The sequence below is a fragment of the Halomonas sp. IOP_14 genome, assembly GCF_021021315.1.
Classification (GTDB): Bacteria; Pseudomonadota; Gammaproteobacteria; order Pseudomonadales; family Halomonadaceae; genus Vreelandella; species Vreelandella titanicae.
In genome coordinates, this window is record NZ_JAINWD010000032.1 from 1 (window position 1) to 57,671 (window position 57,671).

The window sequence follows — 57,671 nt, forward strand, 5'->3', positions numbered from 1 at the left end:
CTCAAACGCTTTTAGCGGTGACGTGGAGCTTGCCCTGGAAATTGATGGCGTTGCCGATACCCGCACGGTCACCTTTATCGACGGTGCCGCCACCCTAGCGGTTGATGTCGCCAACGACGACGAAGATAACGGTAGCGAAAACGTCACGGTCGCGCTTATCGGCGCCACCGGTGACAGCTTCGCCATCGACAGCGCCGCCGCGACGGCAAGCGGTAGCGTAAGCGAGGATGATGCCGTTCCAGACACTGTCGCGCCCATCGTTATCCAGGCAGAGGATGCTGCTCTGGTCACCGTCAATGATAGTGGCCTACCCTCCAATGCCGATTTCACGCGAGTGGTAGATCCTAATAATCCCGATGCCTTCACTAATTACCGTGAAGGAGCCGTCGGTGGTGCCTATATGGACTTTGGCACAAACCCCGGCGACGAAGTTATCTTCAACGTTGAAACCGAGGTAGCTGGCACCTACACCGCGGTAATTCGTTACGCCAACGGTAGCGCAGGGCCCCGCCCCCTTGACCTAATGATCAATGGAACGCCTGTTCCCCAAGCGGCTTTCCCGCCGGCAGTCAATGATGGCGTCAACGACCCATGGGATAGCTGGCTAGAGCTTGAAGTGGAGATGGAGCTTCAAGCTGGCCCCAACAGCGTCTCATTTGCCATACCGGCAGTGGCCGATGGCGGTGTCAATAACGGCCCCAATATCGATCAGATTATCTTCAACTACCAGCAGGACGACGGCGGTGAAACACCCACCGGGCCCTTCCTGTTTGAGATTCAGGGTGAAGCGCTCACCATCGACGATGATGAGCCTACCCCTGATACAGTGGTTCGCGACGCTAGCAATCCCGAAACCAATGCAGCCGCTGGCCCGGACGGCCTATGGGATGGTTTTACCGGCAGCGGCTACCTCGATATGGGCAACGAAGCCGGTGATGCGGCCTTCTTTGAGGTAGCCGTCGAAGAAGCGGGCACTTATACCCTGAATGTGCGCTATGCCAACGGTGATGGCGCCGGGGCTAGCCGACCGATGACTCTCCTGGTAGGTGGCGCCCCCCAGGGCCAACTGGCCTTCCCCACCACTGGCGCAGGCAACGACGGCTGGGTGAATTGGCAAGACGCCACCATTGAGCTGGAACTGATGGCGGGCAACAACACCATCCGGCTGGAGAACGTCGGTAATGCCGGCCCCAATATTGATAGCCTGAGCGTCAGCCGAGAGGGTACTCAAGAGCCACCGGTTGTCGAGCCAGGTGAGCGCTTTGCCGTCAAGATTAATTTCGAGCCCGATGGCTTTGCCACTCCGGAAGGCTATATCGCCGATACCGGCTTAGCGTTTGGCGATCAATCCGTCGAGATCGATGGCCAAGTTTACCAGTACGGCTGGGTTACCGAGGCCTCCATCGCCGATGGCACCGAAAATGGCACTATACCGATGGCGATCAATACCCTCTCCAGTGTCGCCGTCAACGACCGTACCGATGAGATTGCCGGGCTTGATCCTCGCCAGGGCACCTACGCTCACTTCGACCAGCCTGCGGAAGGCTATGTACGCGCCGGATGGGAAATGGAACTGGACGACGGCTATTATGAGGTCACGATTTCTATCGGCGATACCTCAGGGCCTTACGACAGCGTCAATCTGATCAACGCCGAAGGTGAGCAATTCAGCACCCCCTTTACGCCGTTCCGGCCCGATGATTTTCCAGCCGACAATAGCCCCAGCAACGACACCGAAGGCTTCCGCTCCGAGTTGGTCACCCGCGTGGTACAGGTTACCGATGGCCGCTTGACCCTGGATTCGATTGGCCTTGGTGATAATACCGAGGTCCAGTATATCGAGATCCAGTCGATTCCCGACCTGACACCGGAGGATGACCGTGAGGCACCGGAAGATTACGCCTTCTTCACCGACCCGCGTGCTATCGCCGGAGTGGGCGAGAACGAGATTCGGGTCGAGTTAGACGCCGAAGACGGCACGCCCCCCACCGGCGTCGATCCCGATTCGGATATTTTCGTGGGCATCTCGGTCGTCGATGGCCGTGGCGGTGCCCTGCTGGAAAGCTTAGGTGACGGCTCCGTACGGCTCTTCGAAACTGTCAGCGGCGAAGAGGTAGCTCTCAACGTCAACACTACCGGCGGCTTCGATTCGTTGACGATTTCTCCCAACAGCATGCTCAAAGAGTTCACCAGCTACACCCTGGTCATCGAAGGCTTTCAGGATCGTGGCGCCAATGACAACCCTGACGCTCCAACTCGGGAGTTCCAGAAATTCACCAACACCTTCATCACCGGTGAAGCCTCTGAAATTGTGCCAAGAGAAGTAGCATTCAACGATGTCATTGAGCTCAACGGCGCTGCCGACAACGCTTACCAGTTCACCTCGCTGGAGCTATCACCTGATGGCAGCAAGATGTACATCTCGAATATGCTGGGCGAGATCAAGCGTTACGACGTTAACCCGCAAACCGGCGCGCTCTCCAATGAGCAAGTGTTGGCACTCGACTATTTTGCAGGGGATTCGGCAGGATCGCGGGGCATTATCGGCCTAACCTTCGACCCTACCGATCCCAATGTCCTGTGGGTAAGCGATAACTATCCGATTCCACTTGAAGGGCGTGATAATGGCGTCCCCGATTTCAGTGGACGCATTTCCAAGATTACCCTGGAAGAAGGTGACGCTTTCAACGCCACTGCTGAAGCCTATATCACCGGACTGCCGCGCTCCAACGGCGACCACGTTACCAATAGCCTCGAATTCCGCGCCAACCCCGAATTCGATGCCAACACCAACCCAGACGTACCAAGCCACTTGCTGTATCTACTTCAGGGATCGAACTCGGCAATGGGGGCACCCGATAGTGCTTGGGGTAACCGTCCGGAGCGCCTGCTCAGTGCCGCTGTCATGGAAATAGATCCGACCCGTGAAGCGCCAGCAGGTGGCTTTGATGTGACCACCGAGCCCTTGCCTGAGGATGGCTTCAACCGCCGTTTCACCGACGATGACGGCGTTGATTTCAAGGCAGACCCGATTGCCATGGGTGATGACCGTTTTCTGGTCTTCGCGGCCAACGGTACCGCAACAGTAGAGGATTCCGATGGTAACTTGATCGAGAGTTATTATGATCCTTTCGCCGATGACGCTGTGGTCAAGATTTTTGCCACCGGCGTACGCAATGCCTATGACCTGGTGTGGCACTCCAATGGCAATCTCTACGTCCCGACCAACGGCTCGGCGGCCGGCGGCAATGTACCGGATGACCCTTCAACGCCGCAAAATGAATACGTAGGTAACGTCGAAAAACAGGACGACTACCTGTTTACGGTTAAGGAAGGAGGCTATTACGGACATCCCAATCCCCTGCGCGATGAGTTTATCCTCAACGGCGGTAACCCAACCGCAGGCAACGATGCCAACCAGGTAGGTAACTACCCTGCTGGCCAAGACCCTGACCCCAACTACGATATTGAGGGAGTCTATTCATTAGGCGAGAACCGTTCTCCCAACGGCGTCACCGAGTACACCAGCGGCGTGTTTGGCGGCAACCTGCAAGGCAGCGTGCTGTTCACCGAATATTCTGGTGGTGACGATATACGCTCCATTACTTTCGACGCCGCAGGCAACATCACTGGGGACGAAGTGCTCCGCGATGTGAATGGTAACGTTATCACCTACATAGACCCGCTGGATATTATCGAAAACCCGGCCACCGGCCAGCTCTACCTGCTGACGCTGAACCGCAACAACGGTCAGAGCCAGATCATTCGCCTCGACCCCGCTCCTGGAGGTGTCATCGTTGACCCAGAAGAGCCTGATGATGAGCTGGTGTCGCTACTCACTATTCAGGCAGAAGACAATACGCCCAACGATGGTACCAGCGTATCAATTGCTCAAGGTGGTGGTGCTGAGATTCAGATCCGCACGGTGAATAACCCCGAAGCCAACCAGCCAACCGGTGTCCGCCCTGGCGCCTTCGGTTTGGACGGTAACAATGATGATACCGATGGCGTATTAGGCGGCTATGCCGATTTTGGCAGTACGAATAGCGACTTTATCACCTTCAGTTTCGAGCTATCAGGGGCCGATGCGGGTGATTCAGTGCTGCGAGTTCGCTACGGTAACGGCGACACGGTTAATCGCCCGCTGGAAGTATTCGTCAATAACGTTAGCGTAGGTACCTTCGGCTTCAGCCCACCCGCTGGCGTCACTGGCGATGATGCCTGGAACGAGTGGCTAACGCTGGATATCCCAGCGTCGCTGGTATCAGGGCTTAATACGGTACGCTTCCAGGCCGTCAATAATACGGGCCCCAATATCGACCAGTTGGAGATCCTACAGGCCCCCGAAGACACATCGCCCGGCTACACCGACTACGAAGCTGAAAACGCTCAGCTCGATGGGCCGGTGATTATCACCAACAGTGAGGATGACCGCAACGCCTCGGGTGAAGGGTTCGTCGATTTCAATGGCACCAGCGACCAGAGTATTACCTGGACAGTAGAGGTCGATGAGGCTGGCACCTACGACGTTGGCTTCCGCTATGCCCTGGCAGCCTCCAAGGCTGACCGTCCAATGGTAGTCACCGTCAACGGTATCGATATTGGCACGCTCAATTTCCCAGGTCAGAGTAACGAAGCTGAGGATAACTGGTTCTTCCAGTCAACCGAGTTAACCCTGGGCACAGGCAGCAATACTATTACCGTCACAGCCCCGGGGGCCAATGGCCCCAATGTCGACCTGCTGCGCATCGCGGATACCCCATTGGATACCTTCGAGCCCGTTTACGCAGACATTGATGGCAGTGGCCGTATCGAGCTGGAAAGCGGCGATAGTGCTCGGGCTGTCAATGACCGTACCGCCGACTTCTACTTCACGGTGAATGAGGACGGCGCCTACAAACTTGACCTGGCCGCCAATGCGGGCGCACCGGATGGTGGTGCGTTGACGCTGCTGCTCAACGGGCAGCCGGTGGATGAGATGAGTTTCCCAGGCGTTGGCGAGGCCGGCGAGCAGTCCGCCTATATCGAGCTTCAGGCGGGACTCACCTACAACCTGCGGGTTGTTTCCACGGCGGATGGCGTCGATGAAATCGACTACCTTGATATCTCGCCCGCCCCCGGCGACCCCGATGCAGGTATCGGTATCCAGAGCAACGATGCGGCCTACTACTCCGACCGCTTGCACTTCAGCTACCTGGAGAACGACAGCGCCTCCAACCCTAACCGTGACTATAAAGAGGATGCCACGGTCACTATCAGCAATACCGGCACCAACGAGCTGGTTTTTATTGACGCCGATCTTGATGGCCCCTTCACTCTCGTCGATCCCGATATCTTCGCTGGCCTGACACTGGCTGCAGGAGAATCGATTGACGTGCAAGTGCTGTTTGACCGCGCGGCCTATACGCCACCCACTAACGATGCAGGCGACGGCGTCTTTGAGGGAACGCTGCGCCTGGTCACCAACGACGCCGACACCCCCGTCGCCGAGGTGCACCTAGCAGGCTTCTGGCAGGCGCGTGACGAAGGCGGCTGGGAGCCCAACGTCAACGAGGTCTGGGAAGTGTTCGGTTTTGGCAACGTCATCCAGGGGCTAACCACCGTAGGTGGTGGCGAGAACTCGGTTCTCAACGACTTCGACCTTTACCGGCCGGTCAATGATGACGAGGTGATGTCACGTTACTGGAAGATAGCCGATGGCTTTGAGTCGGCCACGATTACCCAGTTGGCGGCCTACCACGGCAACGGGGGAGCAACGCTGGGGATTCATAATCCCGGCAATAAAAACCAGGATATTATCCTTTCCGATCATGCAGGCGACAATAACCAGTCGCTACTGCCTATCAAGGCCAATGGACAATTCGCGACGGCAACGTTCACTCGCGACCAAATCCCCGACGGCTGGATCGGTAACGATATCTTTGGTATCGAGGTTGCCAATCTCTCAACCGACCCGTCGCTCAATCCCACTGGAGGCGGCACGGTACCGCCAGGGGCGGAAGACATTGAGCGTGGCTATACCGTGCGGGTATTCCAGGCACTGGATGCCAATGGCAACGTAATCCCTAACACCTACCTGGGCGTGATGGATTACACCGGCATCAACTATGACTACAACGACAACATGTTTGTCATTGAAGGGATCTCACCGGTTTCCGGCGGCGAGATCTCCATCACCAACCTGGATGGGGTACCCTCGGATGATCGCCTGGTGATGAGCCGAATAGAAAACCCGGCCAACGCCAGCCAGGTGTTCCACGACGAATCGACCTTTACCATCACCAACGATGGCTTCGCCGACCTGGAGATCAGCAGCCTGGCAATTTCCGATCCGAGCCTATTTGAGATCGTGGGAGCCACCGAAAACCTGCTCATTCCCGCCGGCGGCACACTGGATGTCACCGTTCGCTTTATCGCCGAGGATTTCGATGACGGTACGCTGTATGAGTCCACGCTGATCATTAACTCAAACGACGGTGATGAGGGAACCAAAACGATCCAACTGGCGGGGATTGCCCAGGGCCAGTCAGAGAATGGCCAGGAGCCGCTGGTACAGGAGATCATCGATGCCTTCGGCTTCTCGACCAATGTGGCCGAGGGGCAGATGAATCAGGGCGGGTTGGTGGAAGCGAACGGGGATGAGATTCTCTCGCCCTACTTCCAGCGTGCCGACGGTCAATCGCCGATCAAGATCACCCAGTTGGCGGCATATCATACCCAAGGCGATGTGGCGCGACTGTTTATCCACGATGTGGATAGCCGGGATCGTGACGAGATACTGGCCCACGACGAGCAGGATGGGCAAACGCTGCTGCCGCGGGCACTCAATAGTGGCGACTTGCTGACCACCACCACTCTGGATCGGGACGCGCCCTTTGGCTTCTTTGCGGACATTACCGGTCGCCAAGGCTACATCTCCTGGTCTGACCCCGATGCCAACCTCTACGAAGACACCATCGATGCTATCGGCAGCCCCGGCACCAACCTGAACTGGGACGAAAACGACGGCCACCTGATTCGCGTCTACGTAGCGAAAGACGCAGCAGGCAACGTCATTCCCAATACCTATATCGTGATTCAGGACTATGCGGGGGTGAACTACGACTACAACGACAATATCTTCCTGGTCGAGAATGTTCAGACCTATGACCCCACCGGGGTGGAGGATGCCGATGGCAACGGCCGCATCGATCTCTATGACGACAGTGACGGCGATGGCATTCCGAACTTCCTGGATGACCAGGCACCTGTAGAGCAAACTGCTTACAACACAGGCGAAACGCCGTGGACACTCGGGGCGGGTGGATTGACGCTGGAAGCCAAGCTGTTCGATAACGGTGGCCAGGGCGTGGCCTACAACGACACCACCACCGCCCATCAGGGTGCAGCGTTCCGCTCCGACGAAGCGGTGGATATCTCCAACGGCACCGAAGCCTTGGGCTATATCGCCGATGGCGAGTGGGTCGAGTACACGCTCAATGTTGAAACGGCAGGCACCTATGCACTGAGCTTCCTCACCTCGGCAACATCAAATGGAAAATCCATCACCGCCGCTTTTGAGCAGGATGGCAACTTCCAGAGCAGTGCCTCGATCAACCTGCCCAATACCGGCAGCTTCACCAGCTTCCAGACGGTTGGCCCACTGGAGTTCGATCTTGATGCTGGCGAGCAAGTGTTGCGACTGACGTTCAACGGCGGCCAGCTTGACCTGCAGTCGTTCAGCTTCGAGGCGATCGACCTGGGAGAGGAGGAGCAACAGCCCTTCAACACCAACCAAACGCCATGGCTGGTAGAGGATGAAGGCCTCGTGCTGGATGCCGTCAACTACGATAGCGGCGGTCAGGATGTCGCCTACAACGACAGCAGCGAGAATCAGGAAGGTAGCAACTTCCGGGGCGATGGCGTGGACATCGTCGGTGACGGTTCGGCCATCGGCTGGATCGAAAACAATGAGTGGGTCGAGTACACGCTCAATGTGGCTCAGGCAGGCACTTACGAGCTCTCCTTCCTCTCGGCGCTGGGGTCGACCGGTGGTGCCGCACGCTCCATTACTGCGTCCTTCGCCCAAGGAGATAGCCCTTACACCACCGCCTCGCCGGTCAGCGTGAACTACAGCGGCAGTTGGACGACCTTTGTACCCACCGACAGCGTACAGGTAGAACTGGAAGCCGGTGAACAGGTGCTGCGCTTAACCTTTAACGGCGGCTCCCAAGACCTGGCCTCGTTCTCACTCGCCCCGATCACTACTATCGGCAGCCAAATACCCTTCAATGACAGTGGAACCCCCTGGGAGGTGGGCGACAGCTTCACGCTGGATGCCGCACTATTTGATGTCGGCGGTGAAGGCATCTCTTACAGCGATAGCGATCCTCAGCAAGAAGGTAGCAATTTCCGTGAAGGCGGCGTTGATATCGTCGGTAATGGCACAGCGATCGGCTGGGTTGATGTTGGAGAATGGGTTGAGTACACCATCGACGTGGCCCAATCCGGCACTTACAGCCTATCGTTCCTCGCTTCGACTCCCTCAAGCGATGTCACCATCACTGCCGCCGTCGAAAAAAATGGGGCGTTCTATCTGGAAGCCAGCTCACCGCCGCTGCCCAACACTGGCTCCTGGAGCAACCCTGTTGCCAGTGACGGTATGTTGCTCGATTTACAGGCCGGGGAGCAGACCCTGCGGTTAACCTTCAACGGGTCAGCGGGCAGCGACTTGATGGACTTCCAATCATTCACCCTTGAACGTGAGAACGTACAGCAAGCCTTTAACGAGGAGGGCACCCCCTGGTTGATTGACGACGACGGCCTGTTTCTCGACGCTATCAACTACGACCAGGGTGGCGCGGGCATAGCCTACAACGATAGCAGCGAAACCCAACTGGGTAACGCCAGCATTCGCGGCGAAGGTGTGGATATTGTTGGCGACGGTGAGGCCATAGGTTGGATCGCCAATAATGAATGGGTAGAGTACACCGTCGATGTCGTTGAAGCTGGCGAACACACCTTCTCGTTTATTACCGCGACACCTTGGTCTGGCCGCAGCATAACGGTCGCCGCTGAGAAAGATGGCGTGTTCTACGCACAAGCCTCCCCGCTTAGCGTTCCCAATAGCGGCGACTGGGGAAACTATGTCCAAGGGCCGGAGGTGACGCTCAACTTGCAGGAGGGGGAACAAGTAGTACGGTTAACCTTCAATGGTGGCTCAATGGATCTTCAATCACTCATCATTGAGCAAAGCGAGAACCAGCCCTCAGCACTAAGCCTTAATAGCGGTGAAGATGCCCTGGGGGTGACGGGAGTTCAAGAGCCATCAACGAGTGAGCTGTTGTTCTAACCGCGGTTACCAAGCCTGGTACGCAATATAGCCCGCTTTTTAGCGGGCTATATTGTGATCTCGTTAATCGTTTTAGGCGTTTTACATCTTTAGAACGGGATCTCATCGTCGAAGTCGTCGAAGTTACCCGGATCCGGAGCGCCGTAGCTGCTGTTCTGCTGGTTGGGCGGTGGAGCTTGGTTGCCCTGGTGCGGTGCTGGCTGAGCGGGCCGTGGTGGCTGCTGTGGGCTCTGCCCGCCAGGGTAGTTATTTCCGCCTTGAGGCGCACCACCCTGAGGGGGATAGCCGCCTTGGTGATTAGCAGCAGGATTATTTTGAGCCGGCGCATTCTGGGGGGCGTTCTGAGGAGCGTTCTGGGAATAGTTATTTTGCGGAGCGCCACCGCCCTGGTAATCACCGCTACGGCCATCAAGCATCTGCATATCGTTGGCAACGATTTCCGTCGAGTAGCGATCTTGCCCATTCTGATCCTGCCACTTACGGGTTTGCAGGCGCCCTTCAATATAGACTTTGGAGCCTTTTTTCAGGTACTGCTGGGCGATCTCAGCGGTTTTATTGAACATCACCACGCGGTGCCATTCGGTGCGCTCTTGGCGTTGACCGCTTTGGCGATCCATCCAGGTATCAGTGGTGGCCAGGTTTAGGTTGGCCACAGCGGTGCCGCTGGGAGTGAAACGCACCTCTGGATCCTGCCCGAGGTTGCCAATCAGAATGACTTTGTTAATGCCGCGAGCCATAAGGCGCTCCTTTAATAGCTGTCATGTAGAGTTTATTGCCAACCGCCGCCACACTTCATCGGCACGGCTGGATTAAGATTTGGGGGGTGCCATGAGCTTGTTCAACGCCGCCTGATCGAGCTGCTGGCGGTTCACCTTTAAATAGACCAAACGCTCTTCTGGCACCACCATTACGTCTTCGACGCCGACCACATCGGCTAAGTGTTCCATCAACAGGTCGAGCGCATCTGCCTGGGTCTCGTGTAGCGCCACCACTTCGCTGGAGAGCGGGGGCGGTGCGGGCATCCGCCACATGGCGATCCACCAGCATAGCGCAAGCCCAGCACAGCCAATAAAAACCGCGTTGAGGCCACCGTAATGCGCCAGTAAACCGCCTAGCGTACCGCCTAAAAAAGCGCCTAAAAATTGGCTGGTGGAGTAGACCCCCATCGCGGTACCTTTGGCGCCCGCCGGGGCTAACTTACTGAGCATGGAAGGTAGCGTCGCTTCCAGCAAGTTAAAGCCGGTGAAGAACACAAACAGCCATACAAACAGCCAGTAACTTGGCGAGAGTGGCAACCCCAGCCCGGCCAAACTAATCACAATAGCGCCGATCGCAACCAAGCACATCAAACGCATGCGCTGCTGCTTCTCGGCCACAATTATCAGCGGCACCATGGCCACAAACGATAGCGCCATAATGCCAAGATATGCCAGCCCGTGATACTCAATCGCTACACCGGCGTCTAGCAGGCGAAAAGGTACCGCGACAAATATCGCCATCAGCACTAAATGCAGGGCAAAAATCGACATATCCAGCCGCCATAAATCGGGGCGGGTGATGACACTTTTAAACTGCTGGCGATCCATGCCCACATCGCGGTGACGTCGCCGCCGCGGCGCGGCAGGCACCCAGCGCCATAGCACCAGCAGCCCCACCAGCGTTAGTAGCGAGGTAAACCAGAAGACCCCAGCCAGCCCAGCCCAGGCGGCAAGCCATGGCCCCAGCACCATCGCAATCGCAAACGAAACGCCAATAGAAAGCCCAATGGTGGCCATAGCGGCGGTGCGCACTTCTTCACGGGTTTGATCCGCCAGCAGCGCCATAATCGCCGCGGCAACGGCACCGCCACCCTGCAGCGCTCGCCCGGCAATCACACCAATAATGGTATCGGATAGAGCGGCGACCACGCTGCCGAGTGCAAATATCAATAGCCCCATGGCAATCACCCGCTTACGACCAATGCGGTCAGAGAGTAAGCCAAACGGGATTTGCAGCGTTGCCTGGGTTAAACCATAAATCCCCAGCGCCACGCCCACGAGTAGCGGGGTCGAACCCTCAAGGGTGTCGGCATACAGCGCCAACACCGGCAGCACCATAAACAGACCCAGCATGCGCGATGCATAAAGCCCGGCCAAACCACTGATCGCACGTCGTTCAGAGGCCAGCAATAGTGCGGAAACCTTGCGCATAATGCCCTTTTATATGGTGGTTAAGCATGTGGTGAGTCAGTGTGGATTGTGACAATCCTCTATTCTAGCGGTTTGGGCTGGCGCTGGAAACGTCGCGAGTTGCCGCAGGTTATCTTGGGTTATGAAAGCGGTTTTGCCGGGAGGGTGCCGACAAACGTATAATCACGCTTTTGCCGCGCGATTCGAGGTGTTGATGGACAGCATTCTGGTCAGGGGTGCCCGCACCCACAACCTCAAGCAGATCGATGTGGAACTGCCCCGTAACAAGCTGATTGTGATTACCGGCCTCTCCGGCTCGGGTAAATCGTCGTTAGCGTTCGACACCCTTTACGCCGAGGGGCAGCGCCGCTACGTGGAATCGCTCTCCACCTATGCGCGCCAGTTCCTGTCGATGATGGAAAAGCCCGATGTGGATCACATCGAAGGGCTGTCACCTGCGATCTCCATTGAGCAGAAGTCCACTTCCCACAACCCGCGCTCGACCGTGGGCACCATTACCGAAATTTACGACTACCTGCGCCTACTGTTTGCCCGTGCCGGGACGCCCCGCTGTCCAGAACATGGTGAGGACTTGGAAGCCCAGACCATTTCGCAGATGGTCGATCAGGTCATGAACCTCGCCGAAGGCACCAAGTTAATGCTGCTGGCGCCGGTGGTCAAAGGCCGTAAAGGTGAACATTTACAGCTATTGGCAGAGCTACGCGCCCAGGGCTTTGTGCGCGCCTTGATCGATGGTCAGGTGCTGGAACTGGATGACATAGCCCCGCTGGATAAGCGCAAAAAACACGATATCAGCGTGGTGGTTGACCGCTTCAAAGTGCGCGACGACCTTGCCCAGCGGCTGGCGGAATCCTTTGAAACCGCGTTGAACCTCGCCGACGGCACCGCCATGATTCACTTTATGGACGGAGAGCGCGACGATATTGCCTTCTCGTCGCGCTTTGCCTGCCCGGTGTGCGGCTACTCGCTGGCGGAACTTGAGCCGCGCATGTTCTCGTTCAACAATCCGGCGGGCGCCTGCCCCACCTGTGACGGGCTAGGCGTACAGCAGTACTTCGATCCGGACAAGCTCATCAGCCACCCGGAGCTATCACTTGCCGAAGGCGTGATCAAAGGCTGGGATCGGCGCAATATTTACTACTTCACTCAGCTCCAGGCACTGGCCAAGCACTACGGCTTTGAGCTGGAAACGCCCTGGCAAGAGCTCGCCCGCCACGAGCGGGAGGTTATCTTAAACGGCAGCGGCGACGAACAGATACCGTTTGTGTACGTGGGTGATCGCGGCCGTAAAGTGACCCGCGAACACGCTTTCGAAGGCGTACTGCCCAATATGCAGCGCCGCTATCGGGAAACCGAATCCAATATGGTGCGCGATGACCTGGTCAAATACATCGCCGTACAGCCCTGCGCCACCTGTAATGGCTCGCGCCTGCGTAAAGAGTCACGCCATGTTTACGTGGATGATCACAATATCGCCGAGATTGTGCGCTTTCCGATTGGTGAGGCGTGGCGCTACTTTGCCGACCTAAGCCTGCCAGGACGCAAAGGTGAGATCGCCGATAAAATCGTCCATGAAATTCACGCCCGGCTAGAGTTTCTGGTCAACGTGGGGCTGGACTATCTCAACCTGGAGCGCAGTGCCGATACCCTTTCCGGCGGTGAAGCCCAGCGTATCCGTTTAGCCAGCCAAATCGGCGCAGGCTTGGTCGGGGTCATGTATATTCTCGATGAGCCGTCGATTGGCTTGCATCAGCGCGACAACGACCGACTGCTGAAAACCCTTGAGCGACTGCGTGACTTAGGCAATACCGTGATTGTGGTAGAGCACGATGAAGACGCTATTCGCGCCGCCGACCACGTGCTGGATATCGGCCCAGGTGCGGGTGTGCACGGCGGTGAAATCGTTGCCCAGGGCACCCCGCAAGACGTGATGGACAACCCCAACTCGCTGACCGGCCAATACTTATCTGGCTCCCGGGAAATTGCCGTGCCGCCCTACCGCATACCCGGCAATCCAGAAAAGCAGCTGATTGTGCGCGGCGCTACCGGCAATAACCTGCAGAACGTCACCCTTAGCCTGCCGCTGGGGCTGTTTATCGCCATCACCGGCGTTTCCGGCTCAGGTAAATCGACGTTGATCAACGGCACCTTGATGCCGATTGCGGCGCGCGAATTAAATCGCGCGACAACATTGACCGCCGCGCCCTATGAGAAGATCGAGGGGCTCGACCAGCTCGATAAAGTCATCGATATCGACCAGAGCCCGATTGGCCGCACGCCACGCTCCAATCCAGCCACCTATACGGGTATTTTTACGCCGATTCGCGAGCTGTTTGCGGGCACCCAAGAAGCGCGTTCCCGGGGCTATAAGCCTGGCCGCTTCAGTTTTAACGTCAAAGGTGGGCGCTGCGAGGCGTGCCAGGGCGAAGGCATGATCAAGGTAGAGATGCACTTTCTGCCGGATATCTACGTGCCCTGCGATGTCTGTAAGGGCAAACGCTACAACCGCGAAACCCTGGACATTCATTACAAGGGTAAAACCATCCACGAAGTGCTGGCCATGACGGTGGAAGACGCCCTGGAGTTCTTTAGCCCAGTGCCCGCCATTGCACGTCGCCTGCAAACCTTGCTAGATGTAGGCCTTTCCTACATTCGCTTAGGGCAAAGCGCCACCACCCTTTCCGGTGGCGAAGCGCAGCGGGTTAAACTCGCCCGTGAATTGGCCAAGCGTGATACCGGCAAAACGCTGTATATCTTGGATGAGCCCACCACCGGCCTGCACTTTGAGGATATTCGCCAACTGCTGACGGTACTTCACCGTCTGCGCGATCACGGCAATACCATCGTGGTGATTGAGCACAACCTGGATGTGATCAAAACCGCCGACTGGATTGTCGATCTTGGCCCCGAAGGGGGGTCAGGTGGCGGACAGATCATCGCCGAGGGCACGCCGGAACAGCTCGCCAAACAGGACGTTTCGCATACCGGCCGCTTCTTAGCGCCGCTGCTCGCGCGAGGCAAGCGTGCAACGAAGCGTTGACGCTGGTTTTCGAGGGGTGAGCGCTGCTCACCCCAGGCTAAATAGGTACGCTAGTTAGCCTATTTGGGCGACGCAGTAGATGGCCACATCGTTTATAGTGGCGGGCAGATAATCGTTAGCAGTATTATCCAATCCTGTGCTGGAGGGATACGTCGTGGGTCAGGAAAACAGCTGTATTATTAAGCACTTCAATCACTACTGCTCATTAAGCGATGATGAGAAGGGATTGCTCATGGCGCTAGAGGAGAGCCCAACCAATATTAAGTCGGGCACGCTACTCTGGGAGATGGGCGATGCGGCCAATGAGTTTTGCACGCTAAAAAGTGGTTGGGCCTACTCCTACCGTCACTTAGAGAATGGTGACCGACAGATTCTCGAAGTGTTTTTGCCGGGCGATATCATCGGGTTGCGCGAGTTTGCCTTCTCGCAGCGGCTTGAAAATGTGCGCATGATTGATGATGGCGTGATTTGTCATTTCCCGCATAAACGTATGCTGGAAATATTTCGCCAGTCGCTGCCTCTCACCTCGGTGATGTTTGCCATTGGCAGCCGTCAGCAGGCGCTGCTCACTGAGCGCCTCGTCACTCTGGCCAGACGCAGTGCACGTAAGAAAATGGCGCATTTTCTGTATGAAATGTATTTAAGGCTGCGCCAAACCAACCCGGATATTAGCAACCAGTTCCGCCTGCCGCTCTCACAGGAGCAGTTAGCCGATGTGCTCGGGCTAAGCCCGGTACACGTTAGCCGCACCTTTACGGCGCTTAGTGAAGACGGCCTAGTATTTCGCGACCGCCACCATGTCACCATTCCAGACTTATCCGCGCTATGCACCGAAGGTGAATTTGACGATTGCTACCTCACCGACAATGTCCGGCCACTGTTAGGCGATTCCGCCTGAGAAAACTAACCACACTTTGACCAGCCGCAGCCAGCATAGCAGGTCGGGCAGCCATCCATCATGATCAGCTCACCGCGGCACTCGGGGCAGTTACCCACTATGGCTGGGCCACTGCCTTCAGGCTTTTTTCCCTTCGTTGCCTTATCACCGCCAATCGACTCCACCGCGCCTGTTTCAATGGGTGCATCATTAGCTTCGTCTTCAGCACCGGGCTGCCAAGCGTGGCCGTGAGCCATACGATGAGCATAACGCTCTACCAGCTTTTCAACCGGCACCTGGTTGCCATCCCGATCTAGAAAACCGCGGCGATAAAGAATCTGCTGAATCGACCAGGCAATCGCCGCCACTTCCGAATCGTGGAACATTGGCTTGTTCCAGCGGTTCATGCCACAGCGCACCAAGCCTTTGTCCCAGGCCACTTTGCGCAGATCCGCCACCGCTTGTGTGACGTAACCACCACGGGCCGCCAGCGAAAGGCTGCGCATGGTCGCGGTGATCCACTGGTGCTCGCTGGAGAGCTGCCCTGACGGAAAAAAGAACTCCACCGGGCGCTCAATCACCACGCGCTTACTGCCAATCACGCCTTCCACTGGCATAAACGACACCAGCAAATAGACTTTTTTGCGCCCTTCCGCGCCTACGTATGAAATCTTTTCAGACACGGCTTCCAACGTGCCTTCCGGACGGGAAGGTATACGCACCGTTAGCGGATCTTCATCTTGTAGCTCAGGAACGGGAACGGCCTGCTCCTGCTGCTTGATACGGTAACCCACAATTTTTGAAGTAATTTCTACAGCCATGGTGTTCTCCACTTAGCAAAGGTGTGCGTTTTTAAACAGGTGGCGCTTAACGCAGCATCACCATTTGCCGTAGGTGCCTTCTTTTAAGCCATCAAAGAGGTTGGCAGCGTTATGCTCTTCACCGTCGTAAATCACCTTCTCATCCCCGGCTAGTTCGAGGGTTTCACCGTTTTCCAGTTCGAATACGTAGGTCGTGTTTTTAAGATCATCTTCCCGCACGAGCACGCCCTGGAAAGCTTCGGGATTAAAGCGAAAAGTAGTGCAGCCTTTTAAGCGGCTTTCATAAGCCTGCAAATAGAGGTTCTGGAACTGTTCAAAGGGGAACTCGGTAGGCACATTGACCGTTTTCGAGATCGCTGAATCCACCCAGTGCTGGGCGGCGGCTTGAACGGCAACGTGCTGTTCGGGAGATATCGCATCGGCGGTAACGAAGTAGTCAGGCAGGTCGCTGTCCACCGCATCAGATGCAATAAAGTGACGGTAGGCGGCCAGCTCAAAGGAGACGACTTCGACCTGCTCTTTGGTCTTCTTGCCCGACTGAATAATATTGCGGAAATAGCGATGCGAGAAGGAGGGTTCGATACCGTTGGAGGCGTTGTTACCCATCGACAGGCTGATCGTGCCGGTCGGCGCGATCGAGCTGTGGTGGGTAAAGCGCGCGCCGTGCTCGGCCAGTTGCGCCACCAACTCCGGCTCATGCTCGGCCACTTGGGCCATATATTGGCTGTAACGGGCGTGCAGAATGCGCCCTGGCACTTGATCACTCACTTCGTAGCCATCTTTAGCCAACTGTGGCCGCTCACGCAGCATTTTGGGGGTAATGGTGTGCTCCTGTTCGAGCACCGGCGCCATGCCCTTCTCTTGAGAAAGCTCCAGCGCCTGTTTCCAGCCCTCAATGGCTAAATGACGGCTGACTTCATCGGTGAATACCAGTGACTGCTTAGAGCCGTAGGGAATCTTTAACATAGTAAGCGTCGACCCTAAGCCTAGAAAACCCATGCCGTGGCGACGCTTGGCTTCAATCTCACGCTGCTGCTGGGGCAGCGGTAGACCAGCAATTTCCACCACGTTGTCGAGCATACGGGTGAAGATCGCCACCACTTTGCGATAGCGTTCCCAATCAAAGCGCGGCTCGGCGCCAAAGGGGTCGATCACAAACTTGGTTAGGTTGACAGAACCCAGCAGGCAGGCGCCTTCTGGCGGCAAGGGTTGTTCGCCACAGGGATTCGTCGCACGGATATCTTCGCAGAACCAGTTGTTGTTCATCCGATTAACTTGGTCGATCAGGATAAAGCCGGGCTCGGCGTAGTCGTAGGTGGAGGACATGATGGTGTCCCACAACTCGCGCGCTTTAATCACTTCAACAATGCGGCAGGCGACGCGGCCTTCGGCATCGACCGTGTAGCCCTCTTCAACCACCGGCCAGTCGCGGTAGATCAGGTCTTCCGCTTTGACATCCTCTTTCTCACCGGGGTGCAGCGGAAAAGCCAGCGGCCAGTCAGCATTGTTCTTGACCGCTTCCATAAATTCGTCGGTGATCAGCAAGCTGAGGTTAAACTGTCGTAGGCGCCCCGCTTCGCGCTTGGCCTGAATAAACTCACGTACGTCCGGATGCCCCACGTCAAAGGTGCCCATCTGGGCACCACGCCGACCACCAGCAGAGGCGACGGTGAAGCACATCTTGTCGTAGATATCCATAAACGCCAGTGGGCCGTTGGTGCCCGCGCCAGCGCCGAATACGAACGCGCCCTTATGACGCAGCGTCGAGAAGTCGTAGCCGATACCCGCCCCGGATTTCAGCGTCATACCCGCATCGACCACTGAGTCGAGGATATCGCGCATGGAGTCACGAATGGTGCGGGAGACAGTGCAGTTAATCAGGCTCACCGCAGGCTTGTAGGCCTCAGCCCCCGCGTTGGAGAGAATACGACCGGCAGGTATGGCGCCATTTTCCAGCGCCCAGCGGAACTTCGGCAGCCACTCTTCCGCCTTATCACCTTCCACCGCAGCCAGGGCGCGAGCAACACGTTCAAACGTAGCACCGACGTCTTGATCCACGGGCTGACTATGACGATCCTTGAGACGGTATTTGGCGTCCCAGATTTCCCGCGAGGGGGCCTGCATCGGGACATCATTAGAGGTCTTCATAGCCTTGGCAGCGGTGCTCATGTCGCAAAACTCCTTCACAGCGGGGTGAATTATAGCGCTCAAATAGGGCGATTATACGTAGCATCGGAGTGAAGTATAGACGTGACCTCCCACCATATGAGGCACTTTTTTTAATTTTTTCTACCATATATAGGAAAATCAGCGCGTTACTGTTTTGCCAATCCCAAACACGATATAGACTGGGGTTTTGGGTTAAATGGCTTTGATCATGTCCGCAACTCACTTCCTGCGCTCTCCATCCCAGTATCTTTGCACGCTCACGTTTACCGTTGTGGCGATAGCGACCATGTGGATGGTCGCTACGCCCGTCACTAACGCGACCACCTTCAATACCGACGATGTGGCCACCCACGACCATTGGCAGTCAATGACGCTCTCACTGGGGGGCGAACGCCACTATCGGGCGGTAGAAACCCACAGCTACTCGGATGCGACGCTGAGCTTGAATGCCACCTCGGGCGTTTGCGATTTACCCTGGCTGGAGATGCGCGTCACCCTTGAGCAGCAGCAGGGAGAGAGCCGTACAGTAAACCTGGTGCCCACTCGGCTGCGCATCGATGAGCGGCCCGTTATCGACACCATGGCGGAATTTATCACTGAGCGCGGCGATGACGGGTTTTATGCTCACTTTTATTTAAGTGACTTGGCATCACTGATGGCCGACATGCGCCAGGGGGAGCAGCTATTTCTCGGCTTCGACCAGGACGAGCGCGAGCCGTGGTATATGACCTTTAGCCTAAAAGGCGCCGATGCGGCGATCAACCGGATGCTCACCCAGTGTGAAGGTAGTGGCACCTAAAGGTTTGCTTAAATCAGCACCACAGGCTCAAGCGCCATTTCAACGCGGTTGCGTCCGCCATGCTTAGCGCGGTACATGGCGTCATCAGCCCGGGAGATAAGGGTTTTACAGCTGTCACCCGGCTGCCAAACGGCGACACCGATACTCACTGTAACCGTTTGCTCAACGCCCTCTATACGCAGCTCTTCTACCAGCGAGCGCAGCCGCTCAGCCAGGCCAGTGGCGGCATCAACATCGGAATGAGTCGCCAGCACAATAAACTCTTCGCCTCCCCAACGGCCCAGGTGGTCGCAGCCACGCAGCGAGCTTTCCACTAAGCGCGCCAGGGCCACCAGCACATCGTCACCCACGCTATGGCCGTGAGCATCGTTGATCTGCTTAAAGTTATCCACATCGAACAGTAGCAAGGCAAAAGCGGCCGCATAGCGCTTGGCAGCCACCAGCTCTGCATTGATCGCTTCTTCGATGCGGTAACGGTTCCACACCTTGGTTAGAGGATCGAAATGGGCTAATTGCTCAAGACGCTGGTTGGCTTCGGCAAGGGCTTTGCGTTCGTGCTCCAGGTGCATATTCAGTGAGCTAATTTCATAGGCAGAAATCGCCAGCGTCAGGTCTTCCCCCAAGTCTACCGCCGCTAAGCGCTCTACCCGCAGCCACGCTTCACTTCTGCCGACTACCTCTTCAGACCAAGCAACCGATGGAGCCAATATCACGGCCGGTTTAGGGTTGGTTGTAGGCTGCATCGCCCAATACAGCGTTTCCACCTGCTCGGGGCGAAAAAAAATCAGCCAGGCGCGCTGGGTCGAACTCATTGGCAGCGGCACTGCTAGAGCCCCACACTGCTCGGGCATGGCTAGCGAAGCGGTTAACGTCTCTTTGCCGATTTCGCGCGTGCACCAAGGGCCGCTATGTACATGAGTTCTTTCCAGGCGCAGCACAAACTGGCTTATCGCTTCTGGAGTCGGCGTCACACCCGCTTGATAAGCGCCACCATTCACCCACAGCACCACGCCATGGGCGCGAAACAGCTTCATCCAGATAGCCGCCTGCTCATGAAGTAACTGTTGGGGACTTTGCGGCTCGCTGCGCGCTCGCGCACTGAGCACGAGGCTATCCTGAACCCGTTGTAGGTAGCGGGCTTCTTGACGCGCCCGTAGCAACAGCATGCGCTGGGTGGCCATTTGCACGAGGGTGCGAACGGCATCACGCACGGGGGGTTCAACCGAGTGCGGTGCTGGCGAATGGCAAAACACTAGACCCCATAAGCCAGTATCCCCCTGCATGGCCAAACTGAATGACCCACGCACCCCCAGGCGATTTAAATATCGCTGCCGCTCAGGGGCAGGGGCGCGTAAAAAGCTGCCGCTAAGGCTCACTCCCGAGTAGGCGGGAGTCAGCGTTTCAGGCGGCGCATCGACGTCTTCAATTAACCGAACGGGGTAATGTTGGTAACTTTTGCGTAAGGCGACAGGGAAGTCGCTTGAGGGGAAGCGCTGACCCAACAGCGAGGGCAGCTGGTTGCCCAGCGCTTCGGCAACCATTAAACCATGCCAATCACTGTCGAAATGGCACACGGTGACGCGATCATGGCCGGTGAGCTGTTGAATAGCGTTAACCAAGCAGTCGAGCAGCTCTTCCTGGTGGGTTGCGTCGGCTAAATGCATCAGCCGCTCATTGACTGTGCCAAGCAGGCGGCGCTTACCTTGGGGGTTGAGTGGCTCAATCTCGACGATGACCTTCCCACCTGCTCGGTAAGCATAGAGCTGAAAACGCATGTTGCTATGCTTGGAACGAATAAACACCAGCGGGCCGGAGAGTTTCTGCTGCCCCTGCAACTCGCGGCGCACCCGCTGGCTTAGCCGTTTTCCTAACACATAGGCAAGAGTGTGCGGCCCATTTTCAGGGCGCTCAATACCGGTCAAGCGGGTTAAGTTGGTGCTACTGGCTTGAATGCGGCGACAATCGGCATCTAAAACCAGCAGAGCTCCAAACGACTGCAACCGCGGGTGGTACATGGACACAAACGTGGCCTCGCAATCTATTCACCCTCGACCTGCTGCCTTAGCAACAACTCTACGCGACGGTTGGCAGCTCGGCCCTCCGCCGTTGCGTTCGGTTCCATGGGTTGGGTGTCGGCATAACCGACGGCCCGCATACGAGAGATATTGAATCCTTGGCGCTCTAAATGCCTCACCACAGCGATAGCCCGCGCTGATGAAAGCTCCCAATTAGAGGGGAAGCGGGCCGTTGAAATAGGCACGCTGTCGGTGTGGCCTTCTACCGAAATCTGACCGTCAAAACGGGTCAGCACATCGATAAGGCTTTCTACCACCTCTTGCCCACGGGAAGTCAGTACAGCTTGACCGCTGGGAAATAAAAGGCTGGTATCAATACGTAACGTGACCCCTTCACTCCCTTGCGAAACACTGACACCGGGGATGTCGAGCCCATCAAACTGCGGCTGAACCCCTGAATGGCGGGGCTGAATACCAGTGGCTAGAGACGCCAGCGGCAATGATGATACAGCGCTAGCCGAGCGCATGAAAGCAGTATCAGCCGCCTCACCGCCTCCCGGCGGTGTCAGTGAAAGCAGCAGCACAAAGAGCGTGATTAGCAGCGTCAGCACATCCAAATAGCTGGTTAGCCAACCCTCGTCACCATCGCCTGGCGACGGCGTCATTTCCAGTGCGTGGCGCGTATCACGGTCAAGCATCTGGCCTACCCCTTCGCCGCCGCACTAACCGACGAATCAGGCCTTGGTTTGACGCTGTTATCACGGATCTCATCGTGATAGTTAGCTACAAACGAGTTGAGGGTCTCTTCAATAAACGACGGCAGGCGGCGCTTGGTAATCAGCGAAATACCTTCCAGCACCATGTTCATGGTAATCAGCCGCTCTTCGGTGCGGCGCTCGAGTTTCACCGCAATCGGCTTAAACACCAAGTTGGCGAGTAAAATGCCGTAGAAGGTGGTGAGCAGGGCCACCGCCATGCGCGGGCCGATCACCTGCAGGTCGCCTGCGTCCATGACTTCCAGCATATTGACCAGCCCCACCAGGGTGCCGATCATGCCAAATGCGGGTGCGTAGGTGGCCATGGTACGGAATATTTGTGCCTCAGCATGCTCACGCGCTTTAAGACGGGCAATGCGCCAACGCAGCATGTCAAAAATTTCATCCTCTTTGGTGTTGGCAATGACCAGTTGGATCCCGGTACGCAAAAACGGGTTTCGGGTATGCTCCAACTCGCGCTCGACAGCACGTACATCGCCCTTAAACCAGAGTCGCGACATATCCACCAATTCGCGGATATCGTCACGCATATAGGTATTTTCGCGCCGGAATACCAAGCCCACCAACCGTACGACACGCAGCACCTCTTTCAGCGGATAGCTGATAAAGGTTGCCGCTAGGGTACCGGTCACCACAATGGCCAAACCCGGCAAATTGATAAAACTTTCAGGGGACTCTGCGGTGAAAAACAGCACGCTCACCAACAGTAGTATGCTGGCAAATATGCCTATCAGCGTCGAAGGGTTCATCCACGGCTCCTTGCCGGTCACAAGTGAGTAAAAAGAGGTGTTATGCCGAGTCGTGTAAACGCGCGCGTAAGCGGCTGACGGCTTGGCTGTGCAGTTGTGAAACGCGTGACTCCGTGACGCCCAACACAGCCCCTACTTCCTTAAGGTTGAGTTCTTCTTGGTAGTACAGCGCCATTAGCAGCTTTTCACGCTCTGGCAGCGCTTCAATTGCCTCAATCAACGTTTGTCGTTGCTGGCCGTCTAGCAACTGCTCGAACGGTGAATTAGCCAATTCATTATTGCTAGGCTCGCCACCATCGGCCACCAGCTCTTCAAACGGCAACAGTTGACCACTGTTGGTGTCGTTGAGGAGCTGCTGATACTCACTCAACGGCATTTCAAGGTGTTGGGCGATTTCGTTCTCTTCTGGTGCCCGTCCGAGCTGTTGCTCTAATTGACGAACGGCACTGTCAACCGCTCGCGCTGAGCGGCGCACGCTGCGGGGCAACCAGTCGCGGGTACGTAATTCATCCATCATTGCACCGCGAATACGCTGACTGGCAAACGTCGCGAACGTTGCTCCCTGGGTGGCATCGAAGCGCCCCAGTGCTTCCAGCAGCCCTACCATCCCGGCTTGAATAAGGTCGTCGAGCTCAATGCTGGCTGGCAAACGGACCTGAAGCGTCAAGGCCTGACGTCGTACCAGTGGCATGTATTGCGTCAACAGCTCACTCTGTTTGATCCTGCCTTGTGCTGTGTACATCCTCTCGCCTCGCGTCTATCCAGCCTTCACTGATAGTTCACAATCATTTGCAGCCCCTGGACACGAACAGGCCGCTGCCCCGGACGTAAAGCGAAGCGAAAATGCAACGGCGCATCCGCGGCAAACCCCGCCAGGGCAGTGGTAGTCCCCCGCATGCCAGCTAACGCAACGCACTGCTCAGGATGGCACAGCCAAGCGTTTAATAACGCACCAGGGGGATATTGAAACTGCCAATGAATACGCCCGAGCTGTGCTGACTCCACATTGTTAGCAGCAGCGGGTGGGGTAGCGTTTTGACTAGCACTTGCCCTATCACTCATCGCTACCATCAGACCTGGTATCTGGCTGCTCCAGCTACCGGGTGTCGCCTGAGCGTTTCCCGTTAACCCTGCTAGTAGACACCCTGTCAGCAGTACTGGGCTCAGTAGCAGTCTCCCTCTTAATAGCCAGCTTAGCATGCTTGGTCTCCTCAGCAGAGTGCGCTCATCGTGCAAGTACCAACAGCTCCATATTTAAGTAGTAATCAGCTGCCTCACGCAAGTTATTGAGCAACCCTTGACGCGGCAAATGCGGCTCGTGGAGCGCCAGCAAACGGCGCGGCCCGCCACGCTCATGTAATTGACGCAAGGTACGGAACATGGAAGCAAAGGTATCGGCATCGCTACTGATCCACAGTGCCCAACGGCTGTATTGATCGCAAAGTTGGGCTAGGTCGGCCGTTTCGGCCATGACGATATGAATATCCCAATCCTCAGGATCACCGGCCCAGCTTCGACCTAACGTCGACCACTGCCCTAATCTTGCTTTAACCTTGTTCACCTGGGCTGCACCACTACCTGGTAGCCCGACCACAATAAGCGGAATTTTGGGCTGGTGCGCTACCACCGTTGCTGGCTCTTCCACCGCTGCAGCTGTCGGCGTTAACAGAGAGGTAGGCTGTTTAGATTCCGGCACGTGTTCTGCCGCCGCAACATCAACTGTACCCTCAGCTTGCTGCTGTTGGCGCTGCAGGTTTGCCCACTTGCGTAGACCCGATGCTTGATCCTGTTCGCTCACACCACGCCCTCTCGACTAACACTGCCCATTTGACGAATCGCATCTCGTGCCATAAAGGCGTAGACCAGTGCATCAAGCATGCCGGTATCGCGGCGGCGACGGCTGTTGCCTAACAGGTTGAGCAGATCGCCACGCAGCGTCTGCGCCTCCTCATCATCAGCAACATCGAGATGCCCGGCGACCGATGCCACACCGCTGGCCATCAATAGGCGAACTTCAGCATTTAGATCCCCGCTATCGGCCTCTTTTAACTGCTGCCACGCGCGACGCGTCAAGGCGGCCAAGCCTTCGCTTTGCAGCTGGGTTAACAGCAGTGAGAGCACCTCTGCTCCTAGCCGAGCGGGGGTAAGCCAGTAGCGGCGCGCCACTACTTTGGCGCTTTCCGGATCGCGAACTTCACCGAACCAGGCGAGTAGAGCCGTGCCGCTGGCGTCCTCGACTTCGGCGTAGGCAGTCCACAGTTGCACCGATTGGCCACGAAAACGCACGCCCACATGGTGCGTTAGCACACTGTCACTAAATAGCTGGCGGATAGATTGACGTTCGTGGTGAAAGCGTAACCGATGACTGGGGGCCACTTGGCTGACCCAGGTCAAGTGCTCAGCTTCCAGCCACGCTAGTGCATCCGGTTCAGGGAAGCGCGGCAGTAAGTGCACCGCTACACCGCTCGATGCCGACAGCGCGGCTAAGCGTGGCTGCCATCCTGCGGCGTGGCGATGCTGCAGCCAGGGTAGCGCCAGCCAGGCACCATCCGTGTCCAGGCCAATGTCCGGCATTGCCCAGTCGCAGCCGCGCTCATTGCGCCGCGGAAACCACGCCATCCCTAAGGTGGTCTTTGCCGCTGGATAACCGGCAAGTAATGCATCCAAATGCGTTTCCTGCAAACGACTAGGCAGCGAAGCTAGGTTCCAGATCTCTTCTAATTCCGCAAATCCCGTGACACGTTGGCGCAACCTCGCCAATAGCGACGACAAACGACGCCCTTGGCCCAGGACATCCCGCGACCAGCGCGGCATTCCCATCGGCGCATCGGCACTTTGCACCCGTTCACGCTGAGGAGTCGCGGTACTCAGCGCTTGATCCACTAGCGCATCGGGGGCGGCAAGGGCCATATCTTCGGGCACCTGCTGACCATTAGAACCAAACAGGACGCGCATCCCGTGACGCATAATAATATCTAACACTGGAGCCAGACGTCCCGCCTCATCCTGTTTGGTGATAATACAGTCATCTAACTCTGCGCCCGCCGCCCGCGCGGCCTGACGGTAGCGCAGCACCACTTCTTCGAGGGTTTCCGGTTGGCTGGCAGCATTGAGTAGCAGCACCAAACGTACCCGCGAGCGTCCTCCTTGCAGGTGGGCAATCTGCTCTATCACCCGCTGGTCACGCTGACTCATGCCTACGGTGTCGATAATTACCCACTGCTTGCCCTGCAGGCGGCCCAGCAAATCGTCGATGGGCTGTTCGGCATCCAAGGCGTACATCGGGGTATCCAGCAGGCGCGCATAAATGCGCAACTGCTCATGGGCACCGATCCGGAAGCTGTCGGTGGTAACCAGCGCTACCGGGCGCGTGCCGTGGCGCATCACAAAACGAGCGGCCAGCTTGGCGGTGGTGGTGGTTTTACCTACCCCCGTTGGCCCCACCAGGGCAACAATGCCGGTTTGGTCGAAAAAGCTTGCTTCATCGTTGAGTACGTAAAGGCGATCCATTAACTGCTGTCGCAGCCACTGCAGTGGGGCTTCGCTATCGCCGTCTAACCTGGTTAGCGATGCAGGCAACCCAGCCAGCAGTTCATCGGCAATTTCGCTGCTAAAACCCACATTCCATAGCAGTTGACGCAGCCGTGCAGCCGTTCCGGTGGGCGCTGCTGGCGATGGTGAAGCAGTATGGGTTGACTGGCTGTTTGCCAGCAGCGCTCGCATATCCTGCATTTCGCGCAGTAAGCGCTCGCTCATCGCCTGCATGGGGTCTTGCGCTGGGGGTGCTGTCGGCGTTTCGGGTGGTGCAGGTTCTGGTGAGGGTTCAAAGTGGTCGATGGCTTCATCCGCCATCGCTAAAATTTCAACGCCCCCTTCGGTACGCCGATTTGCGACAATCAAGGCGTCTTCACCGAGCGTTTCACGCACTTGGCGCATCACATCACGACTATTGGCTCCCACGAAACGTCTAACGCTCATGATTTACCCTTGCCTGTTCTGAAAATGGACGACGCTAGCCTATCACGGCGTGCCATCTTTAACGTCCGCCGACCACTGTGGTCACTCTTAATGTGCGATCGTCGGGAATTTCAGCCTGGGACAGTACCGACATATGGCGTAACCGGCGACGCAAGAAGCGCGACAGCACCGCCCTTAGTGAATGTTGCACGACCAGCACCGGCGGCTCGCCGGAACTTTCGTGACGCTCCAGCGCCTGCTGGGCCTGGGTCATCAGCGTTTCTGCCAACCCGGGCTCCATGGCGCCGTTGCCATTCATGGCCTGTACCAGCACTTGTTCCAGTTGAGCATCCAGCCCCATGACATTGAGTGTCTCCTGCCCCGCAAACCACTGCTGGACAATGGCGCGCCCCAGCGAGACTCGCACCAGCGCCGTCAGCTCATTAGGATCTTTTTGCTGTGTGGCGTACTCGGCCAGGGTATCGAGAATAGTGCGCATGTCGCGGATAGAGACATCTTCGTCAAGCAGGTTTTGCAAGATGCGCTGCAGTACCGTCAATGAAATAGCTTTGGGGATCACCTCTTCGACCAACGCTTTTTGATCATCGCCCATTTTATCCAGCAACTTCTGTACTTCCTGACGGCCCAGCATCTCGGGTGAATGACGGTGCAACAAGTGGTTCAAGTGGGTCGCTATGACGGTACTGGCATCCACAACGGTGTAGCCATACACCTGGGCATGCTCACGCTGGTTGCTATCAATCCAGACAGCGGGCAAGCCAAAAGCGGGATCCTGAGTATGGGTGCCCTGCAGCTCGCCCGATACCTGCCCGGGGTTAATCGCTAGCCATTTACCTGGTTGTGCCTCGGCGCGACCAATCTCGGCGCCTTTCATGGAGAGTACATAGGCGTTCGGCGGCAGCTCCAAATTATCACGGATATGGACGACCGGCGGCAGGAAACCCACTTCTTGGGCAAACTTCTTACGTACGCTCTTAATGCGCCCGAGCAGCTCGCCTTTTTGACGCGAGTCCACCAGCGGGATTAAGCGATGGCCCACTTCCAGGCCAAGCGTATCGACCAGTTGCACATCTTCCCAACTCGCTTCGGGAGTCTCCTGTAAAGGCACCGGTGCCGCGGCAATCTCCTCCTTGACCAACGCCTTCTCTTTTTGGCGCGTTAACAGCCATGCCAGGCCAGCCAACAACGCGGTAAAGAATAGAAATACGAAATTGGGCATGCCAGGTACCATACCCAGCATGCCCATCACCACGGCAGCCAAAATCAGTACCTGAGGATTAACGAACAATTGGCTAAGCATTTGCTGGCCAATATCTTCGTTCGTATCCATGCTGACCCGGGATACTGTGACACCCGCGGCGGTGGAGATCACCAAAGCAGGGATTTGCGCCACCAGGCCATCACCAATCGCCAACAACATATAGGTCTGACCAGCAGCGCCAAAGCTCATATCGTGCTGCAGCATGCCAATCATCAGCCCGCCGATGATATTGACCACCATAATCACCAAACCGGCAATGGCATCGCCACGGACAAACTTACTTGCGCCGTCCATGGAACCAAAGAAATCCGCCTCTTGAGAAACCTCCGCGCGGCGCTTTTTGGCGTCTTCTTCGCCGATCAAGCCGGCGTTCAGATCGGCATCGATGGCCATCTGCTTACCAGGCATTGCATCCAGGGTAAAGCGCGCACCCACTTCGGCAATACGGCCAGCACCTTTGGTGATAACCATAAAGTTGATGATGACAAGAATCAGGAAGACCACTAGGCCAACAGCGAAATTACCGCCGACCAGAAACGCCCCGAACGCTTCAATGACCTTACCCGCAGAGGCGCCGCCTTGGTGGCCCTCCATCAGCACCACACGGGTAGAAGCCACATTGAGCGACAGGCGCAGCAGCGTAGTAAATAGCAACACGGCAGGAAACGCCGCAAAGTCCAGCGGCTTCTGCGTAAACATGCTGACCAATAACACCATAATGGCCAGAGCGATGTTGAAGGTGAAGAGTAAATCCAGGGCGAAGGGAGGCAAGGGCACAATCATCATGCCCAAAATCATGAGGATGAGCAGCGGCCCGACCAGCAGCTTCATGCGCACATCACCCATCCAGTCGCGCCGACCTACTAGCTGACTCAAGCCTTTCATGGTTGCGCCTCATTACCACCGGCGCCATGCCCGGGGCTTTCCATCTCCGGCGGAACCGGCAGGTTATCGGGGGTTGGGGGCACCTCGCCTCCTTGTTGTGATACTTGCTTGAGGCGGTAGGCCCAGGCCATTACTTCCGCCACCGCGGTATACAGTTCGGCAGGTACTTCTGCATCTAGATCGACGTGATGATACAGGGCCCGCGCCAATGGTGCTGCCTGCAAGCGAGGCACGCCTGCCTCTTCAGCGATTTCGCGAATGCGTACAGCCACTGCGTCGGCGCCTTTTGCCACCAGCCGCGGGGCGCCCATACTGCCTTCCTGATAAGTCAGTGCTATCGCGTAGTGCGTAGGGTTGGTGATGATGACATCCGCTTCGGGTACTTTGCTCATCATCCTGCCCCGCGCCATGGCCTGCTGCTGCTGGCGAATGCGCGCCTTCACATGCGGGTCGCCTTCGGACTCTTTGTGCTCACGCTTAATCTCTTCCTGACTCATGCGCAGCTTCTTAGCATTGTCCCAGAGCTGGAAAGGGACATCGATCAAAATGACCACGATCAACACCAGCACCATTAGCCCAGCTGCCTGAGCCGCCATGCTTAAGGCATTGGTTAGCGCTTGCTGGATAGGCTGATCCATTAGCGCCATAAATTTGCCGATGTTGAAATACAAAAACGTCGCAGCCACGCCCCCTACCAGAAACGATTTGGCAATCGCTTTTGCCAATTCGATCAGAGCCTGGGTGGAGAAGATACGCTTTACGCCCTTAATAGGGTTTAGCTTGGAAAACTTGGGCTGCATCGATTTACCCGATATCAGCCAGCCTCCCATCAGCCCAGGGGCAACTAATGCAATGATGGCTAACAGTAAAAACAGCGGCATCATGGCAAATAGCGTGCGCTGACCAAGGTCCAGCGCATTGACCAGCATCGGCGTACTTTCCATTGCCTGGCGGCGCTCAAACAAGAAAGCTTGCTCCATCACCGCACCCAGCTGGTCGTAGAGCATGTTGCCCATGCTATAGAGGCCAATCACACCACCCAGCAAAAGTAAAAACGTATTTAACTCGCGGGAACGGGCAACTTGGCCCTCTTCACGGGCTTTCTCTTTCCGCCTGGGCGTGGCCTCTTCGGTCTTTTCCTGGTCGCTATCGTTATCTGCCATACGGGTATCCGGCCAGGTGAAGCAAAGCTTATCACGTATTCAGCCGTCCATAGGGACGGCTGAATGGCGTACTTGCGTGCCCAGAGGGCGTTTAATAACGCATCTTAGAAGCCTAATTCGTCCAATAAGTCGTCTACTTGATCTTGCCCAGAGACTGTATCAGGGACATTATCCTTCACTTGCGGCCCATTCAAAAGCTCTTCGTTACGCCGTGCACTGTCGCTTTTCCACTGATCCTCGGCCTTGCGCTGCAGCGTTTCTCGTGCATGGGCGCCCGGCGCGTTATCGATCAACACTTGCACCAACTGATGTTCGATCTCATGGATCACGTCCATCATCTTCTTAATCACTTGGCCGGTCAGGTCCTGAAAGTCCTGAGCCATCATGATTTCCATCAGTTCTTTGTTAGTCGCTGAAACCACATCGGGCACTTCGCTAAGATAAGTGCGTGTCTCGACAACGAGCGCTTTCGCCTCATCCAGCTCTTTCGGTGCTTCAAACCACTCGGCCCAGCGTTTATCCAACGCTTCCGCCCGGTCTGACAACTGATCCTGCAGCGGCTGCGCACGGTCAACGGCATTGAGCGCTCGATCTGCTGCCTGCTCCGTCATGGTGGCGACATAGTGCAAGCGGTCGCGTGCATCGGGGATGGCTTCGGCCGCCTTCTCAATCTCTTTATCAAGCCCCAGTTCACGCATGTTTTCGCGCAGCATGCGCGTCAACTTACCGATGCGATGAATTAAGTCTTCGGCGGCTTGTTCGGACGATTGGGCAGAATCGGACTGCTCATTCTGGCTCATAACGTTGTCTCCTCGTTAACCAAGCACATAGGCCCAGTTGCTCACATACCCAGTTTGTCGAAGATCTTATTGAGCTTTTCTTCGAGGGTAGCGGCAGTGAACGGCTTGACGACATAGCCGTTAGCGCCCGCCTGAGCAGCCGCTATAATGTTCTCTTTCTTCGCTTCTGCGGTCACCATCAACACAGGAAGGTCTTTCAAGGCGTCATCCTGACGGATCTCCTTGAGCATCTCCAGGCCATCAAGGTTCGGCATGTTCCAATCGGAAACGACGAACTCAAACTTGCCGGCACGCAGCTTATTGAGCGCATCTTGTCCATCTTCGGCTTCATCCACGTTGGTGAAGCCCAACTCCTTAAGCAGACTACGTACGATCCGACGCATGGTGGGAAAGTCGTCTACAACCAGGAAACTCATATTCTTATCTGCCATGGGTCATCCTCTAATCAATCAGTATATGGCACAAGGGCGACTGAAAAGTACAGTCAGGGGTTTAAAACGGCTACTTTGAAACGGCTCTTTCAAAACGGTTCTTCAGAATTCCTCCCACTCTTCGTGGTCGCTGCGCTGCGAGGCTGGAGCTGGAGCTGGGCGACGAGCTTGCTGGTCGGCCCTAGGCGCAGGCATAACGTCCGTTGCTGGCGATGAGGAAGGCAGCGCCTGATGGGACGCCCCCTGCATACCTAACAGCTTAAACACGGCTACGGCTTGCTCCAACCGGTTGGCCTGTTCCTCAAGGGAGGCCGCCGCCGCAGAGGCTTGCTGTACCAGCGCGGCATTTTGTTGGGTGACTTGATCCATCTGGCCCACGGCTTGGCTGACTTGCTCAATACCGTCACTCTGCTCTTGGGAGGCAGCGGAGATTTCATCCATGATATCGGTAACACGGCGCACTGCAGTAACCACATCCGACATCGTGGTACCGGCCTGCTCGACCAGAGTGGAGCCTTGCTGAATTTGTGTTACCGAAGCATCAATCAGAGTTTTAATCTCTTTGGCCGCATCCGCACTGCGGCTGGCCAAATTACGCACTTCCCCCGCCACCACCGCAAATCCGCGACCTTGCTCGCCGGCGCGGGCGGCCTCTACCGAGGCGTTGAGAGCCAGAATATTGGTTTGAAAAGCAATTGAGTCAATAACGCTGGTGATATCGGCGACTTTTTTCGAGCTGGTGGAGATACCGTGCATAGTTTGCACCACTTGCTCCACCACTTGTCCACCGCGCTCAGCCGTGGTGGAAGCGTCTGCTGCCAGGGTGCTGGCTTGACGAGCATTGTCGGCGTTCTGTTTTACCGTCGCGGTCATCTCTTCCATGCTGGCCGCGGTTTGTTGAATCGATGCCGCCTGCTGCTCTGTACGTGAGGAGAGATCAGCGTTGCCGCTGGCAATCTCACGGGTGCCGTGGTGAATTTCGTTACTGCCTTCACGCACCCGGCCAACGATATTGGTGAGGTTTTGCTGCATGGTGCCCATAGCACCAAACAAACGGCCAATTTCATTTTTACCTGCTTCCGGCAGCGGGTTGGTCAAATCAGCCTCAGCAATCGCATCAAGCCGTTGGATGGCGCCTCTTAGCGGCGCAATCACTGTACGGCGTAAACCTAGGTAGATTATCAAGGTCATCAGTAAGGCAAAAATCACCGCTCCAGCATTGATCATGGCAAACAGATTGCCTTGGGCATCCGCGTCAGCGCGAATGGTATCTACCCGCTGGAAGCCGTAGGCCACAAACGCCGTCATACTTTCAGATAAGCTATTTATCGGCTCTACCAGCTCATCGCGCAGGTTGTTGTAGCTGGTTAAGTCCATATATTCAAAGGTATCGTGCTGTTGTTTAACTAGCCCCATTACGGTATTAAAATCTTCAATTAGGGTGTTCGCCAATGCTTCGCCTTGCGGTGAAAATGAGTTTGCCGCAAAGCGCTCAAAACGCTGTTCAGAACGCTCAATGCGATCAGCGGCAACGGCAACCTGCTCATTGGATTGCTGGGTCTGTCCTACCATCAGGTAGTTGGAGGCAGTTTCCATGGCCAACATGGCTTGGTTAAGCAACGAATCGGCACGGTTAACCTCATTTAACTGCGCATCGCTGATACCGCTTAGCGTGGCTAAGTTATTTTGTGAATTGCGATCGGCCACCACACTCAAGCCCGAAATCATTAAAATCAGCACGACAAAGCAGCAAAGCGATGTGACCACGGCGGCGTGAATACTCAAATTGCGCAGTAAACGGTTCATTGTGATTTCCCTTGCGAGCTTATTTAGTTTTTATGATTACTAACTTTTTATGAATTGCACTACACACGCTGGGCGCGGCCGGAGGCGGCGATCAGCGCCATCATTCGCGAGGGAATGTCATCTAACGCCACCACTTCCACAGCCCCCCCGACAGCAATAGCTTCACGGGGCATACCGAAGACCACACAAGTCTGCTCATTCTGGGCAATGGTGGGCGCACCCGCTTGGCGCATCTCTAGCAGCCCTGCCGCACCGTCCTTACCCATGCCGGTTAAAATAACACCGATGGAGTTCTTGCCCGCATGCTGAGCCGCTGAATGGAACAGCACGTCTACCGAGGGGCGGTGGCGATTAACCGGTGGGCCGCTATCTAACCGCGCTACGTAGTTGGCACCGCTACGCGCTAACTTAAGGTGTTGATCCCCTGGGGCGATATAAGCGTGCCCAGGTAGAATCCGCTCGCCGTCGGCGGCCTCTTTCACCGTAATCCGGCACAGCCGGTCTAAGCGCTCCGCAAACGAACGGGTAAAACCGCCGGGCATATGCTGGGTAATCAAAATCGCCGGGGCGTTGGCGGGCAACGGCTCAAGTACCGCACGAATCGCCTCAGTGCCCCCCGTAGACGCGCCAATAATGATCAGCTTTTCACTCGACACTAACGGGGCTTTCAGGGCTTCCGGTGGCGGAGTGTTTTTATGCCGCGCCTGACGAGGCCGTGAACGCGCAGCGGCGCGCAATTTTTCGGCAATCTCGTCAGCGTACTCCATCATCCCATTACGGATGCCCAGACTCGGCTTGGCGACAAAATCCAGCGCACCAAGCTCTAGTGCACGCAGGGTAATCTCCGAACCGCTTTGGGTGAGCGACGACACCATCAATACCGGCATAGGACGCAGGCGCATCAAACGCTCAAGAAAATCCAAGCCATCCATACGTGGCATTTCCACATCAAGGGTGAGCACATCAGGATTGTGCTGCTTGATCAAATCCCTGGCGGCAATGGGGTCAGGCGCTACCGCAACGACTTCCATATCGGGCTGGGAGTTAATAATTTCCGTTAACAAATCGCGAATTAGCGCCGAATCATCGACACACAACACTTTGATCTTGGCTGCGCTCAAAGCACGCCTCCTCTTGCTGTAGACGCCTGATGTGTTATTGCAACCGCCGGAGCCACAGCGCCTAAAGCGATTATAAAGACACGATAGTTATTCATTTTTTGGCCAGGTTATAAACGGTTTGACCACGCAGCTTGAATGCGTCGCTGATATACGAGAAGTTTTCCGAGTGGCCTGCAAACAGCAAGCCATCGGGCTTCATCAGTGGTGCAAAGCGTTTAAGAATTTTTGATTGAGTATCTTTATCAAAATAAATCATGATGTTTCGGCAGAACACGGCATCAAAAGGGCCTTTAATTGGCCATTGCGGCGCTAGCAGGTTCAGTGGCAAAAACTCCACCAGTGCGGATACTTCTGGGCGAATCCGTGCAAAGCCCGCATGGTTACCCGTTCCTTTCTGAAAAAACCGCTTTACCCGTGCCTCATCGATCTTGCGCACCTGTTCCAGGGGATAAACGCCAGCGCGAGCCCTGGCCAACGCATCCGTATCGATATCGGTGGCGATCACTTTGGCCTGCGACGCTTTAGCGCCCAACGTTTCTAACAATGTCATTGCCAGCGAGTAAGGCTCCTCCCCGGTGGAGGCGGCCGAACACCAAATAGTGACCGGGTCTTGTTTGTTCTTTATATGCTCAGCCAACAGCGGAAAATGGTGCGCCTCACGAAAAAAGGCCGTGAGGTTAGTGGTCAGTGCATTGGTAAACGCCTCCCACTCCTTGGCTTCTGGCTGACGCTCCAAGCGCACCAAGTAGTCAGTAAAGCGCGTCATGCCATGGTGGCGTAGCCGCTTTGCTAGGCGGCTATAGACCATTTCACGTTTATGCTCAGCCAGCACAATGCCGGCGCGCTGATAAATCAGCTCGCGAATCCGTGTAAAATCCGCATCCGTCAGTACTAGATCGCGCTCAATCTGACTGCTCGATGTCCACTGACCTGCGTCTACCACCCGTTCACGTTGTTCGGTCAAAACGCTTCCCACTCCTCTGCTGAGGCTGCCTGCCGTTTAACGGGCGAATTCGGCGACGATGTGCTAGGCAACTGAGCAGTGTGCTTAGTCGCTGTCACTGCTGGCGGACGTAGCGCCCCCTGACTGTTTAATCGAAACGCTTCCACCGATAGCGCTAATAGCCCCGCCTGCTTCTCAAGCGAGACCGCCGCGCGTGCGGTTTCCTGAACCCGCACCGCATTACGCTGGGTACCTTGATCCATCTCTGCTACTGCTTGGTTAACCTGGGCAATACCATGGCTCTGCTCTTCGGAGGCGGCTGAAATTTCGTGCATGATCTGCGTCACACTGCGCGCGGCTTCCGCCACTTCGCTAATCGCAGCTTCGGCTTTGGTGACCATACTGGCACCCGCACTTACCTCACGGTTAGAGCCATCAATCAAACCGCGAATTTCTTGGGCGGCACCAGCGCTACGGCCAGCCAGGTTACGCACTTCTTCGGCCACCACCGCAAAACCACGCCCATGCTCGCCGGCCCGAGCCGCTTCTACCGATGCATTCAGCGCCAGAATATTGGTCTGAAACGCGATCGAATCGATAACATTGATAATATCGGCCATCTGCTGGGAGCTTTGGGTAATCCGCTGCATGTTGTCGACTAACTGTGTCATCAACTCGCCAGTATTCGTTACCTGGATAGCATTGTTATCGGCTAGACGGCGGGCTTCTTGAGCGTTCTCACTGTTTTGCCGCACAGTGGCAGTCATTTCTTCCATGCTGGAGGCGGTTTGTTGCAAAGAGGCCGCCTGCTGTTCAGTACGCGACGACAGCTCTTCGTTGCCGCTGGCAATGTCCTGAGCAGCCGGAGTGACCACATCAATACCGCTTTTTACATCGGCGATGATGCTGCTGAGGCTTTTGCGCATAGTATTCAGCGAGTCCATCAATTGGCCCACTTCATCGCGTCTCTGGGCGGGGACTTTAGCGGCCAAATTACCGCCAGCAATTTGCAGCGTAAAACCTGCAGCACTTTTTAGCGGCCTGGTAATCGCCCGCAGGGTAACCATGCCGATCAAAATAAGTAGCAGTAAACCAATTCCAAGTACTATGGTTTGAGCGCCCAGCATCGTGGTTTGACCTTGCTGAGCATCAACAGCCATGGCCTCAGCTGCCTGCTGTTTCTGGGAAATCAGTTGATTAACCATGCCTGACAGGATGCGGCCCTCGCTGGTCATGACGCTAATCACAGCATCGAGACCAGTAAAGGCTTGGTAGGTCTCTTCTGCCTGAAGCACGCTGGCCGCCTGGCCCATGCCGTTCTGCAGGAAGGTCTGTAGCTGCTGGTCAAACTCGGTGGCAAGCTCAGTCGCATTGACCTCACGGGAATAATACTCCTGCCACACCTCAGCAACCTCTGCAGCGCTCTCCTCAATGCTTTCACCCATCTCGAAGCGTTGATTGATCAGTTCCATACGCTCTGGCTCAATCATCGCTTGGCGCGTTTGGGCAATGGTTTGATCGATTTTCTGCAGGCGAATAACATCACGCAGACCGTCATTATTCAGTTGCCCCAAGCGCTCGCCAGAGACATTCAAACCATACAGACCAAGCCCACCGCTGATTAATAACAGCAGCCCTGCAACGACAATCATGCCTACCAATTTGGCACGAATGGTGTCGAGGCGTACCCGGGCCAAACGCTTAATCACACCTTTCTGGCGTAACCGGCCTTTATCTAAGTAAAGCCGCTTGTTGCGGCCTTCGCGTATTTCAGCGTAGGCCTGCTCAATGGCTGCGCGGCTTGCCTGTACACGCACCGAGGTGTAGCCCACGACTTGTCCATCTTCGATAATCGGCGTGACGCTGGCATTTACCCAGTAGTGGTCGCCATTTTTGCAGCGGTTTTTGACCAGCCCTCGCCACGTTTCCCCCGTTTTGACGGTTTTCCAGAGGTTTTCAAACGCTGCCGGCGGCATATCCGGGTGGCGTATCAGGTTATGCGGCGCACCTATCAGCTCTGCGTGCTCAAAGCCGCTAATATCGATAAACGCAGGGTTGGCATAGGTGATGCGTCCCTTCGTATCGGTACGCGAGACTAGGAAGTCGTCTTCTTTTAGTTCGATTTCACGCTGAGAGACTGGTTGGTTATTACGCATGGTGTGCCTTTTTTTAATGTTTTATTTTTCAAAAAGAGTGCGCCTGCCCTACCAAGCAAATTAAAACGATGACCACTCTTCTGTTTCTGCTACTGGCTGTGGACGCCTTGTTGCGGGTTTTGACACTGCCGCTGGCAATACAGCCGGAGCGCGCGGGGCTGATAATTCAGTGACACGAAAGCGCTCAACCGCCTCGCGTAAGCGTGCGGCTTCGCTTTCAAGTTCATTGGCGCTGCGCGCGGCTTGCTGCACCAGTTGAGCATTTTGTTGCACAACCTGATCCATTTGCGCCACGGCCTGATTCACTTGGCCAATGCCGCTACTCTGCTGCTCAGAAGCGGCGGCGATTTCATCCATGATATCGCTGACGCGCTGAACAGCACCGACTAGATCCTGCATGGTTTGTCCAGCTTGATTGACCCGCTGAGTGCCGGTATCTACCTTGCTGAGCGATGCATCAATCAGCGTGCGAATCTCTTTGGCGGCAGCGGCGCTGCGACTGGCTAAGCTACGTACTTCCTGTGCCACCACGGCGAACCCTCTGCCATGCTCGCCAGCACGCGCCGCTTCCACCGAAGCATTCAGCGCCAGAATATTGGTCTGAAACGCAATATTATCGATAACGGTAATAATATCAGCGACTTGATGAGAACTTGCGCTTATGTCTTGCATGGTGCTGACGATCTCACCCACCTCTTCTCCACTACGGCGGGCTGTCAGGGTCGCGCTCCCGGCCAATTGGCTGGCTTGGCGGGCATTTTCAGCATTATGACCCACCGTTGAGGCTAACTGCTCCATGCTGGAAGCCGTCTCCTCTAACGAGGTGGCCTGCTGCTCGGTGCGCGAAGAAAGGTCGTTATTGCCGCTGGCTATTTGCTGAGAGCGCTCATAAATCGATGTACCGCTGGTGCGCACGGTACCTACCGTTTGCGAGAGTGAGCTCTGCATATGGGCCATGGCGCTATAAAGCCGCCCTATTTCGTTATTACCCGGAGAGGTAATGGCCTGGCTTAGATCCCCCTGGGCCATACGCTCAAAATAGCCCACCAAGCGATCTAGCGGGCGCAACACATTGGCCGTCACCCCCCAGATAACCACGATTACCGTGGCGATAGTCATTACGACTATCCCGAGTAGTGCCCAGCGAATTGTCGCGGCAAAAGCACTGAAAGCGGCCTGTTGTGCCTGCACATCGTCAGAGGCCTGCACGATTGCTGCACCATGGTGCAGGGCATAAAGACCGATACCACTGGCAATTAAAACAAGCACCGAAAGTGTCGCTAGCACTAAGCCCCAACTCAAGCGCACCGTCATATTATTCATTAATTGCCGCATTCGCTGTGTCACGCCCTTTTCTCCACGCACAACCGGCACTCGCTGGCACTTTCCGTAGCGCGAGAATGCATCATTGAGTAGAACTGATTTGGCACGCTCCCTGTGCCATGTTTTTTTAGTCTTACTGGTTGCTGGTGCTTTCCACCAGTGCCATCTCGTCGCTGGTGAGCAACTTATCGATATCCACGAGTACCAGCATGCGATCATCCAAACTACCCAAACCGCTCAGGAAGTCAGACGAGAGCGTGACACCAAATTCTGGCGCCGGTTTAATCTGATCAGGGGTCAGTGTCATCACGTCGGAAACGCCGTCCACTACGATGCCGACCACCCGGTCTGCAACATTGACCACGATCACTACTGTTTGGCCACCGTATTCGACTTTATCAAAGTGAAACTTAATGCGGAGATCCACGATTGGCACAATGACGCCGCGCAGGTTGGTGACCCCTTTGATAAATTCAGGTGCATTGGCAATCCGGGTTACGTTTTCGTAGCCACGAATTTCCTGCACTTTCAAAATATCAATGGCGTACTCTTCATCGCCTAATGAGAACACCAGGAATTCGCGGTTTTCGGCTTCTGCGGCTAGTACCGCACCATTGTTGGCTTGACTCATGACGGCTCAGCCTCCTTAAAAGATGAAAGGTTTTGATTGTTTACTACTTTTTTGCCTGCCTCTTTTTTATATCGGCTCAGGCGGTGTAAACCAGTAATATCCAGAATCAACGCTACACTACCGTCACCTAAGATGGTCGCGGCCGAGATCCCTGGTACTTTGCGGTAATTGTCTTCCAGATTTTTGACCACGACCTGCTGCTGTCCGATCAACTCATCGACCAACATGGCGTAACGACGGCCTTCGCCCTGCACAATGACAGCGATGCTTTTGGTCGGGTCGGTAATCGCATTCTCGACGTTCAGCACTTCGTGAATGGCAATCACGGGCAGATATTCGTCGCGGACTTTGATCACCACGTCGTCACCGGCCATGGCGTACATATCGTCTTTGGCGGGCTGCAGTGATTCAAGTACGGTAGAGAGCGGAAGAATAAACGTCTCGCCGCCGACCTTGATCGACATACCGTCCAGAATGGCCAACGTAAGCGGCAACACGATACGGGTGTTGGTGCCTTCACCTAGCTTCGACTGGATTTCAACCCGACCGCCCATGCTCTGAATGTTGCGCTTCACTACATCCATGCCCACGCCACGCCCAGATACGTCGGTCACTTCATTCGCCGTTGAGAAGCCGGGAGCAAAAATGAGCTGGAAGACCTCTTCGTCCGACATGGTGTCCGACACATTGAGGCCGTTTTCGCGCGCCTTGGCTAGCAGGCGTTCACGATCCATGCCGGCACCATCATCGCGCACTTCAATCAAGATATTGCCACCCTGGTGACGTGCGGAGAGGGTTAATTTGCCGACACGCGGCTTGCCAATGGCTTCGCGCACATCGGGCATTTCCACGCCATGATCGAGGCTATTGCGCACCAGGTGCGTTAACGGATCAGTGATCCGTTCGACCAAACTCTTATCCAGCTCGGTCGACTTGCCTTCGGTAATTAATTCGATCTCTTTACCCAGCTTACCGGCGGTGTCGCGCACCACGCGGGGGAAGCGACTGAATACAAACTCCATGGGAATCATGCGAATAGACATGACCGCTTCTTGGAGATCACGGGCGTTGCGCTGCAGTAGGCTCATGCCATTTTGCAGTGAGGCATTGCCCACCGACTGATCTTCTAAATCGCTAACCGTTTGATCGAGCATCGACTGGGTGATAATCAGCTCACCCACCAAGTTGATAATTTGGTCGACTTTATCTACCGATACGCGGATTGACGAAGACTCGGCGGCAGCTTTTTTGGGCTTCTCTTTGGCAGCAGGCTTTGGCGCGCTTGCCTTAGAGGCCGTGCTTTCTGCCGGCGCTTGCGGCGCTGGGGCTGCAGGCGTCGAGGCTTCTGGCTCGGCTGGGGCTGGCTCAGTAGCGACGCCCTCAACAGCCGTAATCTCAATCTGATCAGGTTCGATAATAAAGCACATGACCGCTTCAATATCGTCAGCACTGTCGCTGCTTTTGAGCACTACCTCGTAACGCTTTGCGTCGCCTGACTGGGACTGCACTTCACCGAGCTGCTCTAACTCTTCAACCAGCAAAATGCGGTCTTTATCTTCAACGTTGAGCAGTGCCACTAGCAGATGGCCGTTCGAGGACGCCTCTGCATTATTACTGTTTGCTTCCGCGTCGTTTTCACTTGGCACAGGCGTCGGCGCAGCCTTGGGCTCAGCAGCAGGAATAGTCGGCCCATCGAGCTGTTGGCCAATTTCGTCCAAGGCAATTTGCTGCAGCGTTTGGCAAATACGTTCAAATGCCTCTTGATTAGGCTCCTCTTCGCTGCGGTAGGCATCGAGTTGCTCATGCATGATGTCTTTAGCCTCTAAAAAGGTATCCACGAGGTCGGCTCGCAGCGTCAGTTCGCCTTTACGTGCGTAATCGAGGAGGTTTTCCAAAATGTGCGTGGTTTTCTGTAGCACGGTAAAACCAAAGGTTCCCGCCCCCCCCTTGATCGAGTGGGCGGCACGGAAAATAGCATTGAGCTGCTCACTGTCTGGATCATCAACATCCAGTTCCAGTAAATGCTGTTCCATATCCGACAGCAGCTCTTCAGCCTCTTCAAAAAAGGTGTCAAAAAAATCCGCTATATCCATACACCGCTCCACCTTAACGTCGTCTTTTATGACAGGCTCAGATCACTCTTGCGCTTGAACCTGAGGCTCGTCTTGTTGTGTTGATTCAATTTGCGCTTCGGCTGAAGCTTCTAGTGCTTCGATTGAAGCTTCTGGCGATGCATCTCCCGACTCCATTACAGTAGGATTGCGAATCGCATCAGCAATTTCCGGAAACAACACCACCAGCTCTATGCGTCGATTGATAGGATCGGTTGGCTCAGTCTCGGGCAATAACACACGATCTGCAAAGCCCGACACGCGAAGTAACTGACCTGGATCAAAGCCACCCGCAATAAGCTCGCGGCGCGACGCATTAGCGCGATCATTGGAAAGCTCCCAGTTACTGTAACCACGATAGCCTCCCGCATAGGGAACGCTATCGGTATGCCCGCTGATACTTAGCTCATTGGGAAGCTCATTTAGCAGCGGTGCGATGGTACGTAACAAGCTGCGCATATAAGGCGCCACTTGGTCGCTACCCAGCTCAAACATGGGGCGCTGGTCGGTATCGAGTAGCTGTATGCGCAGCCCTTCGCGGGTCAAGTCAAACCGCATTTGATTGCGCAACTGGCGCAGCTCGGGATCTCGCTCAATGGCCCGTTCAATACGCTCTTGTAAATCCCGGAAAAAGTTTCGTTCCTGCATGCTTGGACGAGTGCGCTGAAGGCTATCAATGCGCGCCCGCTCCCCATCGCTATGCGTGGGATCGGGCCCGCCGCCGGGAATCGCGCTGGTGCTGCCCGAACGATCGCCACCGGTTATCGCCGTCACCAGGGGGGTGCTAAAGTACTCTGCCACCCCCTTGCGCGTCTCTTCACTGGAAACGCTCAAAAGCCATAGCACCAAAAAAAAGGCCATCAGAGCAGTCATAAAATCCGCTAGGGCAATTTTCCAGGCACCACCGTGATGGGCATGGACGACTTTTTTGCGTCGAATGACAATCGGACGCTTGTCACCACCCTTACTCATGCGTTACCGGCCTTTTTTGCATCCCTTACATACTCTTCAAGCTCCGTAAAACTAGGACGCTCGGCGGCAAACAGTGCCTTGCGGCCAAATTCAACAGCCAACTGCGGCGCATAACCGTGCAAGCTAGCGAGCAGCGTAATGCGAATACACTGGAGCATTTTTTCGGCTTCTTTCGCCTGCCGTTCGATGTAACTTGCCAGCGGACTAACAAAACCATAGCCCAGCAAAATACCCAAGAAGGTGCCCACTAGCGCTTGGCCGATCATCACACCCATCTGAGTCGGCGTAGCATCGGCGTAGGTGAGTGTTTTAACGACCCCCATTACTGCCGCCACGATGCCGAAGGCAGGCATGGCATCGCCGACTTTGGCAATGGCATCGACAGGAATATGAGCTTCCTGCTCAAAGACCTCAATCTCGTGCAGCATCAGCTCATCAATTTCCATGGGTTCCATGCCGCCGCTTACCATTAAGCGCAGATAGTCCGTTAGAAAATTCATGATATGAGGATCAGCCAATACCGTAGGATGCTCTTGAAACAGCGGGCTCTCCTCGGGATTATCAATATCCCGTTCAATGCCTAACATGCCTTCACGGCGAATTTTGGAGAGTAATTTATACTGCAGCGCCATCAGCTCCATATAAAGTTCTTTGTTATATTTTTTGGCGCGCTTGAGCCGGGGCAAAATTTTAAAGGTCGCTTTAATCGCTTTGCCATTGTTCGCTGCGATAAATGCACCAACCCCGGCTCCGCCAATAATCAGCAGCTCAAGTGGTTGATACAAGGGGCCTAAGCTGCCACCTGCCAGCACATAGCCACCAAACACAGATAGCAATACGATTACATAACCTAGAGGTATCAGCACAAGCAGGATCCTTGCGGTATTCAGTATTAAATTAGGGAACCAAAACTTAGCCACCTGATCTGATGTTTAAGCAATGTTCCATTCCAAGCATGTCTTAGCCCTATTATACTAGGGTCAGACGTCTGTTTAATGAAAAAGCACCACTGGCTTTTAGGCCTATCTAAGCCAATACACTTATTTCTTGTTAGTACTCATTACTGTCTTATACCCTACTTCACACCATCAGTGATGTAATCGCAGAGATTGTTACATTTTTTCACTATTCTCCCGCTGTGCTTTGCGCGTTTTACCCGCTCTTGAGGGGGGCTGACAAATACCGCACACATAGTGTTGAGCGGGACTATGAGCGTGCGCCACAAACTGCCCAGTGCAACGCGTACACTGATTAAGCTGGAGCAAATCACTCTCGAAAAAGCGTATCAGCGTCCACGCACGGGTTAACCCGAGAACCGGCTCCACTTTTTCCAGCGACATTTGCTCGTCATAGAGCCGATATGCTTTGACAAAGGCATCGATGCGATCACAGCCTGCCGCCTCCTTCAGGCTTAAATAAATGTTGTAAAACAGCGACGAATGCACATTGGGAAGCCAAGTAATAAACCAGTCGGTGGAAAAAGGCAGCATGCCCTTAGGCGGTGACATGCCACGCACTTCCTTATACAGCTTGATCAAACGCGTGCGGCTTAATTCCGTTTCTGTTTCCAGCACCTGAAGGCGCGCACCCAGCTCAATCAATTCGATTGCCAGCTGCACTTGGTGCATTTCATCGACCAAGCTTTTCTGGCTCACTTCTCGCCTCCCGATGGCATTGGCTCAAATGCATCGCTTGCCAACAGCAGTGATGCATGAAGCCCTGCCAACCCCTGATCGCGGGGATTATCTGTAAGCTGTCGAAGCCGCTCGGCACTCGTTTGGCTAAACCGGCACAATAATTGGCTGGTTCGTGCCAACTTGGTAAGCTGGCGAGCATTAAGCGAGACAATCAGCTCGGCAACATCGCTGTCTATTTTTAAGCGAAACATAGCAGCCTCACGATCTTCATCAAGCAAGCGCTGCGCCAGAAGCAAATAAGCTAAATTAATTTCCTGAATTTCATCGAGAAAGTTGGTTTGACTCATAATGTCCCATTAAACGACTCAGGCGCGGTGTTGTGACCATTATACTGGCGCCATTAATGACTTTTTATTACCTACCCTCATGGTTGCATACAATGTCTGTAAATGGCTACTCAGGCGTTTCACGATGAGTTAGCCCTTCCTCTGATAGTTCGAACACCCACACCAGCAGTTCTGCGACAATTTGATAGAGACTCGCCGGAATTTCCGCATCCAGATCTAGCTGCATTAAAAGCGCTACCAACTCGGGCGCATCGTGCACATAAATACCCTGGCGATGAGCTTCAGCCATAATACGTTCGGCCAGATCACCATAGCCTTTCGCCACTACCCGTGGAGCACGGTCATTATCCTGGTAAGCCAGGGCAACAGCTTGACGGCGTCGCTCACCCGGCGTAGCCATGGGGTGCCTCCGCTTCGATATGGCGCGCGCGAAGCTGCACTTTTTGTAAGTCCAAGGCGCTAAGGCGCTTCTCTAACGCGGGCAGTCCAGCGTCAATACGCTGATAAACGTGCGTACTTTCGGTGGTAAAATCGATGCTTAACACGTTTCGATAGAGCCATAGCGACGCGCTGAATGCCCCTAAACTGGGAACATCGAGCTGCATATCAGAACGCCATCCACCGTCTGGCTCTCCCCCCTGCTGTTTTCCTTCCTGGCCCTCTTCACGAGTAGGCAAATTGATTACTAAAGCCATAAAAATGCCTGCCCAGACATCACCTTCCCAGCGAATAGACGGCATCACCAACATTTCAAGCTGGTGGCGCACCAGGCTCTGCAGGCTTTCGTGAACGACCTCGCGAGCCGGTCGATTGGCCATCAGATCGCTCATCTCCCTAGCCTGGCTATACTCCGCCCTTGCCTGATGGCTGTCGCGCGCCTCGCCAGGCATAGGGGCCGGCTGGGCAGGATTAGTCGACACCTGCGAAGCAGCCCCTTGAGCGGGGGTAGTGGAGGCAGCAGCCGTCGAGCCAGTTGCTAAAAAATGGGACGCGCTCGCCAACCGAACCGCTAAGCCTTGCTCATGAGTAACAGGCACTAGCGGCACGTTGGGTAAAATAGCCATGCCTCCCTGCCCTACCAGGGGAGCTGCCAAAGGCGCTCCCGCCCCCACCTGCGTAAGCGCCTGTGCTGTCAGGGGCGCTCCAGCTGACTGCGTAGGCATTTGTGGAGTCAGTGGCACCCCAACTGAGACAGCTGTAGACAAGGCAGACGCCGTCGAAGGCGCTGCAGCTGGGAGCGACACATTCGGGCCTGTCGATAAAAGAGGAGTAAGCGGGCGAGGGCCGGATTGCATTTGCGGTTGGTTCATTAGCTGCTGGCGGGTTCCCTCACCTTGAAACCAGCGCTTTAGATGCGACTCATAAAACAAACCACTATCGCGAATACTTGCCTCTAAGCGTGTTGCTACTGTACTCGCTGCTGGCGCTTCCTGACTGGTGATAAGAGGTGCTTCGGGCCGCATTACCGAGGGAGGGGCTGGAAAGCGCAGCAGCACGTCGGCGATTGTTCGTGCTGCAGGACTAAAATGGGTCTGCGTTGAACCTGAAGGCGAAGGCTGCGCCTCACCTCGGGGCAACGTTCGCCCCCCATCAAGAGGGTGCGGTAAACGCTTTAGGTCGCCTAGCGGCGATGTCGACGCACGGCCATCCAGATTGGCATCACCCATTACAGCACGCGGCCCCTCGCCGGGTGAAACGGGCTTCACAGGCTGACTCAATGCTCGCTGCAGCGACAACTCGCCTTGCCGCCCAAGCACTTGGTGCAAGAGCGTATCAATCAGAGGGGTAATACCACTCACGATGACCTCGTGGAATCAGCATCATCGGCGTCATAAGCTACCGGAGCCCCTTGCTGTGGTGCGTAGGCCCTATGTAAATTCCGCTGACGCTGGGATACCCCTATGAGCTTACCCAGCTCATCACGGCGCGCCACCAAACGACGCCGTATTTCCACATCGTGCTCAAGGATGCGCTCCAGCAGTTCTGCCTTACGCTGCTGAGCAGCGGCATCAAGCACAACGGTGGTATCCAGCTCACGCAACTGATCCACCAACATTACATAGTTGGTACGCTGATCAATTAGCTCTGCCCACTGTTCGCCATTAGCCAGTTCGTGCATGTGCTCAACGCGGCTCAATAGCGTTTCATAGCTAGTGAGCAGCGTCTGTTGAGCATTTTTATCACGAGCGGATATAGGAGCTGACATTATTGCCTCACGCGCTCTGCTGTTGACCAATATCACGCCAGGCTGAGGCGATATCTTCGAGCAGGCGTTCGGCCTGATTTAAGCTCTCTTCATCGTTACGCAGATTCGCCGCCAACAGTAGGCGCGAAATATAGTCATAAAGCGATGCTAAGCGTTCGGCAATCTCGCCGCCCTGCTCTTGATCAAGAGCGGCTACGAGACCGTTATTTACAATATCCAGCGCTTTCGATATCGACTTGCCTTTCTCGGCCGTATTACCCGACTGAATATGGATGCGTGCAGCACGAATAGCGGCCTGGGCGCCGTCAAACAACATCACAATAAGCTGATGAGGATCTGCCGACATCACTCCGCTTTCTACGCCAACACGCGCATAAGCGTTAGCTCCCCGCCCATAGGCGGCGCCACCGCGAGAGTAAGTCATAAGCGGAACTCCTGTGCGTGGTTTTATGCTCACCCTGGATAAGGAGAGACCACGATTATTAAAAGATAAAAATAAACAACAAACGGCACTACTAGTATCTATCGGCGTGAGCCTGGGGGACTTTAACGGCTTACAACGCTTTTTTCAGCGCAGCTCATGACTCGACCAACTGCCATCACGCATTAACTTCCTGCTTACTCAAGTAGACACGGCGATCTCACCGACAGTTCGCCCAAGTCGCTCAGCGATATTACTCCCCACGATCACTCCCACATTGTCACGCATTGGCGGCTCGACCTGTGGCGCAAGCAACACCTCTGTGGGGTTGCCTTTAGCATCAAGACGTAAGATCCACCCCTTCTGCTGGCTAGAGAACTGCGCCAGCGAACCTATTGGCAATCCCTTGAAATGATCGATATAGCGTTTAATCCAACGCATATCAAAATGGTGTGGGTGCTGCAATAAATGCCGATAAATTTGCTGTGCTGTTTTAGCTGGACGATCTGCACGGTCACGTCGCATAGCTTCTACTACGTCGACAACAGCACTCGCCTTAGCCAGTTCACTGAGGTCAGCCCCACTCAACCCGCATGGATACCCACTACCATCCATACGCTCGTTAACCCCCCCAATCACCGCCTGGACAATACCCGCAGACAGCCATTGGCAGTTATGTAAGCGGTCTAGCAACAGCTGGACATGCTCACTGATCGCCTCTCGATGCTTAGCTTCAAAGTGCGGCGCCTTGAACAGCACCTGAGGCACAAGCGCCTTGCCAAGATCGTGAATAAGACCGCTGGCCACTATCGCCTTGCGCAACTCACGGGGCATGCTGGCACCCACAAAATCGAGCAAATGCACAGCCACAGCAATACCGTGGCGCACTATTAAAGGCTCGGGAGATAAGCAACGTGAAGCAAATAGCAGCGCCTCACGATCCTCTTCATGAAGACCCAATATGCGATCAGCATAGCGGGAGAGCTGACGCCCATCGATATCGCTACCTTGTTGTAACGACAACAACTGTGTATCCAGATAGGCAGCGACTTTGACAAGCCGACGCGCCATAGGGGTCGCGTAGCGCTTGACATCACGCCGCCCAAGCAACTCTCCTGCACCGGATCGTTTGCTTGGCAGCGCGAACAGCGGAGAGGGCTGACGCTCGTTTTGTTCTTCTTTTTTATAGCGTGCCGCTTCGCGCTCTATTTCACACACGAAATACCAAATTTGCCGCTCTTGCTCCGCACTACACTCAACGAAGTTAAAACCGACGCGCAGTAGATGGCGCTCAGCGTCGGTTTTTTGATGACGAGCCTCTCCAAGCACTTCAAAGTAGGTGCCGTCGGGGAAGGTAAACGCCAACTTTAGCGGGCTAGCGGCTCCCGCTAGCAGCCCGCTAGCGGCCAATGGCAATTCAAGCTGGCAGCCGTCCTGGGATAAATCCCGCAGCTCACCCTCTATCTCGGCATCACCACCATACAAACCTGCCGACACCACCATCCCCATGCGCAGCTCAGCACGGAAGGACTCACGACGCTGCAGCACTTCCAACGATGCAGGATAATCACTGCAACACAAAAAGCGCCCCCCGGCCTGACGCGTCTCCGTCAGTTGCAGGAGCGGCGTTTGCAGCACTTTCCCCTGCGCCTGCCCGCGCAAGTAAAACGCAGCACCACCCTGTAAATGGTGAAGTAAATAGTCAACAGAGGAAAGATCCATCACCAATGCTTGGCCCTGGTGCTGCTCCATCAAGACAATGGGCTCTGGACGAGCTCCCGTCGCAGCAAGACAGAGCGAGACGCCACCGGTTTCGATCAAGGTATTCAGCAGAGACTCGATCACTGTTGTACTTACTATTGTTTCAAACTCATCCTGCTGCGCCACCATTCTCGCCTCGCTTACTCTTATGCGTTAATTAGTTCACCGCAAACTCGAGAAGCATATCAGATGCCCACAGCATGGCGTATGCACAAAAAGCCACCATTTTCATACTTATTAGGCAAGCCATAGCAAACAGAGAGAGGAGGCTATATGGCTGACACTCCCAAGAACCAGAAAACAAAACGCCACGTCGGCAAGAGTAAAGTTTTTTAGCTGACTGCCGATACTGATATAGAAACACTTATTGATAAGCAAAATTCCAAGCTATGGCTGCCGCTCCACGCTGTTGCACTCCTAACTGGCTGCCAGAGCTGATCTTAAAGGAGGAACGTGCCCCATGAGCTCACTACCCACCGAAGCAACAACGCTGCAGTCATCAGGCTTAGCCCAGCTGAACCCAAGCCAACGGCTCGAAAACACTCTAGCTCAGCTAGCAACAACGAACACTCAGATTAAAAACATAGACATTAATGAGCAGGAAATATCATCCGAAGAGCTCGTCAAACCCATCCAGCGCATTAACGAGACAATGCGCCCACATGGCTTAGAATTCGAATTAAGCGAAGTAACATCACGCGTGATCACGCGGGTCATAGATAGGGAGTCTGGCGACGTCATACGCCAGATCCCAGCAGAAGAAGTACTCAAAATTGCCGAGCGACTTGAAGAAATGCAGGGACGAATAATCTCAATTGAAGCCTAATGCGTGACGTAGACAACCCTACACTTGCATGTTCATAACATCACGATATGCAGATACCAAACGATTGCGAACCTGAAGCCCCATTTGAAACGCAACGCTGGCCTTCTGCATGTCAACCATCACGTCATTGAGCTGCAAATCAGGATCACCCGCCTGAAAAGCCATCGCCTGACTGTTAGCCGTCTGCTGAAGTCGGTTAATGCGCTGAATCGAGGCCTGCAGCTCACCGCCAAAACCGCCCTGCCCGACAGCCGCTGACGCCTGCGCACCACTAAGGGGCTGCGTGGATGCCGCTTGGGTCGCCATGCCTTGCATCTGCTGTAGCGCAGCCTGTATTGCGGGAGTACTCATACGCTCACCTCAATTCGCAAAAAATATCTAATGCAAAAAGCCTAACACCAAAGCGCCCCGCCTCATACGGACAAATGCGCATAAAAAGCGAAGCTTATCGTTCCTTTATGCTCGACTAGTCACCGGATAATGACTGTCATCACAATTCCGCCTCATCTTTTTGGCGGATAACCGCGATCGACGGATATAGCCTATGCCTTCTTTGGTGATGCGCCTGGGCCGACACCAGTTTTGCCTGCCCCTCTGGAGGGTCGCATGAGCGAAACCGGTGCAACGGCAGGCCGTCAAAACAGTACGAATCAAGCCGCTCCCCGCAGTGGAAATATCAATAGTGGAAGCACCGGTAGTGGAAACACCGAACGCGACACCAGCGGCTCAGCTTTTGAGCGTACGCTGAAACAGCTGCGTGGCAATCCGCTAGTCGCACTGCTTATCGCAGGCGCCGCCTCAATTGCTATTGTGGCGGCTCTATTTATGTGGGCCAGCAGTCCCGAGTACCGCGTGCTGTATAGCAACCTAAGCGAAGCTGATGGTGGCAGCATCATCAATGAGCTCGATACCCGCGGCATTCCTTACCAGTTCAGCGAAGGCGGCCAGGCATTAATGGTGCCTAGTGATCAAGTCCACACACTGCGCCTGCAGCTTGCTGAGCAGGGGTTACCCCGCGGGGGCAACCTTGGCCTTGAACTAATGGACAGCCAGGCATTTGGGATTAGCCAGTTTGCCGAGCAAATTAATTACCAGCGAGGTCTTGAAGGTGAGCTTGCGCGCTCAATCGAATCGCTGGGGCCGGTGGAAAGCGTGAGAGTGCACCTCTCCATGGCCAAGCCATCAGTCTTTATTCGCGACCGTGAGCCAGCTAAAGCATCCGTTGTGATGACTCTTTTACCGGGCCGGGTTTTAGGTGAAGGCCAGGTCAGCGCGATCGTTCATATGGTTTCGGGCAGCGTGCCTGACCTAGCCGCTGAAGATGTCACGGTGGTTAATCAGGATGGCCGACTGCTGTCTGCCGAGACAAGCAACGGTAATGACCTGGATGGTTCACAGCTTGAATATATTGTCGAGGTTGAGCGCTCTTACCAGCAGCGTATTGAGCATATTCTAACGCCCATCTTGGGTCGTGATAATGTGCGCGCCCAGGTTGCAGCGCAAATCGACTTCTCTCGACGCGAGCAGACCTCTGAACGCTACGGGCCCAATCAGCCCCCCAACGAAGCAGCCGTACGTAGCCGCCAGTTGAGCCTTACATTTGACGGTGAAGACCCATTGGCCACCGGCATTCCAGGCGCGCTGAGCAACACGCCGCCAGGCACACTGCCCTCCCCCATCAACCAGCCGGAGGGCGAGGAAGAGGATGCTAATCAGCAAGAGGATGTGCCCCCCGAAGCGTTGCGCAACTTGCGTCAGGATGACGTCATCAACTACGAAGTTGATCGCAGCATTGAGCATGTCCAGCATCGCCTTGGTCAGATAGAGCGGCTATCCGCCGCGGTGGTCGTAAACTACCGTTCGGAAATGAACGATGAAGGCGAGTGGGTCGACGTTGCGCTAACCGATGAAGAAATTGCCCAGATTGAGCGTCTAGTTCGTCAAGCAATGGGCTTCTCGCAACTGCGAGGCGATGAAGTGGAGGTCGTCAACTCTCCCTTCGCGCGCAGTGTCGAGGAAACCGCGGAGGTCGAATGGTGGAAAGATCCCAGCGTTCTGTCACTGGCTGGCAAGGTAGGTCGCTACCTATTGGTTGCCCTGGCGATTCTATTGCTCTACCTGCTGATTTTGCGCCCCTTAATTAAACGCTATACCCAAACACCGGTTATGGCGGCAGCAACGCCCGGCGGCACGCTGGCCGCCAGCGTAGGCGGTGAAGATGATGACGAAGAAGGCGAAGAGCCATCAGGCGAGAGCGATGAGACCTACGCCAAGCCGAAGCGTCGGCGTAAAACCTCACTCTATGAGCATAACCTCAATGACCTGCGTGAAATGGCTCAAGAAGACCCCCGCATGGTCGCGATGATCATTCGTAGCTGGATGAATGCCAATGAGTAGTTCAATTGCTGAAATGAACGGGGCTCGCAAGAGCGCCATCTTATTGCTTGCACTCGATGAAGACAGTGCCGCTGAGGTCTTTAAATACCTCGGCGCTGCGGAAGTGCAAGAAATCAGTATGGAGATGGCCCGGCTGAACCAGGTCTCCCATGACGACATGAAGGCGGTGCTCGAAGCATTCCATAAAGAGACCGAAGAGTTTGTAGCGCTTAATCTTAACTCCAGCGATCACATTCGCTCAGTGCTGACCAAAGCACTGGGCAGCGAACGCGCGACGAGTCTGATTGAAGATATTCTAGAGACCACTGGCAATAATTCGGGCATTGACGCGCTTAACCTCATGGAAGCCTCCATGGTGGCCGAACTCATTCGCGACGAGCACCCGCAAATTATCGCAACCATTCTAGTTCACCTGGATCGTCATCAAGCCTCCGACATCCTCGAGCTATTCGAGGAAAAACTGCGCAATGACGTGGTTCTTCGTATCGCTACTTTCAGCGGCGTTCAGCCCGCCGCACTGCAAGAGCTGACCGAAGTACTCACTAGCATGCTGGACGGTCAGAACCTCAAGCGCAGCAAAATGGGCGGCGTAAGAACCGCGGCCGAGATCCTCAACTTGATGAACTCCTCCCAAGAAGAGACCGCCATCGAGACCGTGCGTGCGCACAGCGAGGATTTGGCTCAGAAAATTATCGACGAAATGTTCTTGTTCGAGAATCTGCTCGACCTCGACAACCGCGCTATTCAAATGGTGCTCCAAGAAGTCGATACCAACTCGCTGGTGGTGGCCCTTAAAGGGGCTCAGGACGCCTTGGTGGACAAATTCCTGCGCAATATGTCACAGCGCGCTGCCGATTTAGTTCGTGAAGATATGGAAGCCCGCGGCCCGATCCGCGTCTCTCAGGTGGAAACCGAGCAGAAGGCTATATTGCAGGTCGTTAGGCGCTTAGCTGATTCTGGTGAAATCGTCTTGGCAGGTGGAGACGACGAGTATGTCTAATACTCACTCGCCGAAATTTGATCGCCATGGCGATTGGCGCCGCTGGCAAATGGAAGAACTGGCGTCCAAGAAGAGTAGCCATGCCTCAGAGGGCGAGGTACCCACGGCCCATCAACGCAAAGTACAGGCGGCACAAAAAGCGGCTGAACTGGCACGCCAACGTGAAGAGGATGAGCGCCAGGCACTGCACGAGCGTATTCGTCAGCAAGCCGAAAAAGAGGGCTATGACGCAGGCTTTGAGCAGGGTCGCAAAGAGGGGTGGGAAAAGGGGTTAGCAGACGCTGCCGAACAGGCCAAAAAAGAGCTAGAAGCACAAATCCACAAGACCGTTGCGCCGCTGGAAACACTGGGCAAACAGTTTTCAAATGCGCTTGAACGACTTGATGACACCATCGCCTACGACCTGGTTGAGTTAGCACTGGCCACCGGCAAACAACTTGCTAGCGATGCCCTACAGGACACACCTGAACAAGTTTTGGCCATTGTCCGCGAGCTTCTGCACACCGAGCCTCCCTTGGTAGGCCAGCAACGTCTTTGGCTTAACCCCGATGATCACGCTTTAGTAGAGGAGCACTTGGGTAATGAGCTCAGGGCCGCCAATTGGAAGCTCCAGCCTGATGACCAACTGGCCCGTGGCGGGTGCCGGGTAACCAGTGCTCAGGGTGAAATTGACGCAACCTTTGAAAGCCGTTGGCACGCTATTCAAGCCCAATCGCGCAAACGCGGTCTCAATTCTCCACCCTCCTCTAACGTCCCTTCATCCTAGGCGGATACGCTATGGCAGATACCACCTGTCCCCATCAACATCGCTGGAATAAGGCATTGCGACGCACGCAGCAGCGTGTTAGCCATCTGCCTCGCTACCGCAATAACGGCCGCGTCATTCGTGCGACGGGAATGGTGATTGAAGTGGTTGGGCTACGTGTGGCGGTGGGTAGCGCCTGTCGGATTGAATTGCCGGGCAGCGACGGTCGCTTGTCCGACAGCGATAGGCATGCCGAAGCGGAAGTCGTCGGCTTTTCTGGTGATAAGCTATTCCTGATGCCCTTGGAAGAGGTCATAGGGCTAATGCCTGGCGCTCGCGTCGCGCCTCTTGATGAAAGCGGCAACAACAGTGCCCGCCGCTTCCCGATGGGCGATAGTCTGCTGGGCCGGGTACTGGATGGCAATGGCAATCCGCTTGATGATCGGGAGGGCATCGATGAGATACCTCGAGCAACACTCAGCTCGCCGCCGCTTAATCCGCTTTCTCGCGCGCCAATTGATGCGCAAATTGACGTAGGCATTCGCGCTATTAATGCGCTGCTTTGCGTAGGTCGCGGTCAGCGTATGGGGCTATTTGCAGGCTCCGGTGTGGGCAAGTCAGTATTGCTAGGCATGATGGCACGCTACACCAAGGCCGACGTCATTGTGGTGGGCTTGATTGGTGAGCGGGGCCGTGAAGTACAAGACTTTATCGATAACATTTTGGGCCCTGAGGGTCGACGGCGTGCTGTCGTCGTCGCCGCCCCCGCTGATACCTCACCGCTACAGCGCTTACAGGGTGCCGCGTATGCGACTCGCCTGGCAGAAGGTTTTCGTGACGAAGGTCGTGATGTCCTGCTGATCATGGATTCGTTAACCCGGTACGCCATGGCACAGCGGGAAATTGCCCTGGCCATTGGTGAGCCACCCGCTACTAAAGGTTATCCGCCGTCGGTTTTTGCAAAGCTGCCCGGCTTAGTGGAGCGCGCAGGTAATGCTGAGCGTGGTGGTGGTTCCATTACGGCGTTTTATACCGTGCTAACCGAGGGCGATGATCAACAAGATCCTATTGCCGATTCTGCTCGCGCCATTCTAGACGGGCATATCGTGCTGTCGAGAACGCTAGCGGAAGCAGGTCATTATCCGGCCATCGATATTGAAGCTTCAATTAGCCGCGCAATGACCTCCATCGCCTCAGCCGATCAGCTTCAGGAAGCGCGAGTGTTCAAACAGCTCTTCTCGCGCTACCAGCGTAACCGGGATCTTATCAGCGTGGGGGCCTACAGCCCTGGCCATGATCCCCAGCTCGACGAAGCAGTGAAACGCTTTCCATCGTTGGAAAACTTCCTTCAACAGAATATTGATGAGTGTGCAACGCTTGTCGATGCTCGCCAAGCGCTGCACGCACTGGTAGGAGGACGCACATGAGCACTTCCCAGCTCGAAATGTTAACCGACTTAGCCAGAGGTGCCCGCGACCAAGCGGGTAAAGTACTGGCACAAGAGCGACAAACGGAGCAACAAACGACCGCTCAGTTACAGTCGCTACTGAGCTATCGGGCGGAGTACGCTGAGCGCTTGCAGAAAGCGATGCGTGACGGCATTGACCCTGCCACTATGTACAACTATCAGCAGTTCTTAGCCTCTTTGGACGCGGCCCTAAGCCGCGCTCGACAAGCGTTAGCGTCTCAACAGGCAAGCGTTGAACAGAGTAAAAAGAACTGGCAACAAGAGCAGCGAAAGCTCTCTTCCTACGATACACTGGCGTCGCGTCGACTACTTGAAGAGCACCGCCGCAGTGAACGTCATGAACAAAAAACTAACGATGACTTGGTGACAAGCCGCGCGGCTCGTCAGCATAACGACACTCCGCATTAGCGGGGCCAGGGAACTGAACATGAACATTCACCAGTTGCTTTCGGTCAGCCAAAATTCGCCTCAGACGCAGTCTCAAGGCACTTTCGGCCAACAAGACACAGCTAAGGGCGTATTTCATCAAACGCTGTTGCAAGCGTCTGGCGCTCAGCGATTATCAGCGTCTGCTTTCAGTGAAGCTGCTGCTTCTCATACGCCGCGATCGCAAGCTCAGCTAAATGAACTCAGCTCTCTTTTGTCGGATGCATCAGCTGACGATGTAGAAAATTTGAGTGAAGTCCTGCAAACCCTGGGACTGGATGTCAGTGAGCGCGATTTGTCTGAATTATTGGCTCAGTTGCAACAGCCGAGCTCAGAGGTCAGCCTAGAAACGCTAGGTCTAGATGCTGGAGAAGCATTGACTCCCCTTGACGAAATTGCCGGCCGTCTCGCGCTAATGGCATCTTTTACGGAAAGCAGGCCTGAGTTGGCTTCACCCGCTGCCCCAGCCACGCTGGAAGCAATCGCTGAACAGTTAAATATTAGTCAATCGGAAGCGGCACAGCTGGTCGATTCCAAGGGACTCAAGACAATTGCCCAGTATCTAAGTATGGATAAAAGTGGGCCTGGGCAGTCTATCGACCCAGCCGCGCTGGAAGCCATTGCCGATCAGTTAAATATTAATCAAACGGATGCTGCGCAGCCTATCGTCCCAGCAGAGCTGAAGGTCGTCGCTGAGCAGTTAAATATTAGTCAAACGGAAGCAGCACAGCTTGCCTCCGCGCTAAATGCGCTGGCTGGTCAGCTACAAAGTGCCTCCCCCCAATCAGCAGAGTCGGCTCAGTTAACCAATGTCCGCTCGCCTGTTGCCGAGCTCCAGGCAGCCCTAAGGCCACAACCTGATACTTTCTTTGCTCAAATGAACACTGGTAATGCAGCTCAGCAGATTAACTCTCCCACTGCAGCCACCCAGATCAGCAGCGAAGCCCTAATGTCCGCTCTATTGACAGGAGACGGGGCTTCGAAAGCAAGCCCAAGCAGTGAGCACTTACTTACTGGATTATCGTTAAATACCGGCAGCAGTCCGTTAGCTACATCGCAATCTACCCAAGGCTTTTCGCCCAATGTCACACCGACAGCGGCCACTTTAGCGACACCTGTCAACAGCCCCGCCTGGCCACAACAGTTGAGCCAGCAGTTAGTACAGATTTCACAGCGTGGTGGCGAACAGCACGTTCAGATGCAATTAAACCCTGCAGAATTAGGGCCGCTGTCTATCTCCCTGAAGTTTGGTGAACAGGGGGCGCAAGCGCACTTTTTGTCCGCCCATGCCCAGGTACGCCAAGTGCTCGAACAAGCGATTCCCCAGCTGAGGGAAGCGCTGGCTGAGCAAGGCATTTCGCTAGGCGAGACATCGGTTGGCGAACAGCGTGACCCCAACGAGCAGGCTTTTGCTCAATCAGGCGGCAAACAGGGTGCCGAGGCTGGGAGCGGCAACGGCGATATAGGCTTGGATGAATCACTTACCCAAAGCACCGAGCGCAGCCCGCTAAGACTGGATGGGCGGGTCGATCTATACGCCTAAGCATTGACAGAGTGCATGACCATTCTAGAACTACGTCGATTAATACGCTCATAAATACGTACGTGAAATAGCTAAACCAAAAGATAGGCTTGCCAAATAAGCCTGTTCATTTCATCACCAGCATGCGCTTTAGGCATAATACATTGCTAGTGATACGCATGGAGTTCACAGGAATCGCAAATGGCAGAAAAAAGCGGCGGGTCAAAAAAACTGCTCTGGATAATGATCATCCTGGTCTTGCTGTCGTCAGCAGGCGCAGCGGCAGCTATTTATATGGTAATGGATCAGCGTGATGACGGTTCAGAAGACGCTGAGATGCAGCAAGCGATGGAGCGCGAGCCGCCTATTTTTATGCGTATTGAACCCTTTACCGTCAATCTTGCCGATGACAGTTATGGTTCACGCTTGCTCTATACAGGCGTGACTCTTCGTGTGGGTGATGAAGAGAGTAAAACCATTCTAGAAGAGCATATGCCTCAAGTGCGCAGCCGTTTGCTGATGCTGCTATCCGGCAAGCAGGCTGATGAACTTACTTCCCCGGAAGGTA

Annotated in this window: 44 protein-coding genes (1 of these 44 running past the window's edge); 12 read left to right on the forward strand and 32 right to left on the reverse strand. The window is 55.3% G+C overall.

The window, feature by feature from the left end; translation table 11 throughout:
- Window positions 1–22 precede the first annotated feature (22 nt).
- Window positions 23–9,331 carry a carbohydrate-binding protein gene (locus tag K7H09_RS17835; RefSeq protein ID WP_230805433.1) on the forward strand — a complete coding sequence of 3,103 codons (9,309 nt, stop codon included), beginning with the start codon at window positions 23–25 and terminating at the stop codon, window positions 9,329–9,331.
- A gap of 89 nt (window positions 9,332–9,420) precedes the next feature.
- Here the strand turns inward: K7H09_RS17835 and K7H09_RS17840 are convergent, their stop codons facing one another.
- Both K7H09_RS17840 and K7H09_RS17845 read right to left on the reverse strand, forming a co-directional pair.
- The gene (locus K7H09_RS17840) at window positions 9,421–10,068 is read right to left on the reverse strand and encodes a single-stranded DNA-binding protein (protein ID WP_022520910.1); all 648 of its coding nucleotides are present in this window, start codon (window positions 10,066–10,068) and stop codon (window positions 9,421–9,423) included.
- A 72-nt stretch (window positions 10,069–10,140) separates the two neighbouring features.
- Window positions 10,141–11,520, reverse strand: coding sequence for an MFS transporter (locus K7H09_RS17845; protein ID WP_009288452.1), 1,380 nt, complete (start codon window positions 11,518–11,520; stop codon window positions 10,141–10,143).
- A 193-nt stretch (window positions 11,521–11,713) separates the two neighbouring features.
- On the opposite strand from K7H09_RS17845, the gene uvrA reads away from it, so the two are divergent.
- Both uvrA and K7H09_RS17855 read left to right on the forward strand, forming a co-directional pair.
- Window positions 11,714–14,560 (forward strand): excinuclease ABC subunit UvrA, encoded by a 2,847-nt coding sequence (gene uvrA / locus K7H09_RS17850; RefSeq protein ID WP_230805435.1) that lies wholly within the window; start codon window positions 11,714–11,716, stop codon window positions 14,558–14,560.
- Window positions 14,561–14,714: 154 nt separating this feature from the next.
- Window positions 14,715–15,458, forward strand: a complete 744-nt coding sequence (locus K7H09_RS17855) for a Crp/Fnr family transcriptional regulator (RefSeq protein ID WP_022520912.1) — start codon at window positions 14,715–14,717, stop codon at window positions 15,456–15,458.
- A gap of 5 nt (window positions 15,459–15,463) precedes the next feature.
- On the opposite strand, the gene K7H09_RS17860 is transcribed toward K7H09_RS17855, so the two are convergent.
- The gene (locus K7H09_RS17860) at window positions 15,464–16,258 is read right to left on the reverse strand and encodes a hypothetical protein (protein WP_022520913.1); all 795 of its coding nucleotides are present in this window, start codon (window positions 16,256–16,258) and stop codon (window positions 15,464–15,466) included.
- Between the two features lie 57 nt (window positions 16,259–16,315).
- Window positions 16,316–18,427: an adenosylcobalamin-dependent ribonucleoside-diphosphate reductase gene (locus K7H09_RS17865; protein ID WP_041159374.1), complete on the reverse strand. Its 2,112-nt coding sequence runs from the start codon at window positions 18,425–18,427 to the stop codon at window positions 16,316–16,318.
- Window positions 18,428–18,623: 196 nt separating this feature from the next.
- Between K7H09_RS17865 and K7H09_RS17870 the strand changes: the two genes are divergently transcribed.
- Complete coding sequence (locus tag K7H09_RS17870; RefSeq protein ID WP_041159375.1) at window positions 18,624–19,226, forward strand: hypothetical protein; 603 nt, start codon at window positions 18,624–18,626, stop codon at window positions 19,224–19,226.
- A gap of 8 nt (window positions 19,227–19,234) precedes the next feature.
- Here the strand turns inward: K7H09_RS17870 and K7H09_RS17875 are convergent, their stop codons facing one another.
- The 27 genes from K7H09_RS17875 to K7H09_RS18005 form a co-directional block, all read right to left on the reverse strand.
- Complete coding sequence (locus K7H09_RS17875) at window positions 19,235–21,241, reverse strand: sensor domain-containing diguanylate cyclase (protein WP_084625514.1); 2,007 nt, start codon at window positions 21,239–21,241, stop codon at window positions 19,235–19,237.
- 23 nt (window positions 21,242–21,264) lie between these two features.
- Window positions 21,265–21,939, reverse strand: coding sequence for an OmpA/MotB family protein (locus tag K7H09_RS17880; protein WP_022520916.1), 675 nt, complete (start codon window positions 21,937–21,939; stop codon window positions 21,265–21,267).
- Window positions 21,940–21,944: 5 nt separating this feature from the next.
- Complete coding sequence (locus tag K7H09_RS17885) at window positions 21,945–22,766, reverse strand: motility protein A (protein ID WP_022520917.1); 822 nt, start codon at window positions 22,764–22,766, stop codon at window positions 21,945–21,947.
- A gap of 40 nt (window positions 22,767–22,806) precedes the next feature.
- Window positions 22,807–23,508 carry an RNA polymerase sigma factor FliA gene (locus K7H09_RS17890; RefSeq protein WP_009288446.1) on the reverse strand — a complete coding sequence of 234 codons (702 nt, stop codon included), beginning with the start codon at window positions 23,506–23,508 and terminating at the stop codon, window positions 22,807–22,809.
- A 26-nt stretch (window positions 23,509–23,534) separates the two neighbouring features.
- Window positions 23,535–23,966, reverse strand: coding sequence for a flagellar protein FlhE (locus K7H09_RS17895; protein ID WP_039860577.1), 432 nt, complete (start codon window positions 23,964–23,966; stop codon window positions 23,535–23,537).
- Window positions 23,967–23,991: 25 nt separating this feature from the next.
- Entirely contained in the window at window positions 23,992–24,564 is a 573-nt protein-coding gene (locus K7H09_RS17900; protein WP_041159377.1) for a hypothetical protein, read from the reverse strand.
- Window positions 24,561–26,744: a flagellar biosynthesis protein FlhF gene (gene flhF / locus K7H09_RS17905; protein ID WP_009288443.1), complete on the reverse strand. Its 2,184-nt coding sequence runs from the start codon at window positions 26,742–26,744 to the stop codon at window positions 24,561–24,563. The genes K7H09_RS17900 and flhF overlap by 4 nt, the downstream gene beginning before the upstream one ends.
- Before the next feature lie 58 nt (window positions 26,745–26,802).
- Entirely contained in the window at window positions 26,803–28,890 is a 2,088-nt protein-coding gene (gene flhA / locus K7H09_RS17910; RefSeq protein ID WP_027958766.1) for a flagellar biosynthesis protein FlhA, read from the reverse strand.
- Window positions 28,887–30,053, reverse strand: a complete 1,167-nt coding sequence (gene flhB, locus K7H09_RS17915; RefSeq protein ID WP_009288442.1) for a flagellar biosynthesis protein FlhB — start codon at window positions 30,051–30,053, stop codon at window positions 28,887–28,889. Before flhB ends, flhA begins: the two co-directional genes overlap by 4 nt.
- A gap of 104 nt (window positions 30,054–30,157) precedes the next feature.
- On the reverse strand, window positions 30,158–30,853 hold the full coding sequence (gene cheZ, locus K7H09_RS17920) for a protein phosphatase CheZ (protein WP_009288441.1): 696 nt from the start codon (window positions 30,851–30,853) through the stop codon (window positions 30,158–30,160).
- Window positions 30,854–30,894: 41 nt separating this feature from the next.
- A complete protein-coding gene (cheY, locus tag K7H09_RS17925) occupies window positions 30,895–31,284 on the reverse strand; it encodes a chemotaxis response regulator CheY (protein ID WP_022520923.1) in 390 nt (129 codons plus the stop codon).
- Window positions 31,285–31,386: 102 nt separating this feature from the next.
- Window positions 31,387–33,090, reverse strand: a complete 1,704-nt coding sequence (locus K7H09_RS17930; RefSeq protein WP_230805438.1) for a methyl-accepting chemotaxis protein — start codon at window positions 33,088–33,090, stop codon at window positions 31,387–31,389.
- A gap of 59 nt (window positions 33,091–33,149) precedes the next feature.
- Window positions 33,150–34,211 carry a protein-glutamate methylesterase/protein-glutamine glutaminase gene (locus tag K7H09_RS17935; RefSeq protein WP_009288439.1) on the reverse strand — a complete coding sequence of 354 codons (1,062 nt, stop codon included), beginning with the start codon at window positions 34,209–34,211 and terminating at the stop codon, window positions 33,150–33,152.
- Between the two features lie 91 nt (window positions 34,212–34,302).
- Window positions 34,303–35,175: a CheR family methyltransferase gene (locus K7H09_RS17940; protein WP_022520925.1), complete on the reverse strand. Its 873-nt coding sequence runs from the start codon at window positions 35,173–35,175 to the stop codon at window positions 34,303–34,305.
- Entirely contained in the window at window positions 35,172–37,310 is a 2,139-nt protein-coding gene (locus tag K7H09_RS17945) for a methyl-accepting chemotaxis protein (RefSeq protein ID WP_230805440.1), read from the reverse strand. Before K7H09_RS17945 ends, K7H09_RS17940 begins: the two co-directional genes overlap by 4 nt.
- A gap of 60 nt (window positions 37,311–37,370) precedes the next feature.
- Window positions 37,371–38,633, reverse strand: a complete 1,263-nt coding sequence (locus K7H09_RS17950) for a methyl-accepting chemotaxis protein (RefSeq protein WP_035538269.1) — start codon at window positions 38,631–38,633, stop codon at window positions 37,371–37,373.
- 133 nt (window positions 38,634–38,766) lie between these two features.
- Window positions 38,767–39,264, reverse strand: coding sequence for a chemotaxis protein CheW (gene cheW, locus K7H09_RS17955; protein ID WP_009288435.1), 498 nt, complete (start codon window positions 39,262–39,264; stop codon window positions 38,767–38,769).
- Window positions 39,261–41,357 carry a chemotaxis protein CheA gene (gene cheA / locus K7H09_RS17960; protein WP_022520928.1) on the reverse strand — a complete coding sequence of 699 codons (2,097 nt, stop codon included), beginning with the start codon at window positions 41,355–41,357 and terminating at the stop codon, window positions 39,261–39,263. Before cheA ends, cheW begins: the two co-directional genes overlap by 4 nt.
- A 42-nt stretch (window positions 41,358–41,399) precedes the next feature.
- Complete coding sequence (gene motB, locus K7H09_RS17965; protein WP_022520929.1) at window positions 41,400–42,347, reverse strand: flagellar motor protein MotB; 948 nt, start codon at window positions 42,345–42,347, stop codon at window positions 41,400–41,402.
- Window positions 42,344–43,213, reverse strand: coding sequence for a flagellar motor stator protein MotA (motA, locus tag K7H09_RS17970; RefSeq protein ID WP_027958761.1), 870 nt, complete (start codon window positions 43,211–43,213; stop codon window positions 42,344–42,346). The genes motB and motA overlap by 4 nt, the downstream gene beginning before the upstream one ends.
- 246 nt (window positions 43,214–43,459) lie before the next feature.
- The gene (gene flhC / locus K7H09_RS17975) at window positions 43,460–44,002 is read right to left on the reverse strand and encodes a flagellar transcriptional regulator FlhC (protein ID WP_009288432.1); all 543 of its coding nucleotides are present in this window, start codon (window positions 44,000–44,002) and stop codon (window positions 43,460–43,462) included.
- Window positions 43,999–44,331: a flagellar transcriptional regulator FlhD gene (flhD, locus tag K7H09_RS17980; protein WP_022520931.1), complete on the reverse strand. Its 333-nt coding sequence runs from the start codon at window positions 44,329–44,331 to the stop codon at window positions 43,999–44,001. Before flhD ends, flhC begins: the two co-directional genes overlap by 4 nt.
- 106 nt (window positions 44,332–44,437) lie before the next feature.
- Entirely contained in the window at window positions 44,438–44,731 is a 294-nt protein-coding gene (locus tag K7H09_RS17985) for an EscU/YscU/HrcU family type III secretion system export apparatus switch protein (RefSeq protein ID WP_027958760.1), read from the reverse strand.
- Window positions 44,715–46,130 (reverse strand): flagellar hook-length control protein FliK, encoded by a 1,416-nt coding sequence (fliK, locus tag K7H09_RS17990; protein ID WP_027958759.1) that lies wholly within the window; start codon window positions 46,128–46,130, stop codon window positions 44,715–44,717. The genes K7H09_RS17985 and fliK overlap by 17 nt, the downstream gene beginning before the upstream one ends.
- Window positions 46,127–46,537, reverse strand: coding sequence for a flagellar protein FliT (gene fliT / locus K7H09_RS17995; RefSeq protein ID WP_022520934.1), 411 nt, complete (start codon window positions 46,535–46,537; stop codon window positions 46,127–46,129). Before fliT ends, fliK begins: the two co-directional genes overlap by 4 nt.
- Before the next feature lie 7 nt (window positions 46,538–46,544).
- Window positions 46,545–46,961 (reverse strand): flagellar export chaperone FliS, encoded by a 417-nt coding sequence (gene fliS / locus K7H09_RS18000; protein ID WP_027958757.1) that lies wholly within the window; start codon window positions 46,959–46,961, stop codon window positions 46,545–46,547.
- Window positions 46,962–47,159: 198 nt separating this feature from the next.
- Window positions 47,160–48,848 carry an HD domain-containing phosphohydrolase gene (locus K7H09_RS18005; RefSeq protein WP_041159380.1) on the reverse strand — a complete coding sequence of 563 codons (1,689 nt, stop codon included), beginning with the start codon at window positions 48,846–48,848 and terminating at the stop codon, window positions 47,160–47,162.
- 331 nt (window positions 48,849–49,179) lie between these two features.
- Here K7H09_RS18005 and K7H09_RS18010 point away from each other — a divergent pair, with 331 nt between their 5' ends.
- On the forward strand, window positions 49,180–49,545 hold the full coding sequence (locus K7H09_RS18010) for a flagellar protein FlaG (protein ID WP_039860569.1): 366 nt from the start codon (window positions 49,180–49,182) through the stop codon (window positions 49,543–49,545).
- Between the two features lie 18 nt (window positions 49,546–49,563).
- Here K7H09_RS18010 and fliE read toward each other — a convergent pair whose 3' ends face one another.
- Window positions 49,564–49,896: a flagellar hook-basal body complex protein FliE gene (gene fliE / locus K7H09_RS18015; protein ID WP_039860567.1), complete on the reverse strand. Its 333-nt coding sequence runs from the start codon at window positions 49,894–49,896 to the stop codon at window positions 49,564–49,566.
- Between the two features lie 255 nt (window positions 49,897–50,151).
- Between fliE and fliF the strand changes: the two genes are divergently transcribed.
- The 7 genes from fliF to fliL all read left to right on the forward strand — a co-directional run.
- Entirely contained in the window at window positions 50,152–51,942 is a 1,791-nt protein-coding gene (gene fliF, locus K7H09_RS18020; protein ID WP_027958753.1) for a flagellar basal-body MS-ring/collar protein FliF, read from the forward strand.
- The gene (gene fliG / locus K7H09_RS18025; protein ID WP_027958752.1) at window positions 51,935–52,942 is read left to right on the forward strand and encodes a flagellar motor switch protein FliG; all 1,008 of its coding nucleotides are present in this window, start codon (window positions 51,935–51,937) and stop codon (window positions 52,940–52,942) included. Before fliF ends, fliG begins: the two co-directional genes overlap by 8 nt.
- Window positions 52,935–53,708, forward strand: coding sequence for a flagellar assembly protein FliH (locus K7H09_RS18030; RefSeq protein WP_041159381.1), 774 nt, complete (start codon window positions 52,935–52,937; stop codon window positions 53,706–53,708). Before fliG ends, K7H09_RS18030 begins: the two co-directional genes overlap by 8 nt.
- 11 nt (window positions 53,709–53,719) lie before the next feature.
- Window positions 53,720–55,114: a flagellar protein export ATPase FliI gene (gene fliI / locus K7H09_RS18035; RefSeq protein ID WP_027958750.1), complete on the forward strand. Its 1,395-nt coding sequence runs from the start codon at window positions 53,720–53,722 to the stop codon at window positions 55,112–55,114.
- The gene (gene fliJ, locus K7H09_RS18040; protein ID WP_027958749.1) at window positions 55,111–55,563 is read left to right on the forward strand and encodes a flagellar export protein FliJ; all 453 of its coding nucleotides are present in this window, start codon (window positions 55,111–55,113) and stop codon (window positions 55,561–55,563) included. Before fliI ends, fliJ begins: the two co-directional genes overlap by 4 nt.
- Before the next feature lie 19 nt (window positions 55,564–55,582).
- Complete coding sequence (locus K7H09_RS18045) at window positions 55,583–57,124, forward strand: flagellar hook-length control protein FliK (RefSeq protein WP_051052187.1); 1,542 nt, start codon at window positions 55,583–55,585, stop codon at window positions 57,122–57,124.
- Between the two features lie 180 nt (window positions 57,125–57,304).
- Window positions 57,305–57,671 carry the 5' portion of a flagellar basal body-associated protein FliL gene (gene fliL, locus K7H09_RS18050; RefSeq protein ID WP_009288428.1) on the forward strand. It continues 110 nt past the right edge of the window, so 367 of the gene's 477 nt are visible here — the first part of the coding sequence; it begins with the start codon at window positions 57,305–57,307; its stop codon lies beyond the right edge, outside the window.

Bases quoted from the DNA above. Each gene is read 5' to 3' on its own strand.
- K7H09_RS17840 (WP_022520910.1), bottom strand. From the start codon at position 10,068: ATGGCTCGCGGCATTAACAAAGTCATTCTGATTGGCAACCTCGGGCAG.
- K7H09_RS17845 (WP_009288452.1), bottom strand. From the start codon at position 11,520: ATGCGCAAGGTTTCCGCACTATTGCTGGCCTCTGAACGACGTGCGATC.
- uvrA (WP_230805435.1), top strand. From the start codon at position 11,714: ATGGACAGCATTCTGGTCAGGGGTGCCCGCACCCACAACCTCAAGCAG.
- K7H09_RS17860 (WP_022520913.1), bottom strand. From the start codon at position 16,258: ATGGCTGTAGAAATTACTTCAAAAATTGTGGGTTACCGTATCAAGCAG.
- K7H09_RS17865 (WP_041159374.1), bottom strand. From the start codon at position 18,427: ATGAGCACCGCTGCCAAGGCTATGAAGACCTCTAATGATGTCCCGATG.
- K7H09_RS17870 (WP_041159375.1), top strand. From the start codon at position 18,624: ATGGCTTTGATCATGTCCGCAACTCACTTCCTGCGCTCTCCATCCCAG.
- K7H09_RS17875 (WP_084625514.1), bottom strand. From the start codon at position 21,241: ATGTACCACCCGCGGTTGCAGTCGTTTGGAGCTCTGCTGGTTTTAGAT.
- K7H09_RS17880 (WP_022520916.1), bottom strand. From the start codon at position 21,939: ATGCTTGACCGTGATACGCGCCACGCACTGGAAATGACGCCGTCGCCA.
- K7H09_RS17885 (WP_022520917.1), bottom strand. From the start codon at position 22,766: ATGAACCCTTCGACGCTGATAGGCATATTTGCCAGCATACTACTGTTG.
- K7H09_RS17890 (WP_009288446.1), bottom strand. From the start codon at position 23,508: ATGTACACAGCACAAGGCAGGATCAAACAGAGTGAGCTGTTGACGCAA.
- K7H09_RS17895 (WP_039860577.1), bottom strand. From the start codon at position 23,966: ATGCTAAGCTGGCTATTAAGAGGGAGACTGCTACTGAGCCCAGTACTG.
- flhF (WP_009288443.1), bottom strand. From the start codon at position 26,744: ATGAGCGTTAGACGTTTCGTGGGAGCCAATAGTCGTGATGTGATGCGC.
- flhA (WP_027958766.1), bottom strand. From the start codon at position 28,890: ATGAAAGGCTTGAGTCAGCTAGTAGGTCGGCGCGACTGGATGGGTGAT.
- flhB (WP_009288442.1), bottom strand. From the start codon at position 30,053: ATGGCAGATAACGATAGCGACCAGGAAAAGACCGAAGAGGCCACGCCC.
- cheZ (WP_009288441.1), bottom strand. From the start codon at position 30,853: ATGAGCCAGAATGAGCAGTCCGATTCTGCCCAATCGTCCGAACAAGCC.
- cheY (WP_022520923.1), bottom strand. From the start codon at position 31,284: ATGGCAGATAAGAATATGAGTTTCCTGGTTGTAGACGACTTTCCCACC.
- K7H09_RS17930 (WP_230805438.1), bottom strand. From the start codon at position 33,090: ATGAACCGTTTACTGCGCAATTTGAGTATTCACGCCGCCGTGGTCACA.
- K7H09_RS17945 (WP_230805440.1), bottom strand. From the start codon at position 37,310: ATGCGTAATAACCAACCAGTCTCTCAGCGTGAAATCGAACTAAAAGAA.
- K7H09_RS17950 (WP_035538269.1), bottom strand. From the start codon at position 38,633: ATGAATAATATGACGGTGCGCTTGAGTTGGGGCTTAGTGCTAGCGACA.
- cheW (WP_009288435.1), bottom strand. From the start codon at position 39,264: ATGAGTCAAGCCAACAATGGTGCGGTACTAGCCGCAGAAGCCGAAAAC.
- cheA (WP_022520928.1), bottom strand. From the start codon at position 41,357: ATGGATATAGCGGATTTTTTTGACACCTTTTTTGAAGAGGCTGAAGAG.
- motB (WP_022520929.1), bottom strand. From the start codon at position 42,347: ATGAGTAAGGGTGGTGACAAGCGTCCGATTGTCATTCGACGCAAAAAA.
- flhD (WP_022520931.1), bottom strand. From the start codon at position 44,331: ATGAGTCAAACCAACTTTCTCGATGAAATTCAGGAAATTAATTTAGCT.
- K7H09_RS17985 (WP_027958760.1), bottom strand. From the start codon at position 44,731: ATGGCTACGCCGGGTGAGCGACGCCGTCAAGCTGTTGCCCTGGCTTAC.
- fliT (WP_022520934.1), bottom strand. From the start codon at position 46,537: ATGTCAGCTCCTATATCCGCTCGTGATAAAAATGCTCAACAGACGCTG.
- fliS (WP_027958757.1), bottom strand. From the start codon at position 46,961: ATGACTTACTCTCGCGGTGGCGCCGCCTATGGGCGGGGAGCTAACGCT.
- K7H09_RS18005 (WP_041159380.1), bottom strand. From the start codon at position 48,848: ATGGTGGCGCAGCAGGATGAGTTTGAAACAATAGTAAGTACAACAGTG.
- K7H09_RS18010 (WP_039860569.1), top strand. From the start codon at position 49,180: ATGAGCTCACTACCCACCGAAGCAACAACGCTGCAGTCATCAGGCTTA.
- fliE (WP_039860567.1), bottom strand. From the start codon at position 49,896: ATGAGTACTCCCGCAATACAGGCTGCGCTACAGCAGATGCAAGGCATG.
- fliF (WP_027958753.1), top strand. From the start codon at position 50,152: ATGAGCGAAACCGGTGCAACGGCAGGCCGTCAAAACAGTACGAATCAA.
- fliG (WP_027958752.1), top strand. From the start codon at position 51,935: ATGAGTAGTTCAATTGCTGAAATGAACGGGGCTCGCAAGAGCGCCATC.
- K7H09_RS18030 (WP_041159381.1), top strand. From the start codon at position 52,935: ATGTCTAATACTCACTCGCCGAAATTTGATCGCCATGGCGATTGGCGC.
- fliI (WP_027958750.1), top strand. From the start codon at position 53,720: ATGGCAGATACCACCTGTCCCCATCAACATCGCTGGAATAAGGCATTG.
- fliJ (WP_027958749.1), top strand. From the start codon at position 55,111: ATGAGCACTTCCCAGCTCGAAATGTTAACCGACTTAGCCAGAGGTGCC.
- K7H09_RS18045 (WP_051052187.1), top strand. From the start codon at position 55,583: ATGAACATTCACCAGTTGCTTTCGGTCAGCCAAAATTCGCCTCAGACG.